43 protein-coding genes are annotated in these 44,040 nt (G+C 65.4%); 27 read left to right on the forward strand and 16 right to left on the reverse strand.

Annotated features, from left to right (window positions below):
• Positions 1-105: 105 nt before the first annotated feature.
• The 5 genes from GFY24_RS38225 (at position 106) to GFY24_RS38245 (ending at position 5,363) form a co-directional block, all read left to right on the forward strand.
• Complete coding sequence (locus GFY24_RS38225) at positions 106-1,323, forward strand: sensor histidine kinase (RefSeq protein WP_228567068.1); 1,218 nt, start codon at positions 106-108, stop codon at positions 1,321-1,323.
• A 118-nt stretch (positions 1,324-1,441) separates the two neighbouring features.
• Positions 1,442-2,101, forward strand: coding sequence for a response regulator transcription factor (locus GFY24_RS38230; RefSeq protein ID WP_309231844.1), 660 nt, complete (start codon positions 1,442-1,444; stop codon positions 2,099-2,101).
• Positions 2,102-2,173: 72 nt separating this feature from the next.
• Complete coding sequence (locus tag GFY24_RS41440) at positions 2,174-4,054, forward strand: protein kinase (protein WP_309231845.1); 1,881 nt, start codon at positions 2,174-2,176, stop codon at positions 4,052-4,054.
• A 230-nt stretch (positions 4,055-4,284) separates the two neighbouring features.
• Positions 4,285-5,166, forward strand: coding sequence for a helix-turn-helix transcriptional regulator (locus GFY24_RS38240; RefSeq protein ID WP_153810011.1), 882 nt, complete (start codon positions 4,285-4,287; stop codon positions 5,164-5,166).
• Positions 5,163-5,363: a DUF397 domain-containing protein gene (locus GFY24_RS38245; RefSeq protein WP_309231846.1), complete on the forward strand. Its 201-nt coding sequence runs from the start codon at positions 5,163-5,165 to the stop codon at positions 5,361-5,363. Before GFY24_RS38240 ends, GFY24_RS38245 begins: the two co-directional genes overlap by 4 nt.
• A 6-nt stretch (positions 5,364-5,369) precedes the next feature.
• On the opposite strand, the gene GFY24_RS38250 is transcribed toward GFY24_RS38245, so the two are convergent.
• The 6 genes from GFY24_RS38250 to GFY24_RS42675 form a co-directional block, all read right to left on the reverse strand.
• Positions 5,370-6,401 carry an ATP-dependent 6-phosphofructokinase gene (locus tag GFY24_RS38250; protein WP_153810012.1) on the reverse strand — a complete coding sequence of 344 codons (1,032 nt, stop codon included), beginning with the start codon at positions 6,399-6,401 and terminating at the stop codon, positions 5,370-5,372.
• Between the two features lie 69 nt (positions 6,402-6,470).
• Positions 6,471-7,343, reverse strand: a complete 873-nt coding sequence (locus GFY24_RS38255; RefSeq protein WP_153810013.1) for a hypothetical protein — start codon at positions 7,341-7,343, stop codon at positions 6,471-6,473.
• A 122-nt stretch (positions 7,344-7,465) separates the two neighbouring features.
• Positions 7,466-8,251 (reverse strand): hypothetical protein, encoded by a 786-nt coding sequence (locus GFY24_RS38260; RefSeq protein WP_153810014.1) that lies wholly within the window; start codon positions 8,249-8,251, stop codon positions 7,466-7,468.
• 160 nt (positions 8,252-8,411) lie between these two features.
• On the reverse strand, positions 8,412-10,253 hold the full coding sequence (locus GFY24_RS42670) for a protein kinase (RefSeq protein ID WP_309231847.1): 1,842 nt from the start codon (positions 10,251-10,253) through the stop codon (positions 8,412-8,414).
• A gap of 50 nt (positions 10,254-10,303) precedes the next feature.
• Positions 10,304-10,996, reverse strand: coding sequence for a response regulator transcription factor (locus GFY24_RS38270; RefSeq protein WP_309231848.1), 693 nt, complete (start codon positions 10,994-10,996; stop codon positions 10,304-10,306).
• Complete coding sequence (locus GFY24_RS42675) at positions 10,993-12,360, reverse strand: sensor histidine kinase (protein WP_153810015.1); 1,368 nt, start codon at positions 12,358-12,360, stop codon at positions 10,993-10,995. Before GFY24_RS42675 ends, GFY24_RS38270 begins: the two co-directional genes overlap by 4 nt.
• 182 nt (positions 12,361-12,542) lie before the next feature.
• Between GFY24_RS42675 and GFY24_RS38280 the strand changes: the two genes are divergently transcribed.
• From GFY24_RS38280 to GFY24_RS38310, 7 genes are all read left to right on the forward strand, one after another.
• Positions 12,543-12,872, forward strand: a complete 330-nt coding sequence (locus GFY24_RS38280) for a hypothetical protein (protein WP_153810016.1) — start codon at positions 12,543-12,545, stop codon at positions 12,870-12,872.
• 53 nt (positions 12,873-12,925) lie between these two features.
• Positions 12,926-13,690, forward strand: coding sequence for an ABC transporter ATP-binding protein (locus tag GFY24_RS38285; RefSeq protein WP_153810017.1), 765 nt, complete (start codon positions 12,926-12,928; stop codon positions 13,688-13,690).
• Positions 13,687-16,182 (forward strand): ABC transporter permease, encoded by a 2,496-nt coding sequence (locus GFY24_RS38290; protein ID WP_153810018.1) that lies wholly within the window; start codon positions 13,687-13,689, stop codon positions 16,180-16,182. The genes GFY24_RS38285 and GFY24_RS38290 overlap by 4 nt, the downstream gene beginning before the upstream one ends.
• A 14-nt stretch (positions 16,183-16,196) precedes the next feature.
• Positions 16,197-17,711 carry an Asp-tRNA(Asn)/Glu-tRNA(Gln) amidotransferase subunit GatB gene (gene gatB / locus GFY24_RS38295; RefSeq protein WP_153810019.1) on the forward strand — a complete coding sequence of 505 codons (1,515 nt, stop codon included), beginning with the start codon at positions 16,197-16,199 and terminating at the stop codon, positions 17,709-17,711.
• Positions 17,712-17,972: 261 nt separating this feature from the next.
• On the forward strand, positions 17,973-18,959 hold the full coding sequence (locus tag GFY24_RS38300) for a hypothetical protein (RefSeq protein ID WP_228567069.1): 987 nt from the start codon (positions 17,973-17,975) through the stop codon (positions 18,957-18,959).
• A 126-nt stretch (positions 18,960-19,085) separates the two neighbouring features.
• Complete coding sequence (locus GFY24_RS38305; protein WP_194853185.1) at positions 19,086-19,370, forward strand: hypothetical protein; 285 nt, start codon at positions 19,086-19,088, stop codon at positions 19,368-19,370.
• Positions 19,371-19,439: 69 nt separating this feature from the next.
• On the forward strand, positions 19,440-19,958 hold the full coding sequence (locus GFY24_RS38310; protein WP_153810022.1) for a YbaB/EbfC family nucleoid-associated protein: 519 nt from the start codon (positions 19,440-19,442) through the stop codon (positions 19,956-19,958).
• On the opposite strand, the gene GFY24_RS38315 is transcribed toward GFY24_RS38310, so the two are convergent.
• A complete protein-coding gene (locus GFY24_RS38315; protein WP_153810023.1) occupies positions 19,959-20,282 on the reverse strand; it encodes a hypothetical protein in 324 nt (107 codons plus the stop codon).
• 74 nt (positions 20,283-20,356) lie between these two features.
• On the opposite strand from GFY24_RS38315, the gene GFY24_RS43530 reads away from it, so the two are divergent.
• Positions 20,357-23,956 carry a YwqJ-related putative deaminase gene (locus tag GFY24_RS43530; RefSeq protein ID WP_153810024.1) on the forward strand — a complete coding sequence of 1,200 codons (3,600 nt, stop codon included), beginning with the start codon at positions 20,357-20,359 and terminating at the stop codon, positions 23,954-23,956.
• A gap of 2 nt (positions 23,957-23,958) precedes the next feature.
• A complete protein-coding gene (locus tag GFY24_RS38325) occupies positions 23,959-24,402 on the forward strand; it encodes an SUKH-3 domain-containing protein (RefSeq protein WP_153810025.1) in 444 nt (147 codons plus the stop codon).
• Between the two features lie 35 nt (positions 24,403-24,437).
• Here GFY24_RS38325 and GFY24_RS38330 read toward each other — a convergent pair whose 3' ends face one another.
• On the reverse strand, positions 24,438-24,725 hold the full coding sequence (locus tag GFY24_RS38330) for a hypothetical protein (RefSeq protein WP_309231849.1): 288 nt from the start codon (positions 24,723-24,725) through the stop codon (positions 24,438-24,440).
• Positions 24,726-25,052: 327 nt separating this feature from the next.
• Positions 25,053-25,298: a hypothetical protein gene (locus tag GFY24_RS38335; RefSeq protein WP_153810026.1), complete on the reverse strand. Its 246-nt coding sequence runs from the start codon at positions 25,296-25,298 to the stop codon at positions 25,053-25,055.
• A gap of 506 nt (positions 25,299-25,804) precedes the next feature.
• Between GFY24_RS38335 and GFY24_RS38340 the strand changes: the two genes are divergently transcribed.
• Complete coding sequence (locus GFY24_RS38340) at positions 25,805-26,704, forward strand: helix-turn-helix transcriptional regulator (RefSeq protein ID WP_153810027.1); 900 nt, start codon at positions 25,805-25,807, stop codon at positions 26,702-26,704.
• Entirely contained in the window at positions 26,701-26,883 is a 183-nt protein-coding gene (locus GFY24_RS38345) for a DUF397 domain-containing protein (RefSeq protein WP_309231850.1), read from the forward strand. Before GFY24_RS38340 ends, GFY24_RS38345 begins: the two co-directional genes overlap by 4 nt.
• A 122-nt stretch (positions 26,884-27,005) precedes the next feature.
• On the opposite strand, the gene GFY24_RS38350 is transcribed toward GFY24_RS38345, so the two are convergent.
• Positions 27,006-28,154: a PQQ-dependent sugar dehydrogenase gene (locus GFY24_RS38350; protein WP_153810028.1), complete on the reverse strand. Its 1,149-nt coding sequence runs from the start codon at positions 28,152-28,154 to the stop codon at positions 27,006-27,008.
• A gap of 134 nt (positions 28,155-28,288) precedes the next feature.
• Here GFY24_RS38350 and GFY24_RS38355 point away from each other — a divergent pair, with 134 nt between their 5' ends.
• A complete protein-coding gene (locus tag GFY24_RS38355; RefSeq protein ID WP_309231851.1) occupies positions 28,289-29,185 on the forward strand; it encodes a DoxX family protein in 897 nt (298 codons plus the stop codon).
• A gap of 114 nt (positions 29,186-29,299) precedes the next feature.
• Here the strand turns inward: GFY24_RS38355 and GFY24_RS38360 are convergent, their stop codons facing one another.
• The 3 genes from GFY24_RS38360 to GFY24_RS38370 form a co-directional block, all read right to left on the reverse strand.
• The gene (locus tag GFY24_RS38360; protein WP_153810029.1) at positions 29,300-29,599 is read right to left on the reverse strand and encodes a hypothetical protein; all 300 of its coding nucleotides are present in this window, start codon (positions 29,597-29,599) and stop codon (positions 29,300-29,302) included.
• A gap of 12 nt (positions 29,600-29,611) precedes the next feature.
• Entirely contained in the window at positions 29,612-31,453 is a 1,842-nt protein-coding gene (gene ilvD / locus GFY24_RS38365) for a dihydroxy-acid dehydratase (protein ID WP_153810030.1), read from the reverse strand.
• Positions 31,454-31,581: 128 nt separating this feature from the next.
• Positions 31,582-32,145, reverse strand: a complete 564-nt coding sequence (locus GFY24_RS38370; protein WP_309231852.1) for a PH domain-containing protein — start codon at positions 32,143-32,145, stop codon at positions 31,582-31,584.
• A gap of 297 nt (positions 32,146-32,442) precedes the next feature.
• On the opposite strand from GFY24_RS38370, the gene GFY24_RS38375 reads away from it, so the two are divergent.
• The 3 genes from GFY24_RS38375 (at position 32,443) to ilvC (ending at position 36,099) form a co-directional block, all read left to right on the forward strand.
• Positions 32,443-34,395: an acetolactate synthase large subunit gene (locus GFY24_RS38375; RefSeq protein WP_309231853.1), complete on the forward strand. Its 1,953-nt coding sequence runs from the start codon at positions 32,443-32,445 to the stop codon at positions 34,393-34,395.
• Positions 34,396-34,486: 91 nt separating this feature from the next.
• Positions 34,487-34,990: an acetolactate synthase small subunit gene (ilvN, locus tag GFY24_RS38380; protein ID WP_153810031.1), complete on the forward strand. Its 504-nt coding sequence runs from the start codon at positions 34,487-34,489 to the stop codon at positions 34,988-34,990.
• 107 nt (positions 34,991-35,097) lie between these two features.
• On the forward strand, positions 35,098-36,099 hold the full coding sequence (gene ilvC, locus GFY24_RS38385; protein WP_153810046.1) for a ketol-acid reductoisomerase: 1,002 nt from the start codon (positions 35,098-35,100) through the stop codon (positions 36,097-36,099).
• Positions 36,100-36,102: 3 nt separating this feature from the next.
• Here the strand turns inward: ilvC and GFY24_RS38390 are convergent, their stop codons facing one another.
• Positions 36,103-36,765, reverse strand: a complete 663-nt coding sequence (locus tag GFY24_RS38390) for a hypothetical protein (protein ID WP_153810032.1) — start codon at positions 36,763-36,765, stop codon at positions 36,103-36,105.
• Between the two features lie 79 nt (positions 36,766-36,844).
• On the opposite strand from GFY24_RS38390, the gene GFY24_RS38395 reads away from it, so the two are divergent.
• The 6 genes from GFY24_RS38395 (at position 36,845) to GFY24_RS38420 (ending at position 40,865) form a co-directional block, all read left to right on the forward strand.
• Positions 36,845-37,585, forward strand: coding sequence for a TetR/AcrR family transcriptional regulator (locus GFY24_RS38395; RefSeq protein WP_194853186.1), 741 nt, complete (start codon positions 36,845-36,847; stop codon positions 37,583-37,585).
• 205 nt (positions 37,586-37,790) lie between these two features.
• Positions 37,791-38,138, forward strand: a complete 348-nt coding sequence (locus GFY24_RS38400) for a DUF6247 family protein (RefSeq protein ID WP_153810033.1) — start codon at positions 37,791-37,793, stop codon at positions 38,136-38,138.
• The gene (locus GFY24_RS38405) at positions 38,139-38,387 is read left to right on the forward strand and encodes a hypothetical protein (RefSeq protein WP_228567070.1); all 249 of its coding nucleotides are present in this window, start codon (positions 38,139-38,141) and stop codon (positions 38,385-38,387) included.
• A 173-nt stretch (positions 38,388-38,560) separates the two neighbouring features.
• Complete coding sequence (locus tag GFY24_RS38410; protein WP_153810034.1) at positions 38,561-39,085, forward strand: PadR family transcriptional regulator; 525 nt, start codon at positions 38,561-38,563, stop codon at positions 39,083-39,085.
• A gap of 144 nt (positions 39,086-39,229) precedes the next feature.
• Positions 39,230-40,087 (forward strand): SDR family oxidoreductase, encoded by an 858-nt coding sequence (locus GFY24_RS38415; RefSeq protein ID WP_194853187.1) that lies wholly within the window; start codon positions 39,230-39,232, stop codon positions 40,085-40,087.
• 31 nt (positions 40,088-40,118) lie between these two features.
• Positions 40,119-40,865 (forward strand): short-chain dehydrogenase/reductase, encoded by a 747-nt coding sequence (locus tag GFY24_RS38420; protein WP_153810036.1) that lies wholly within the window; start codon positions 40,119-40,121, stop codon positions 40,863-40,865.
• Positions 40,866-40,917: 52 nt separating this feature from the next.
• Here GFY24_RS38420 and GFY24_RS38425 read toward each other — a convergent pair whose 3' ends face one another.
• Together GFY24_RS38425 and GFY24_RS38430 are read right to left on the reverse strand one after the other, a co-directional pair.
• Positions 40,918-41,259, reverse strand: a complete 342-nt coding sequence (locus tag GFY24_RS38425; RefSeq protein ID WP_153810037.1) for a hypothetical protein — start codon at positions 41,257-41,259, stop codon at positions 40,918-40,920.
• A gap of 129 nt (positions 41,260-41,388) precedes the next feature.
• A complete protein-coding gene (locus GFY24_RS38430; protein ID WP_153810038.1) occupies positions 41,389-42,159 on the reverse strand; it encodes an SDR family NAD(P)-dependent oxidoreductase in 771 nt (256 codons plus the stop codon).
• 124 nt (positions 42,160-42,283) lie between these two features.
• On the opposite strand from GFY24_RS38430, the gene GFY24_RS38435 reads away from it, so the two are divergent.
• Positions 42,284-42,901 (forward strand): helix-turn-helix domain-containing protein, encoded by a 618-nt coding sequence (locus tag GFY24_RS38435; protein ID WP_309231854.1) that lies wholly within the window; start codon positions 42,284-42,286, stop codon positions 42,899-42,901.
• The last annotated feature ends 1,139 nt before the right edge of the window (positions 42,902-44,040 follow it).

The following is a 44,040-nucleotide window of genomic DNA, read 5'->3' on the forward strand; positions in this document are numbered from 1 at the left end:
GGGCGGGGTGGGGGAGGGGGCGGGGGATGTCATACCGGGGTAGGGGGTGGAAGATCGGCCGGGGGTGTGAGGTGTGCGGGGCGGAGGTTCTCTACCGTCGAATGCATGGCCGGTACTTTGATGAAGCGTGCGGTGTCCGCTAGAGCACGACAGTGGTTCGATGCGTTCACGGTGTTGGTCGCGATCGTATTCATCGCGGTCGCCTGGCCGACCTTGCACCTGACCCATCAGGTGCCCGCGGCGGCGCAACCGTTCATTGCCGGATTCGCGGCCTTCCCGATTGTGCTGATGCGCGTGAATCCCGCACTCGGATGGGCGGTTTCGGCCGGGTCGGCGCTGCTCATCTCACTGGCGGTGCCGCATCAACCGGGGAACAGCCTGCCCTTCCAGGTGGTGCACATCCTGTCACTGTTCACGCTGGTGTTCGCGGTCGCGGTGCGCTCGCCCATCCAGATCGTGGGCGTGGCCTGGATCTCAACCTCGCTGCTGTTCGCGACCACCATGGCGCAGGCGGGTGACAGCTTCGCGCAGGCCGGATTCGGCTGGCCCATCGCCATTACCGGACTGGTGATTCTCGGCCTGCTGGTGCGCTGGGTGTCGGTCTCCCGGCAGCAGCTGCTCAAACAGGAGGAGGAGACCGAGCTGGAGCGGGCCCGGCGCGCGATCCTGGAAGAGAAGGCGCGCATCGCGCGGGACCTGCACGATGTGGTCGCACACCATATGTCCATGGTGGTGGTGCAGGCGCAGACCGCGCCGTACCGGATCGACGGGCTCTCGGCGGAGGCGCGCGAGGAATTCGAATCCATCGGGACGGGAGCGCGCTCCGCGCTCAACGAGATTCGCGGACTGCTCGGCGTACTGCGCAGTGACGGGCAACTACCCGAACATGCTCCGCAACCCACCGCCACCGATGTGCTCGGCCTGCTCGAGGGTGCGCGCCGGGCCGGAGTCCCGCTCACCTGGACCATCGACGGCAACCTGGATGTCGTCCCGGACACGACCGGTCTCGCGCTGTACCGCATCGTCCAGGAATCGCTCGCCAATGCCTCCCGGCACGCACCCGGCGCACCGGTATGGGTGCGCCTCGCCAGCGCCGCCACCCTGAATCTGTCCATCGCCAATGACCGTTCGCTCGCCCCCGCGCACACCGATCACGTCGGCGGCAGCGGTATCGCGGGCATGCGGTCCCGCGCCGCCGCGGTCGGCGGCAACCTCACCGCCGCACCCCGACCCGACGGCGGTTTCGAAGTCCGCGCCGAACTCCCACTCACCCCCGGCCTCGTCACCGTCGCTGTGCCCACCGCCCTCGGCTCCGGAATCTGATCGTCCACAGCCAGGCATCCAATGCCCCCGCGAGTGCGAGTCGGGGTGCGAAGCCGACGCGGCGGCGGCTCTCGCGCGGTTGACGTGGCAAACTCGGTTGGGTGCGTGAGGTGGGACTGTGGCGATAACGGTGTTGATCGCCGACGATCAGGCGATGGTGCGAGCGGGATTCGGTGCGCTGCTGGCCGCGCAACCGGATATCAGCGTGGTGGGTGACGCAGCGGACGGCAAAACCGCTGTGGCCGAAGCGAAACGGTTGCGCCCGGATGTGGTGCTCATGGATGTGCGCATGCCCGAGATGAACGGGCTCGACGCGGCACGGGCGATTCTGTCCGCCGCGTTCGACCCACCGGTGCGGGTGCTCATGCTCACCACCTTCGATATCGACGACTACGTGTACGAGGCACTCGGCATCGGAGCCAGTGGCTTCCTGCTCAAGGACGCGCCCGCCGAGGAGCTGGTGCGCGCCGTGCGCGTGGTCGCCGCGGGTGACGCGCTACTCGCGCCGACCGTCACGCGCCGGCTCATCGCCGATGTCACCAAGCGGCGCAACCGGCGTGCTCCCGCGCCCGCGCTCTCGGTACTCACCCCGCGCGAACGCGAAGTGCTGGAGCTGGTCGCGCGCGGACTGTCCAATGCCGAGATCGCCGACAGCCTCTTCGTGGCGGAGCAGACCGTGAAGACCCATGTCTCCAAGGTTTTCGCCAAACTGAACCTGCGTGACCGCGCGCAGGCGGTGGTGCTGGCATACGAGTCCGGGCTGGTGACGCCGGGTTGAATCGGCCCGGTCTGCAGGCGTTTTGCGCGGTAAGCTCACGGACTCGAACGTCACCGGAAGGGGGTCGTCGCAGTGTTGAACAACGGTGACGTGTTCGCCGGTTTCACCATTGAGCGACTGCTCGGACAGGGCGGGATGGGATCGGTGTATCTCGCCCGCCATCCCCGGTTGGGGCGGCTCACCGCCTTGAAACTATTGAATCGGGAACTCTTCGCGGACAGGGAGATTCGCGCCCGCTTCGAACGCGAAGCGGATCTGGTGGCGCAGCTGGATCACCCGAATATCGTCGAGGTGTACGACCGCGGCACCGAGGACGAGCAGCTGTGGATCTCCATGCAGTTCATCGACGGCGTCGATGCCGCCGGAGTGAATGTCACCCTGCTGCCGCCCGAACGCGCGGTACAGATCATCGAGGGCGTGGCCGAGGCCCTGGACTACGCGCACACCCGCGGCGTGCTGCACCGGGATGTGAAGCCCGCCAACATAATCCTGGCCCGCGCCGTCGCCGGTCACGGTGAACGCGTCTTCCTCACCGACTTCGGCATCGCCCGCCTGCGCGAGGATTCCACCCACCTCACCCAGCGCGGCATGTTCACCGCCACCCTCGCCTACGCCTCACCCGAACAGATGACCGGCGCGCACCTGGACCACACCACCGACCAGTACTCCCTGGCCTGTGCCCTCTACTGGCTCCTGATCGGCGCGGGCCCCTACGATTCCCCCCACCCCGCCGAACTCATCCGCGGCCACCTCCAACTCCTGCCCCCACCGGTGAGCCTGCGCCGCCCGGGTTTGACCCAGGCCATGGACGCCGTCCTCACCAAGGCCATGGCCAAACGCCCCACCGACCGCTTCCCCTCCTGCGCCGACTTCGCCAAGGCGGCCCGTCGCGCCCTCACCTCCGGCCCCGTCCCCTACCCCAATCCCCCCGCCCCACCCCCTGCCTACATCGCCCCTCCTACCTTCAGCGCCCCACCCGCAGCCGCCTATCCCGCCGCGCCTCAGCCCTATCCACCTGCGGCTCAGAACTATCCGCCCGCCCAACCAGCCCCGGTGGTGGTTCCCGGCTACCCCGCCCAGCAGCCGGGCTATCCGGCGGCCCCACCCAACTATCCTGCCCCGCAACAACACCAGGCTCCCGCTCCGCCGATACCCGCGACTCCGGCAGTGCCACTGGATGATTCGGCTTTCCGGCCGACGGACTCCTTTCCCACGCGCCGCGTCCCACCGGATACCTCCATCGATGATTCGGCCGTCCCTGCCGTATCCGATCCGAGCGATCCCGTCGTCGAAGATTCGGGCCCGGCCGACTCCTTCCCGACGCGTCGCGATCCCGCCGAGACCCAAGCGCCCAGCTTGCCGGAACCGGCTCTGCCGGCTGACTCCGGCGGGTCGGAGTCGGCCGGCGATGAACCCGGCGTACCCGTAAGTTCGGAAGGGCCGGAGGGGGATTCGAAGCTTCCGCCGCGCGAGGAGCGGCCGGGCCCGGAGTCGGTCGCCGATTCCGAAGCGGACGTGGCCGACGGGGTGGCCGCGCCGGGCGAGATCGGCGGGGTGAACGAGTCCGACGCGACCGAGTCCGTTGCGGGCGTGGCCGCCGCTTCGGAGGAGCGTCGCCGTGAGGCCGGGTATCCCGGTGCGGGGGAGCGGAATCCGGAGTCGGGTGCGTTCGTGCCTTCGGCGGGGGAGGCCGCGCTCGGTGCGGGGGAGCGGGTGCCCTCGTTTGCTGGGGCGCCACCCTCCGGAGCGCCACCGACGGGGGCGCCTCCGGTCGGAGTGCCACCCGTCGGGCCGCAATTCGGGCCGGGCGGGTATCCGATGAATTCTCCTCCATCGCAGCGGGTTCCGGTGGGGGTCGGTCGGTCGCAGGTGACCGCGCTGGTGGTGTTGGGTCTCGCCGTGCTGGCGTTGTTGTTGCTGCTCGCCGTCGTGGTAGTGCAGGTCGCGGGCTGAGGGCCGCCGCGCCGTGGCGGAAGTGTGGTGCGCCCGGCTCGGGGACGAGTGGGTCCGAATCAGGGCTTCGGCTCTCGCCGGGCGCGATTCAAGTGCAGCATTGTGGGGTGTGGGTGGGCAAATTAATTCGGGTGTCGCCGGAAAGTTTCTGAAACCCCCAGGTCGGAATTCATATTGCGTGGGAGCATCGTTCACAGTGACCGAAAACCGCCTTCGCAGGGGGAGACTCGATGTCCGAGCATGGTTCCACACTGCCGCGCCGCCAACTGGGGCGATACCTGCGCGAGGGTCGTATGCAATGCAATCTGACCATTGCCGAAGCGGCGTCGATGATGGAGTGGAGCGAGTCGAAACTGCAGCGACTCGAGACCGGTAATGCGGAAAGGATTCGGGTACTGGACATTCGGGAGTTATGCCGCATATATGACTTCGACGACGAGTTCACCACCGCGGTGGTGGGCCTGGCCCAGCAGGCCAGTGTCAAGTCCTGGTGGCACGAGTACGACGACCTCATTCCCGAGGGCTTCAATGTGTATGTCGGTCTGGAGGCTTCGGCCCGCGGCCTGGTCTCCTATCAACCCGACTTGATCCCCGGACTGCTACAGACCGCCGACTACGCACGCGTCCTGATCAGTGATTACTGGCCGGATGCCGCGCGCGACGAGATCGACCGCAGAGTCCAGTTGAAGATGCGCCGGCAGTCCCTTTTGACCAGAAAACGCAATGCCGCGAGCTTCGATGTCATAGTCCACGAAACGGCATTACGCCGGGTCGTGGGCAGTCCGCGAATCATGTCCGCGCAACTGCGGTGCGTGGCGGACATGTCGACACTCCCGACGATCGCTGTGCGTGTACTACCCTTCTCCGCGGGCGTCCCGATCGGGCATACCGTGGGGCCGTTCGTGATTCTGGATTTCGGCCGGGACAGCGGAAGCCGACCGGTCGAACCCACCGTGGTGTATCTGGAGAATTTTCTCGGCGACCTCTACCTCGAGAAGCAGGCGTCGGTCGAGAAGTACCGCCAGGCGTACCAGGCTCTCCAGCATTCGGCGCTGGACGAGACCAGCAGTAGGGATCTCTTGCGGAAGGCAGCGAAGGAGTACGCGACGTGAACGTCGAACCGACCGCCAGGTGGTTCAAGAGCGCCCGCAGTACCGGGGCGAAGGAGTGCGTGGAGATCGCATTCCTGGAAAAGGGTGTGGGAGTGCGTGATAGCAAGCATCCGGCCGGGCCCGAATTGGTTTTCGGCCCGGCCGAATGGGATCGGTTCACCTCGGCCGTACGGCAGGGGCGATTCGATCGGGTGTAGGTCTTCTCACCCGAAGAAGGCCGCGGCTTCCCGATAGCGGTCCTGCGGAACGAGTTTGAGCTGTTTGGTCGCCTCGGACAACGGCACCAGTTCGATTTCGGTGCCGTGCAATGCCACCATTTGCCCGAAATTACCGGCGTGCACGGCTTCCGCGGCGTGCACGCCGAAGCGGGTGGCCAGCACCCGGTCGTACGGCGTCGGCGTGCCGCCGCGCTGCACATGCCCCAGCACGGTCACCCGCACCTCTTTGCCGATGCGCCGCTCGATCTCCGGCGCGAGCTGCTGTGCCACACCGGTGAACTTCACATGCCCGAATTCGTCGATTCCGCCGTCACGCAACGACATGGAACCCGGATCCGGATGCGCCCCTTCGGCGACCACACAGATGAAGTGCGAATCCCCGCGCTGGAAGCGCCGTTTCACCATGGCGCAGACCTCGTCCACATCGAACGGCACCTCGGGCACCAGCGTCAGATGCGCCCCCGACGCCATACCGGAGTTGATCGCGATCCACCCCGCGTGCCGTCCCATCACCTCGACCAGCATGACGCGCTGATGCGATTCGGCGGTGGTGTGCAGCCGGTCGATGGCCTCGGTGGCAATGGCAATCGCGGTGTCGTGCCCGAATGTCGTATCGGTGCAATCGATATCGTTGTCGATGGTCTTGGGCACGCCGACCACCGGCACGCCTTCGTCGGCGAGCCAGCTGGCGGCGGTGAGCGTGCCCTCGCCGCCGATCGGGATCAGGGCGTCGATCCCGTTGTCGTCCAGGGTCCGTTTGATGCGCGGCAGTCCGGCGCGCAGCACATCGGGATTGGTGCGTGCGGTGCCGAGGATGGTGCCGCCCTTGGTGAGCAGCCGGTCGGTGCGGTCGTTATTGAGGATTTGGATCTTGCGATCCTCGAGTAGCCCGCGCCACCCGTCCTGGAACCCGACGATCGCGTCCCCCCAGCGGCCGTTCGAGGTGCGAACGACGGCTCGGATCACCGCGTTCAATCCAGGGCAGTCTCCGCCTCCGGTCAAGACTCCGATGCGCATGTAACCTATCTTGCCCCGAGTCGGGCCCGGCGTGGGCCGCGCCCCCGTGAACCGCTGGTTAAGACACGCTCAGCAGGCGCCGCCGCGGAGTTCGCCGAGGTGCCGGTCGATCAGTCCGGCGATCTTGGTGAGCATGGTGGTGCCCTCGTCGAAGGAGCCCGAAGTGGGCAGGGCGGCAATCGCGATGGCGACCTGACCGCCCTCCACCGGTAGTAGGCCGAATTGCCGGACCAGGTAGTTGCCGCTGGGGTCGGGGCCCCAGCCGCCCTTGAACTGCGCATTGTTCAGGGTGCCCAGGCCCCAGCGTTGGCCGTCGGCGATTTTGCTCATGAGCGAGGTGACCGACTCCGCCTGGGGCAGACAGGGGAGATGCGCCGCGAAGGTCAGTTGATCGGCAATGCTCCACTCCGCCTGACCGAATGCCGAATAGTCCGAGCGGGTGCGCTGCGCAGGCACTTTGGTGTTGTTGTCGCCGCCCTCGTGCAGGACGTCCTGCACGGCCTGTGCCGCTTCCTCCGGGGTGCCGAGCGACTGCCACAGCATTTCGGCGGCCGAATTGTCGGAGTTGGTAATCGCGGAGGTCGCCGCCCCGGTGTACCCCGGGTTGGCCCGCAGCGCGGCCAGCGTCAACGGCACCTTGATGGACGACCAGGCCGGGCCGCCGCTCCAATCACCCAGTGCCACCACGCGATCGCTGCCCACCGGCATGATCGCCAGCGCCACTTTGCCTTTCAGCGCCGGCTGTAGCTCGTGCACGAAATCCCATGCGAGCGTTCCCGGCATGGTCGCGGTCAGCGATGAGGTGGTGGGCCCGGGGCCCGCGGCGGTGGGGTCGGGTACGAGTACCGGTTTGCTGGTGCATCCGGCAGTCACCAGCAGCGCTGCGGCACAACAGCTCGCGATTCGAGCGATGCGCCTGCGCCGCGAATACGGTGCGTCCACCCGGTACCTCCATCATCTCCGGTGAGTCCCTGTTTCCTAGCGGACTCACCGGTATGCGTCAATCTCGAAGGATTGCGATGCGGCCCGGGTGATTACGAATCATGCGAGCGGAGCCCGCTTTGCTAGCGCGTGCAGAGCCCGCCGTGTAGGTCCGGCAGGTGATCGCCGATCATCAGCGCCATCTTGTCCATCATGTCGGTGGCGTCCTCGAAAGTGCCCGAGGCCGGTTCGGCCGCGAGCGCGACCGCGACCGGACCGGCCAGCGTCGGCACCAGACCGAACTGCCGCACCGTGTAGTTACCGGTATCGTCGTCCGGCCCCCAGCCGCCCTTGAACTCCGCGCCGATCAACCGGCCCAGGCCCCAGCTCTGGCTCGGGGTGATCTCACTCATCAGGGAGACAACCGAATTCGCGCGCGGCAGGCACGGCAGTTTCGAGGCGAAACGCACCTGATCCGCCAGCGACCAATCGGTCGCGCCGAAAGCCAGCAGATCATCCGAGCCGAGGGTGGCCAGGTGGGTGTGCCGCGCCGCCACATCGGTGATGCCGTCACCGGCCTCGCGCAGGATCGCCTCGACCGCCGCGGCGGCCTGTGAACCATTGCCGAGCGCGGTCCAAAGCGACTGCGCCGCATCATTATCGGAGAAGGTGATGGCGGCCTCGGCGAGATCGCGCAGCCCGTCCGGATCGCGGCGCATGGCGGCCAGCGCGAGCGGCACCTTGATGGTGGACCAGGCGATGCCGGTGGTCCAGTCGCCCAGCAGCGTCATCTCGCCGCCGCCGACCGGCATGACCGCGAGTCCGATGCGACCGTCCAGTCCGGACTGGAGATCGGCGAAATCCGCTGCGAACGTAATGGATTTCGGCAACCCGAACAGATCGGGCAGATCCGGCGCGATCATCGACATGGGAGGTACGTCAGTCGTCGCCGGGGCAGCACCCGCCACCACCGGAGACCCAGTCACCGGCGTATCTGCCGAACTCACATGCATCGCACACGCCGACACCGCCAGCAACGTCGCAAAGGAAAAACACCGAGCAATGGCCTTGCGACAGGCCGGAATCGGGTCAGTAGACATACACCACCGCGTTCTCACCACCGATGCAGGTGACCAATTTCCCTGTCGCCGTGCAGTTCATCGTGTACGCCCGATTTGTTACCGGGCTGACCACCACCACACTACTTGCTGTTCCCGGTCTTCCCGTAGTCGCGTCGGCATACGACCGGCGTACTTCCTCCGCGAAAGGGCAGCTGGTAACGGCGGATCCGGTCGCCGAACCGGTGTAGCCATTGAGTACCGGATACGCCAGCTGACACGGCGACGCACCGACCGGCAGCTGTACCGTGGTCGGCGCCGACGTGGAGGTGGCCGGATTCCTCGGCTGCGACAGCGGCACGGTGAAGCTCGGATTATCCTGCGCCACGGTCACACTCGGTGCTTCGTTGCGGGAGCGGTCCAGGACTTGCCACCCCACCGCACCGGCGATCGCGGCAATGGCGACCACCAGCACACTGATCCAGATCGGTACCGCCATGGATTTGCCCTGCGAGCGCTGATACGGCGGCGGGGGCTCCGGATCGATACGCGGATGCTCCGAGGTCGGGTAGAGCGACGGATCGGGCGTTGGCGCATATGGGAAATCCTGCTGCTGTTGCGCATGCCCCCACGCCTGCTGCCGGCTCTCCTGCTGCGCGCCCTGCGGCAGCGGGCTGTAGTGGAAATCGCTGACCCGCACCACGGTCGGATCGGTCGGCACAATCACCGGTAGATCCGACGTGCCCGGACCCTCGGCGGGATCCTCGCGTGGGAACGAACCGGTGACATACGCGGTGAACGAACCGGTATTCGGTTGCACCACAGTCGGATCCGAGTTGCGTACCGGCAGCACGGTGGTGGGCGTGCCCGGCGGCAGCTGCCGGCCGGGCTGGGGCGTACCGGTCGGTGGCTGCATTGCCGGATGCGGCATACCGGGCGGCATCGGCCCCGACGCCGCGGGCCCGAGCGTGCCCGGCGCGGCGGGCGGCACCATCCGGCCCGGCTGCAGGAATTCGGTGGGAGCCGCACCGACCAGACCGCCCACCAGCGCGGTTCGTGCGGCCCTGGCGAATTCACCCGCCGTCAGATACCGGCTGTTGGGATCCTTGGCCAGCGCCCGCGCCACCACCGCGTCGAGCGCGGGCGGAATCCCGGCGCGCTGCAGGCTCGGCCGCGGTGCGGGATCGGACAGATGCGCGCGGACCAGTACGCTCATATTCTGCGCCGCGAACGGACGATTGCCCGTAAGGCATTCGTGCAGAACGCATCCCAGCGAGTACAGATCCGCGCGCCCGGTCACCGGACCGGAGTCGTCGAAGCGCTCGGGAGCCATATAGGCGTACGAGCCGACGGCCGTACCCGCCATGGTGATGGTGGTGTCGCCCTCCGCGCGCGCGATACCGAAATCGGCGAGATATGCGAAATCCGCATCAGTCACAAGAATATTGGCGGGTTTAACATCCCGGTGCACCAGACCCGAGTAGTGCGCGGCGTCGAGGGCCGCGGCGATCTGCTCGATGATCCCGACCGCGCGCAGCGGCGACATCGGCCCCTGCGAATCCAGCAGACTGCGCAGATCCTGGCCGCGCACCAGCCGCATATCGATATACAGCTGCTCGTCGATCTCACCCCAGTCGTGGATCGGGATGATGTGCGGTTCGGCCAGGCGCGCCGCCGCCTGCGATTCCCGGCGGAAACGTTCCTGGTAGGAGGGGTCTTTCGCGAGTTCGACGGGTAGCAGTTTGAGCGCTACGACCCGATCCTTGGAGGTGTCGTAGGCCTCGTAGACCTCACCCATGCCGCCCCTGCCCAGCAGCGAGCGCAACTCGTACGGCCCGAACCTGCCGCCGGCCCGCGATGGCGGTGCATCCACCCCGTCAAACCTCCAACCTCATCAGGTGAGGATGCGAAGCCTGTCGGAGCTCACCCCTCGAGAGTGGATTCTCCCGGTGCGACTACACCATGGTCAAACGCGAACACGATCGCGGCCGCACGATCACGTAACCCGAGCTTTCCGAAAATGTGTCCGACGTGGCTTTTCACCGTCACCTCCGAGATACCGAGCGCGCTTGCGATCTCGGCATTCAAACGGCCCTTGGCCATCAGTTCGAGCACGTCGAGCTCACGCGCGGTGAGTTCGCCGAGGCGACCACCCACCGGGGACGGGGTCGGACGTGCCGACCGGTACGCGGTGAGCACCCGCGGAGTCACCGACGGGTCGAGCCAGGAACCGCCCTGCGCGACCGTGCGCACCGCGCGAATCAGATCCTCGGCGGGGGAGTCCTTGAGCAGGAAGCCCGCCGCGCCCGCGCGTAACGCCCCTGATAGCAATTGATCATCATCGAAGGTGGTGAGCACCAGCACCGGGGGTGCGTCGGGGTAGGTGCGCAGGGTGCGGGTGGCCTCGATACCGCCGATGCGTTTCATGCGCAGATCCATCAGCACCACATCCGGGCGGTGCGCGGCGATCGCGGCGGGCACCTCATCACCGTCGGCGCACTCGCTCACCGCGAAACCGTCACGGCGGCGCAGGATTCGGCGCAGCCCGCCGCGTACCAGCTCCTGATCGTCCACCACGAGGACATCGATGAGCTGCTCATCCGGCTGTGCGGTCACGCATGCTCCTGAATTTCCTTGGCCACCACGGGATTCGGGCGGTCTTGCAGTTTGCGATGGACCGATTGCAGCACGCCGCGGAGCGAATCCTCGGCGCTGACCGCCATACACGCCAGCTGGCTGGTCATCGGTATCCGGGCGTAGACCCGCCAGCCGTCGTCCGCCGGTCCCGCGGTGAGTGTGCCGCCGAGCAGCGAGATGCGCTGGCGCATACCGGATATGCCCATACCCCGGCCGGGACGCAGCGCGGCCCCGGCGGGCAGGGTATTGCGCACATCCACCGTGATGTCCCTGCTGCACAGCATGATTCGAAGCTTCGCCGGAGCGCCGGGAGCGTGCTTGGCGATATTCGCGAGCGACTCCTGACTGATCCGGTACAGCGCCAGCCCCACACCCGCCGAGATATTCGACGGATCGCCGTCGAGTCGATAGTCCACCGCCATACCCGCGCGCAGGAAATCCGCCACCAACTCCTCGACGTCCTCCAGCCCGGGCTCCGGGACCTGCGAAGCCGGCCGTTGATCCAGCAAACCCACAGTGCGCCGGATATCGGCCATGGCCTGGCGGCCGAGCCGCTCGGCATCGGTGAGCGCCTCCACCGCGTCGTCCACATCGCGATCGGTCTGCAGCGCGTGCCGGGCGGCGGTGACATGCAGCAGCGTGATGCTCAGCGAATGCGCGATCACATCGTGCACCTCGCGGGCAATGCGGCGGCGCTCCTCATCGGCCGCCTGCACGGCGCGCACCTCTTGATTCTCGCGCTCCTGATACAGGTAGCGGCGTTGGTAATTCAACATCTGACCGGTCATCCAGCCGCAGGTCACCGCGAAGAACCAGATCGGCATGCCGATGTCGAGATGCCCGATGGAGGAGAAGAACATCAGCTGCGCGATCATGGCCAGGGCCACCGGGATACTGGCGATCATCGGGGCCAGGGCCGCGACCTCACCGGCCGCCGCGATCAGCACGAACGGCGCGGCATCGGTCGGCACCGGCTGGGCCAGAAATACCGCCTCCGCGGTCATGGTGATCGCCGCGATCAGCAGCGGTTTCGGGACCAGCCCGAAGAAGGCGTACAGCGGTCCGGTGCTGTAGGTCAGCAGCAGTGCCAGCACCGGCAGCAGACTCGGCCAATAACCGTGGTCATAGCGCTGGAACACCGCGATCGCGGCGACCGTGAACAGCACCAGATCGATCAGCGCGACGATATTGGCCGGATAGCCGAACTGCTCCGCATTACGCCGGAACTCGGTCACCGGATGCCGCGCGAACTCGCGGATCCGATGTCCGCTCGCCCACGCCCAGTCCTGAACATCCCGCAGCGCACGCTCGGCCGCTTTGGGGGTGGCGTCGGTCACGTTCATTCTGTAAGGCTAATGGCCGAATCAGACGCCGTACATCGTTCGTGGACAGGGGCCGCGCTCCTACCGGAGTAGGAGGCCAAGTCGCTGCCGCGGCACGACGACAGGCAAGGCCCGCCTCCGTAGCGTCGGAAGCAACGGATCCGGCACCGAACCGGCCGGATCGCGAAGAAAGGCTGGGGGCCATGTCCTGGGAAGACCTGCATGCTCGCACCGACATTCTGCACACCGTTCTGGACCGGGCGGCGCGAAATCCCGCCGATACCAAGCTGTTCGACGACCTACCCGAGCTGGACCGGCTCTTCGGCGGGCGCGACGGGCTGCTGCTGGCACTGCGGCACCGCTGGCAGAACCACCTGACTGTGAAGCTGGATCACGCACTGGCGCAGGGGAAATCGGCGGTCGAGGTGTATCTCGAACTCGCCACCGAACAACCCGCGCTGCGCGCCGTCCTGGACACCTACGACACCGATCACCGCTACTCGCGCCCGCATCCGCGGGCGATGGCCAGCTGAGCCGGACCGGGCGCGGCTCGCCGCAAGACCGCTGATCTACGAGGGGAAGCATCATGCTGGAATTGACCGACGTCACAAAGGAATACCGCGTCGGTGGGCAGACCGTGCGGGCACTGGACGGCATCAGCCTGCGCATCGAACCGGGGGAGTTCACCGCCATTATCGGCCCGTCCGGATCGGGCAAGTCCACGCTGCTGCATCTGCTCGGAGCCCTCGACTCGCCCGACACCGGGTCGATTCGATTCCAGGACAAGGAGATCGGCGACCTTGACGACGATCGGCAATCCGAATTCCGCAGGCATTCGGTCGGTTTCATCTTCCAATTCTTCAATCTGCTGCCCACCCTCTCCGCCTGGGAGAATGTGGCCATTCCGAAACTGCTGGACGGCACCGGATTACGCAAGGCCAAACCACGCGCGCTGGAACTACTCGACCTGGTCGGGCTGGCGGACCGGGCCGAGCACCGGCCCGCCGAACTCTCCGGCGGGCAGATGCAGCGCGTCGCGGTGGCGCGGGCGCTCATTATGAATCCGCCGCTCATCCTCGCCGATGAACCCACCGGCAATCTCGACTCCAAGACCGGTGCGTCGATTCTGCAGCTGCTCGGCGACATCACCCGCGAAGGCAATTCGGTGGTGATGGTGACCCACGATATGGGCGCGGTGCGGTACTGCGATCGGGTAATCACGTTGCGGGACGGGCTGATCGGGTCCACCGAACGGGTGGAACGCGACGATGACGGTGAAGTGCGCACCGTACCGGTGACCACCGATGCGGCGACCGCCGACACCGACGGTGCCGGGGTGGTCCGCGCATGATTCAGGCGATATGGGATCGGTTGCGGCTGTTCAATATCGGTGAACTGCTCGCCCATCGCGGTCGCACCACCATGTCCATGGTGGTAATGGGAGTCTCTGCGGGACTGCTGGTTTCGGTCTTCAGCATCTCCGGGTCGATCACCGGATCGGTGGACCGTCTCACGCACAGCCTGGGCGGTAATGCCGCGCTGGAGATCAGCGGTGTCACCGACGCGGGCTTCGATCAGGCACTGCTACAACAGATTCGGGGTGTCGCCGGGGTGGGGACGGCGGTGCCCATGCTGCGCGAATCCATCGGCGCGGGAGCCGATAAGGCGCTGCTCATCGGCGCGGACGCCGGCGTCTCGGCGCTGGGCAGTGACCTCGGTGGGCCGCTGAAGGATCAGGCGAGCAAATTGCTCACCGTCTCCAATGGTGTGCTCGTCGGCCCGGCGCTGGGGCATAAGGAGGGCGAGCAGATCCGGCTCGGCTCCATTACCGCCACCGTCGCGGGCGTACTCGACGACTCGACCGCGAAGAAGCTCAATAGCGGGCATATCGTCATCGCCCTGCTCCCGGTGGCGCAGAAGATCGCCGACCGGGCCGGGCGACTGGATTCGGTGCAGATCATTCCCGCGGCGAATACCGATGTGGACCAACTCCGTTCGGTGCTCACCACCGTGGTGTCCGGTCGCGCCGTGGTCGCCGATCCGGATCTGCGCACCGCGCAGGCGGGCGGAGCCGTTCAGCTGGTGCGGTATTCGACGCTGGCCTCCTCGGCCTCGGCGCTCATCGTGTCGTCATTCCTGATCTACAACGCCATGAGTATGGCTGTGGCGCAACGCCGTCCGACGCTCTCGCTACTGCGCGCCATCGGCGGAAAACGCGGCCCCATGGTGCTCGGACTGCTGGTCGAGGCCGCCATCCTCGGCCTGTTCGGCGGGCTGAGCGGATCGATCATCGGCATGTTCATGGGCCGCGCCGCCATCGACAAACTCCCCGCCGCGATTGTGCAATCGGTCGAGGCGCGCACCGAATACACCGTGCCCGGCTACGCCATTCCGGTGGCCATCGCCGCCTGTGTGATCGCCAGCGTCGCGGCGGCCGCCCTTGCCGCGCGACAGGTTTACAAGGTCGCGCCGATCGAGGCGCTCGCCCCCGTGGGCACCTCCACCGCCGATATGGTGAACCCGCTGCTGAAATGGGGGTCGCTGGCGCTGGGCGCGATCATGGTGGGCGGCGCGGTCATCATCGCCAATTCCGATATCGGCCGCTATGCGCTGGCCGCGATCTCCCTCGCCATCGCCGGCGCGGTGGTGCTCTGCTTCGCCGCCACCGGTCCGATCGTGCGTGTGATCGCCGCGGTGGCAAGGCTTTTCGGCGCGCCCGGGGCACTGGGTGCGACCACCCTCGAGCGTTCTCCCCGCCGCGTCTGGGCCACCGCCATGACCGTCATGATCGGCGTCTGCGCCACCGTCGCCATGGGCAATGCCTCCCGCAATATGGTCGACGCGGCCGCCGCCACCTTCGAAGGTCTCGGCCGCACAGACGTTTTCGTCAGCGCCACCGCTATGGAGCAATTCCCGACCGGCCCCATCCTGCCCGCCGATCTGAAGGACAAGATCCGTGCCATTCCCGGTGTCGGCGGAAGTGGTTCCGCGCAAATGGCTTTCGCGACCCTGGGCCGCGGTCGGGTCATGTTGCAGGGCTACGAGGGTGGCGTCGCCCGCAGCTCAGCACTCGACGGCACCTCGGATCGTGACCTCGCTCGCATGGCCGCGGGTGAAGGCGTGGTCATCTCCCGCGATGTGGCCCGCTCCCTCGATGTCACCGAAGGCTCGGGCCTGGATCTGCCCACACCCACCGGCGTCCACCACGTCACCGTCCTACGTGTGGTCCCCTATTTCTCCGCCATCGCCGGAGTCGTGGTGCTGGACTTGGACATCCTGCGCCAGTGGTACCAGCGTGCCGGCGAAACCATCATCGGCTTCGACTTCGCCCCGGGCGCGGATCACACCGCCGTCCTGAACGCCGTGCGCGCCATAGTCCCCGCGCAATTCCATGTAGCCACCGGCAATGAGGCGGTCACCGCCATCTCCAGCAGCGTCCGGCAGGGGACTTCCATCAGCGCCGCCATCCTCTGGATAGTCGTGCTGGTGGCCACGGTCGCCCTCCTCAACACCCTGATGCTCTCGGTCCTGGAACGCCGCCGAGAACTCGGTGTCCTGCGCGCCATGGGCACCAGCCGCCGCTTCCTGCTGCGAACGGTCCTCACCGAAGCCGTCGGTATCGGAGTGACCGGAGCCGCGATAGGTCTCGCGGTGGGCTCCGCGGTCCACTACCTGGCCACCATCGCCCTGGGCCACGCGCTCTCCATAGACATCCACTACCAACCCAGCCCGCTGCTGCTGGTCTACGCCATCGTATCCCTGGTCCTGGCCCTGCTCGGCTCCATCCCACCCGCCCTGCGGGCCGCCCGCCTCCCCATAGTCGAGGCCATCGCGATCGACTGAATAGGATGGTGGCCATGAGCGCAGCCACGGTCGACTTGATGGACTACACCGACGTCATCAGCCGGTACGAGCCGGTGCTGGGTATGGAGGTGCATGTCGAGCTGGGTACCGCGACGAAGATGTTCTGCGGTTGCCCGACCGAGTTCGGCGCGGAGCCCAATACCCAGGTGTGCCCGGTGTGTTTGGGCCTGCCCGGATCGCTGCCGGTGGTGAACGAGAAGGCCGTCGAGTCGGCCATTCGGATCGGCCTGGCGCTGAACTGCTCCATCACCCCGTGGGGGCGGTTCGCGCGGAAGAACTACTTCTACCCGGATCAGCCGAAGAACTACCAGATCAGCCAGTACGACGAGCCCATCGCGGTCAACGGATACCTGGACGTGGTGCTCGACGACGGCTCGATCTTCCGGGTCGAGATCGAGCGCGCGCATATGGAAGAGGACACCGGTAAGTCCACCCATATGGGCGGCGCGACCGGACGCATCCACGGTGCCTCGCACTCGCTGCTGGACTACAACCGCGCGGGCGTGCCCCTCATCGAGATCGTCACCAAGACGATCGAGGGCGCGGGCGAGCGGGCTCCCGAGGTCGCGCGCGCCTATGTGACCGCACTGCGCGAGGTGCTCAAATCCCTGGACGTCTCCGACGTGAAGATGGAGCAGGGCTCGCTGCGCTGCGACGCCAACGTCTCGCTGATGCCCAAGGGCGCCAAGGAATTCGGCACCCGCACCGAAACCAAGAACGTCAACTCGCTCAAGAGCGTCGAGGTCGCGGTGCGCTACGAAATGCGCCGCCAGGCCGCGGTCCTCGCCTCCGGCGGCACCATCACCATGGAGACCCGGCACTTCCACGAGACCGACGGCAGCACCTCGGCCGGACGCCCCAAGGAATCCGCCGAGGACTACCGCTACTTCCCGGAGCCGGACCTCGAGCCCGTCGCACCGGACGCCGCGTGGGTCGAGCAGTTGCGCGGCACCATCCCCGAGTACCCGTGGCTGCGCCGCGCCCGCATCCAGGCCGACTGGGGTCTGTCCGACGAAGTGTTCCGCGATCTGGTGAATGCCGGTGCGCTGGACCTGATTATCGCCACCGTCGACGCTGGTTCCTCTGTGGATGCCGCCCGCTCCTGGTGGGTTGCCTACCTGACCGAGAAGGCCAAGGAGCGCGAGGTAGCCCTCGAAGATCTGCCCATCACGCCCAAGCAGGTCGCCGAGGTGGCCGGACTGGTCGAGGCCAAGACCATCAACAACAAGATCGCCAAGCAGGTCGTGGACTTCGTCCTCGCCGGCGAGGGCGAGCCTGCGGTGATCGTCGAGTCCAAGGGCCTCGGCATGGTCAGCGACGACTCCGCGCTGCAGTCCGAGGTCGACAAGGCCCTGGAAGCCAATCCGGCCATCGCCGAGAAGATCCGCTCCGGCAAGGTACAGGCTGCGGGCAAGGTCGTCGGCGACGTCATGAAGGCCACCCGCGGCCAGGCCGACGCCGCGCGCGTGCGTGAACTGGTGCTCGCGGCCTGCGGCGTCGCCGAATAGTCACTGAACAGACGAATGGCGCACGGCAATCCTGCTGTGCGCCATTGTTATTGGTAACCACGTGCGGTGTGCGATTCCGATACCGAGGGCGATGTGAGTCAGGACAATTCGACCACTGAACTACCAGACGTCGGCTTCACGCTGGCCGGGCCGAGCCCTGCTCCCGAACCAACTCAGCGCCCGAAGGATCTGACCGGGCGCATCGCGGACGAACTTGCGGCTCTGCTGTCGAATGGTCGCCGACTCGATGCGGCTTTCGCATTGACAGTCAGTGATGAGGCAGCCCAGGTCGTCGTATCCGATGGACAGCAGGCGCTGCTCGTCCGACCGCCGGCAGCGATACTTCCCATGTTGCGCGAATTACGGCATCAGTCGGCAGAATCCGATGATGGCCCCTGGTGGCGGGTGCTGATCTCGCTCACGCACGCCGCTGACGCCAGGTTCGAGTACGACTTCGGGTCGGAACCCTTTCCGGGTGACCACTTGTTTCCCCGCCAGGCATATCTCGCCGATATGGGGACGTACCCGCGCAAGCGACTTCCGGTATGGCTCGCAGCATATGTTGGTCATGAAGAGCGCCAAACTCGTCCACCTGGCATCGCGACTGTCCAGGCGTCGACTGACAACGCATCAGGGACCGCGCCGACTCCGATTGGTGCTGCGCTGCCACCGTTTCCGATGATGTGGGCTCGCTGGGGCGTGATCTCCGCGGCGTTCGTGGCAGCGAACTCGCCGTGGGGGCCGCGCATCTCGGCCGCGCTGGGGTGGTTCGAGAGTTCTACGCGCGACGGATCCACCCTGCACCGACTGCCGAACGGACGGGCTATTCTCTCCGGCGGCGTATGGGACGCACCGGAACTCGATGCCGCATACAACGATGGCGAGCAGTTACCACAGCTCTATAGAGGTGCCCCGGATTGGGTTGCCGATCCCGTCCTGAATCCCCGTGCGGCAAACGGCTTGCTGTCCTTTTGCTATTGGTGGGATGGGTCCGCGTGGTACTGCGGCGAATCCCCATCTGTTGAACAGGTCGGTGCGGCGATCCCAGGAATCTGGAGCAGCGACACTGCGGTCGATATCGTCGCGGATTCGACCGAGGGCAGGTCCGGCGCTTGGGCCGCAGCCCTGGTGGCCGCAGCCGAAACCGGTACGGTGACACGCACTTTACTGACCAGGGCATTCGTAGGCGAGGGCGTCGATCTCGACAATGCTTACTATCAGCTGATATTGGCTGGAGTCGTGAATTAGGAACCCACACTGCGCCGTTCGCCGCCCAACCTCCGGCTACAGGCTCTGTATGATCAACGAGAGTTTGCTCCGATCATCGCAGTGGGGGTTGAGATGGTAGACAGAGTGGAAGTCAGCGTCGCCGGAATGCGTTCCACGGCAACAGGTCTCGAGGATGCGGCCGCTCGCCTCGAGTCCATCCGCACGGCTCTCGATTCAGCTGCGGCCGCTTATAACGGCTGCTGGGGCGACGATGAGTACGGCCATAATTTCGCCAAGGGCGACAACGGCTACGAGCTTCGCAAGCCCGCACTCGAGAATGTGCTCACCAACACAGCCGACCGGCTGCGGAAGTACTCGGGTGGTTTGAGTGACGGTGCAACGTCGTTCGAGATCGCCGAAGCCAACAACACCGACAGTTTCCGTTCCTGACAAGAACGCGTACCGGGGCTTCGGGACAACGACTTTCGAGCCGTCCTCGGAGCGGGGGAGGAATTCAGCGTGGCGAACGAGGTAGCGAAGGAACAGCTCGCGGAGTTGGTCGAGTTGGTGCAGGGCGGGATGTCGGCCATGGCTCGCGCTCAGCAGGAGCGTGCTCGTCTCACCGCGACCGCGCACGCCGCCGGTCGACGGGTCACGATCACCGTGAATGCCGACTGCATTGTGATCAAGACCGAATTCTCCTCGGATATAGACGATCTCACATATTCGGAGATCGCTGCCGCGGTAACCGCCGCCACCCAGGACGCTGCCGCGCAGGTACAGCAAAAGGCGCAGGAAATCGTGGATGCCGTGCATCAGGAGCAAGCTCGAATCCCCGCGCTGTCCGAGTTCTTTCCCGCCATGCCGGACATTCGAACCATGATTCCGACGCCGCCGGTGGTCTCGACGGCCCCACCGGGTTCTCCGGATCGTGCCGAGCCGGAACCCGAACCCGCCGTGGTCTTTACCGATGTCGAGGAATGGGAGCACGATCAGTCATCCGTGGGGCGGTCGAGTATCGCGGCCCCCGAGTGGTGATCAGCTGACCAAGGCTCGAGACCCATGGGATGGAGTACCGGCGGCGGGGATTTTCTTCCCGGTTGGCTGATGACGACCCTCAACTTCGGGATGGCGTACCCGAAGGGTGATGAGGATGCGCTGTTCGCGCTCGGCGACGCCTGGAACCACGCTGCCGCGGAACTCGAGAAGCTCGAACCCGACCTGAAAAGCATCACCGGCCAGCTTCCGCAGTACTACGTCGGTGATGGTGCGGTCGCTGTCACCGACGAGTTCAACATCCTGTTGGGCAGCGGAGACCACTCCATCCACAAGCTGATCGAGAGCCTGCAAGGTCTCGGCCACGACGCCCGTTCCACGGCAACGGAAATCGAGTACACGAAGATCCAGAGGTCTTCGCACTACTCACCCTCGCGACCGTGGCATCGCTCATGTGGTCATTCGCCGGATCGGCAGCCGCTCCCGCGGTTCTCGCCGCCGCACGACAGACGCTTGCCGTATTCGCGCAGAACGCGATGAAACGCATCGCCGCGATCATCGCCCGCTCTGGGTTGAAGACCCTCGCCAAGCCGCTGTCCCGCGAGATCATCGTTCCGCTGGGCGAAAGGATCGCCCCGGCTGCCCAGCGGATCGCCGCGTTGAACGAGCGGATCGCCGCGAGCGGCCCGTTGATCCGATACCCCGCCGCGATCGTGAAAGGCGGTATCGGAGCAGGACTTATGGGCGCTGGACTCGATGCCGGAACTCAGGGCTTGCAAATTCTCGAAGGCCATCGCGACGACGGCTTCGACCTCAAGCAGACCTTCCAGACGTCGCTGCAATGGGGTGCGGGTGGCGCGGCAGGCGGTCCCGCGCACGAGCTGATGGGCAATCTGCTCAAGAGCAGGGTGTCACCGTTCACGACCAAGTTCGTCAGCGGCACAGTTGGCGGTGCTGTGGGTGCCGTTGGGATGTACGGTGCCGGGCTCGGAACCCAGCTCTACGACAACGACGGCAACTGGAACAAGGTCGACAAAACCTTCCACCCCCAGCTCCTAATCGGCGGGCTGGCAATGGGCGCTATGGGCGGCGCGAACCATGGGCTCTCCAAAGAACACGGACCGACTGCTCCCACTACGCATGACACCAGCACGAGCTCGGATACCCATCCAGCGAGCGCCGCCCCGAAGGTTCCGGTTGCGGTGGAACAACCCAATCACCTGCAACCGCAAGATCTGCACCTGAACTCCGGTGGCGAACAGCCCACTCACCCGCTGTCGAACGAGAACGGACAGCAGGTCACCACCGCGCGGGCGAACGCGCCGGTGGTGGATAGTGGTGCGAGACCGGGCGCTGTCAGCGCGCCGGAGACACGCACTCCGACCGGCGACCACACACGTCCACTCGACGGCTCGACAAAGTTTAGCGATAGCAAGCTCCCCGAAAATGCGACTCGCCCGACACTGTCCAACGACCGTGCCGGTGACGCCACCGCACCCCGCGATACCGCACCCAGTCGGCCGACGACAGACAGCCCGGCCCGCGCAAGCACCACGCAGACCGATTTGAAGGCGAATGTCGCTGCGGGCAAACAGGATCTGGCTGCGCCGGTATCCGCCAACCGCTCCGCCGATGTTCGCCCCGTTGCGGGCATGCCCGCAACGGAATCTCCGCTCAGCCGAGCCGAACCCGTCCAACGACCGACAGACGCCATCCCTGATGCCCCCACCGACCATGCGCCGACACGGACGAATGACATTGCGCCCGAACAGGATCTCGCGGATCCCGGGAATCCCTCGCCGCACAAGGAGAGTCCGAAACTCGACACGGATGCGCCAGCGCCCGAACAGTCGACACGGGACCGTACAACCGGCCTGACGACGGACGAAACGCCATCCGGCGGCAACCCCTCGGACAGCCGGCCAATCCACGACCCGACGCTCGCCCCGCTGCCACACGCCGAACGTCCCGCGCCCACCACCAACCGCGCCAGCGAACCTACGGCTCGCGCCGCCGCGGCCAATGCGGGCGAACGGCCAGCCGCGCTCCCTCGCGAATCCAACTCGCATTCGCCCGAGCCCGAGGCTGCTCATCCCGCCGAAGCTCCACCCGCCGAAGGCGATTGGTCACCGCGTCCCATTGACGACTGGTCGCGGATGAGCCCGAAGGAAGTCTCGGACGAGCTGGCTCGCCGATGGGACGTCGAGACGGCCGGGTTCGACAACCCGAACCTGCACCCGGAGGCCGTACGCGAATTCGCCCGCGCCGTCGACGACATGCTGTCCCGCTACCCGGACGTGAAGCTGCCCAAGGTCTCCATCGAACCGCTCGAGTTGGACTACTACGCCGGAGCCATTCCGCATTACTCCACCGATGGCCTGGTAACCACCGACGTGCTGGTGCTGAACGAGCACTATGCCGTCGATCCTGAAAAGATGGCCCGCGAGTTGGCGTCGGACGAGGCAGACGGCCACCTGGTACCGGGTTCCAGTGACCGTCCGATCCATTCGACACTCGTCCACGAGTTCGCACACGCCATCTTCTTCGAAGGCCAGGAACGTGCCAGCGATACCGCATTGGAGGCGTTGGACAACTATTACGAGACCACTCGCGGCGGTATGAATGAGGCGGCGGTCGAGAAATGGCTCGACCAACTCAGCGGCTACAGCTTTGACGAAGAAGGCCGATTCAATGCCGACGAGGCACTGGCCGAAGCATTTACGGACGTGGAATACAACGGCGAGGCCGCCACTGAACCGGCCAAGGTCCTGTACTGGCACCTCCTGGACAACGCCAGCCAGCACAGTATCGCCCCGAACGGCTTCACCCACATCCCTGAACACACCATTGCCCGCCCCGGCGGCGCACGCCCATCCGACAGTTTCGCCCCGAAAACTGGAGAGCCGGAGCATCTTCCAGCGAACGAGGGCCATCCTGAAAGCTCCGGAACCGAGCCGGACAAAGCCACGCCGCAACCAGAGCAGCACCCCTCCACGGCAAAGCCTGAACTCACCGAGTCACACCAGCCGGCGGCCGAGCCGAATGATTCAGCGCCAGTTCACAAGCCTGACGAGTCGCACCAACCAAATACCGCGTCGCCGCGGACGAAGGTGACACAGGTACTACGCGACAACATCGACGAGTTACGCAACCGCGCAAGGGAAGTCCTCAACGCTCACGACGGCCTGGCGCGAGTCGACGAACTGCCAAACCTACGCCGGCAGTACATTGAGCAACTCGACGTCCTCGGCCTTCGCGAACCCGAAAGCGCGGCAGCCGCCTGGCAAGCGTTCAACGAATACGATCCCGCGCTTGCGAAATACCTTGTGGACTACGCCCACGACCTGCTGCCACCAACGGAGACAGCGCCGGCTCACTCACAACCCCACACCCCGAGTGCTCCTGACGAACCGAACCGCTATGGTCGGCGGTCGGAGGACGAGCGCGTACCCAGGAGTCGGCCCGTAACCGACTTGGACCAGCCACACTCGGAGCGCCCTCCCGAACCGGATAGGGCGGCACGGCTACGCGATACGCAAGACACGCACCCCACCCAGGCCGATGAACACAAGAACGAGCCGACTCCATCCGAAGGCGAGCAACACCCGACGCCGATTGAGGAACAAGCTGACACCGAGCTTCTCGATGCGACGCAGCATGAAGCAGACCAATGCGTGTCATGGTCGCCGTCTAAGAACCGCCCAGCGGTGGCGGAGGGACTTCGGCTGGCAAGTGGGGAGGTGTTTACTGCACCGAGCCTCCGGGGTGAATCGACTACATTGCATCCAGAAGTGCAGCGGATCCTGGACGCCATTCCTGTCACGGAGCGGGGACGCGGCCATGGCTCTTGCGGACTTCCCCGGTGCATATCGGAGGCCCTGGACGCGGGATTGGATCCGACCGGCGCCAAAGCCGCCGCCAAGATTGTTCGCAGTAATACAGACCATCCAAAGCATGGGCACCCGGTTGGCCCCTGCGAAAGCTGTAAGCCTCTCCGGGAACACTATTTGCTGGATTTCATCACCGACGATGGGAAATAGTTATGACACAGTTCACGGACGAGACCGAACGCGTCCTTCGTGCTTCAGGATGGTGGCCTGGCAGGCAGATTGATACCAGCGGCTGGAGGGAGCGGCTGGAATCCGGCGGGTTTAGGTGGAACGCGGCGGCAGATCGGTTTCTCGAGGAATTTGGAGGGCTGGCCGTCGATATCTCCGGTCCGGGAATCACCTCCGCCCGTGAACCTTTCGAGTTGGATCCCATGTTGGTCGAGGGCGAGGACGACAGGTTTGCCGAATGGGCCGAGGTCGTCGGTGAGTCAATCGCGCCGATAGGTGAACTCGATGCTGGCCGCTATTTCCTCGGAATGTCCGAGTCGGGTGATCTCTATCTGGTCGCCGATTGGCTCGCCTCATTCGGCCGGATCCCAGAGGCCCTCGAGTCCCTGATTCTCGGCAATTCACCTGTGCCTGTTGAAGAGGGGTGATTCAAGACCAGGTATTGAGCCCTCGCGCTTCGCCCTTACTCTGATCGCTTCGATCGCTCTTCGCGTTCGGCTAGTGCACGGTGTCGCTCTGCCCGCCAGCGTGCGGTATTGCTGCCGTCCAACTGTCCCGCGAAGGCAGATCGCGCAGCTTCCATGAGTTCGTCGGTGGCGTTCGGGTGGGCGCGACCGATCGCACGCAGGGCATTTTTGGTTTCGTCGTCGAGCCCGCTCGCGCTGGGGACACCGCTCCCGCTCAGCACCATCGACAGCACGCGCTCGAAGCTGCGTTGCAACTGCTCCCGATCTGGATAGCCACGCCGCACGTCCGGTCGCCTCCTCTGTCGCGCAGTTCCTCAGCAATACACACAGTACCCATAACGCAACAGCCGAGCTGGACGCAGGCGGTAAGCCTGCTCAACGAAGGTGGTTGGTCACGGCTTGCGACTTCGGCACGGCAGAAGTGTTGTGGGGGAGCCTATTTGGTCGATCGCCAGATGTTCCAGCCGGGGGAGGGGCCGCGAGCGATCTCTTTGACGGATTTCCGGTAGTACTTCTTGGCTTCGCACGTGTCGTCGCACGATGAGTGACGATATGAACCGTGTCTCGCGTCTTCGAGGTTGCGGCATGGGGTGGTTGGTGCTGGATGCCGGTTAGGGGTCGCAGCTGACATGGCCGACCACCTTGAAGTTTCGGGTGTGGAGGGGGATGACATTCGACGGTTCGGCGTACCGGTCCTTCTCGACGCAGATGATTCGTGTTGCCGCTTGCTGGCGGGTACACACGGCGGGGTGGCAGTCCCGATGAAGGATCATTGCCTCCAGCGCTTCGGCGGCGTTCATCTCGATGTCGTCGTCGCGAACGTCGCAGTCTTCCAATCGTGGACCGTAGAATTCCACGGGCCTACTCCTTGCTGTGCGGATATTCCTTTGTCCCCCTGCTGTTTCTATGTATTCGCTACTCCAGCTCATGCGTGCCTCCGATGCCGACCGGCGACACTGGCTGCACGCATTTCGAGCTTCGTACCGCCGCGGACACGGACTGAAACAGGCCGCGGCGGTGAATCGTCGTATTTGCCGGTATTTCTGATGTCCTCGATGAGGGCGCCCGCAACGATGATGAGTGCGGTCGCGAAGAGTGTGATCAAAACCCAAGCATCCCAAGGCATTACGGCTCCCAGTGCTCTTCGGCTGAATCCCTGAGCGGCGGCCTTCTTCGTTGTCGTCGTCAGGTGCTATGGGATAAGTAGACACCTATCTGAGCCGTTTTGAACTGTTCGCAGCGTGATGCAGAGAGAATATGGCGGGTGCACACTTTGAACATGTGCGCTGTGTGCACGCACGAAATGTGCACGCACAGTCCAGGTTTGCTTACTTCGAATAATTCCAGATAGCGAGGCTAAGAAATGACCGGATCGACGGTCTCTCGCAGGGCGTTCGGAAACTTCATGCGTGAGTTGCGAGAGCGGGTGGGCAAGACGCTCCTGGCTGCAGGGCTGGAGGCGGAGACCTCGCGCATGACCATCCAGCGCCTCGAGGACGGCTGGGGCACAAAGGTCAGCACGATGCAGCTGAGAAGCCTTCTCGACTTCTACGAGGTCGACGACCAGAATCGGGTGGAGGCGCTCAGCCTTTGGGAAGAGGTCAAGGAACAGGCGAAAGTTGAACGGCTGCAAGGCACTTCGAAAGGCTTCTGGAAGTCGTACACCGACCAGATCGCCCCCAATTTCCCCAAGTTCCTCCGCCTGGAGTCCGCAGCGGAATCAATCATCACTTACCAGCCGACCATTATCCCTGGCCTCTTGCAGACGCCCGACTACCGCCGCACGATCATCTTGATCAACGAACCGGACCTCTCGGCAGTTGACCTGGAGCGCCGTCTGGAGCTGACGCAGCAACGCAAATCGCGGCTGAACGGCAACGGATTCCAACTTGAAGCGTTCGTGTCCGAAGCGGTGTTGCGCCACCAACCTGGCGGCACCCATGTCATGGCCGCGCAACTCCAGTTGCTGGCTGAGATCGGTGAGCGCGATGCCATCGGAATCAGGGTTGTCCCGTTCTATGCAGGCGCCCATCGCGGTTTGACCATGCAGGGATTCTCACTCCTGCGGTTCCCCGACAGCACCCACGGCATGCCCCTGCCCGCGGTGGTATTTGCCGAAGGCGCGCTGGGTAGTACGTTCCACGAGCATGAGGACGAGGTCAACGAATATCAGCAGGCGATCGACAACCTCCGGGCTGTAGCGTTGACCGAGGAGGGCTCTAGAGACCTCATGTCTCGAGTTGCGAAGGAGTACGCGGCGTGAAGAAGCCGAATAAGGGTGAGTGGTACAAGTCGAGCAGATCCGAAGGCGGGAAGCAGTGTGTCGAGGTTTACCACGCTGATGATGCTGTCGGAGTGCGCGACTCGAAGAACCCTGGTGGGCCGGAGCTGTTCTTCACTCCGGAGCAGTGGGCCGGCTTTATCCGCCTCGCGAGCCAGTAGCCGGACCCACAAAAGCCCCGAATGGCGCACGGCAATCCTGCCGTGCGCCATCGCTATTCGCGGCTGTCGCTCGAATTACGCGCTGCCCCAGAACACCGCCCGGAGCGCATACCAGCGAGTGTTTAATCCGGTCCGGAACCCTGGCCGTTGGACGGCGGTGGAATCCGCACCACGCGATCGTCGTACTGATTCGGCTGGCCGTCGGTCTTGTTCACCGTCGAGGACCAGATATTGCCGTCACCGCCGATGGCCGCGCCATCGAGGCGGCCGTACTTGTCCTGCGCGAACAGTGACGGCGCGGCGGTGACCGCGTGAGTGTCCTTGTCCGCCTTGGCGATTGCGAGGGCCTTCTGATTCGTCAACGCGATCGCCACCCCATCGGTGGCGGCGGCACAATTGGCCACCCCGGGATGATCCGGCCAACTCCACGCCTTGGTCGCCACACCGTCCGAACCGACGCGCTGCAACCGATCCTCGGTGGCGGTGCGGTCGGTGATCCAGATCGAATCCTGATGATCCGAGCACACACCACCCGCCACACCGATTCCGGCGAGCACCACATCCGCGCTCGAACCGGGCGCGGGGGAGTTGACGCTCAGCAGCTTTCCGGCCATCGAACCGTTGTCGACCGCCGACGACGGATTGCCCGCATCACCGGTCAACACCAGCATCCGGTCCGTCGTATGGAAGTCCAGCGAACCGCGATTACCGGTGGAGCCCTTCGGAATTCCGGTCAGAATCGGCTTCGGCACACCACCGTCGGTGGAGATGCGCACCACCCGGTTATCACTGCCCGTGGTGATGTACGCGTAGACCAAACCGTCCTCGGAGTAGCTGGGGGACAACGCCAATGCGGTCAGCCCGCCATCACCCGCACCATCGACATCCAGTCGCGCCACCTCGATCGGCGCGGGCGGCATGCCCTCATCGGTGGCCACCACCTTCAGAATCCGGCCCGTGGTGCGCTCACCCACCAGCGCGCTCGACCCGTCCGGCAATGTCACCAGACCACCCGTGGTGTCGAGGCAGGAAACCACCACCAGCGGATCGGGATCCACGCACGGCGCCGTCGGCCGTTTCGCGGTGCTGCTCGGCGCAGTCGGCTTCGTCGTGCCCTGCTCGGCATCCTGCCAGTTCGGCTCGGTGGTGAACGGGCTGGAGGCGCGATCATCGAACCGGGCACAACCCGACAGCAACAAGGTGCCGGCCAGCGCGCCCACCACGATTCTCCGTGCGCCCACCCCGAACCGGCCCGCGGCAACCAAACTCATGGTTGAGACGTTACGGAAAACCCGGCACGAATGCGCGGACGGGGTGGCTCCTAACTGCCGCATGGCGTGAACTGGCCGGTGGACACGCCCCCGACAGCCGTGTGTCGAGCGCCCTTGGCTAATAGTCTGGCCGCGTGACCGAGAAGCCGAACGAGCCCACCGCCGACGCGCCGGGCAGCACACCGCCCGCATCGCCACGGCCGGCGGGTGAAACGGTGCGCAGCCCTTTCGACTCGCCGACCGAACAATTCGCCGCCACCGCGGTGAAGGCGGACGTGAAGAAGTCGGAGTTGACCAAGGAGCCCCCGCGCACCGATGAGGAACTGGGCCTCGATCCCGAAGTCCCGCTGTACGCGGAGATGAAAGAGGCCATCAACGGCACCGCACCCACCGTGCCCGCCGCCGATACCGCGCCCACCTACGCGTTCGCCAGCATTCCGCCCGCCCCGGGCGGCGCCACCGAACCCACCACGCGCATCCGCCGCCGCGGCGACGAACGCCGCGGCACCCTCGATCTCGGACTTCTGCTGCTGCGCTTGGTGGTCGGCGGCACCTTCGTCTACCACGGCCTGCAGAAGGCGGCCGGCTGGTTCAACGGCCCCGGCTACGACGGCATCCGCACCGCCATGGAGAACGGCGGCTGGAAGCACACCGACCTCGCCGCCCCCCTGCTCATCGCCGGTGAACTCGGCGGCGGCATCCTGGTGGCGCTCGGCCTGGCCACGCCGCTGGCCGCCGGCGCGGTACTGGCGGTCATGATCGACGCCTGGCTGTGGAAGCAGGGCATGGCCCCCGGCTTCCAGTACAAGGCCGAAAAGGTCTCGGTGGAAATCGAATCCATCCTCGCGGGCGCTTCGGCGGCCATCATCCTCACCGGCCCGGGTCGCCTCTCCCTGGACCGCGGCCGCGGCTGGGCCACCCGCCCCTTCCTCGGCTCCCTCGCCGCCCTCGTAGCGTCGATAGCAGCCGCCATCCTCGCCTACATCTACCTCCACGGCGGTAACCCGCTCGAAGGCGTCGGCCCCTTCTAGCACAGCCCCTCGTCATCCCGGCATGCTTTTGGCCGGGATCCACACTTCTCGACGAGACAGCAAGCGGCCCGGCCTGATTCGATCAGGCCGGGCCGCTCGGTTTGTGCTGTCAGCTCACCACTGCGTTGCGTTGAAGCGTTCCCACTCGGTGAAGGTTTCCTGGTGCAGGCGAACGACTTCGGCGGACTTCGCGTCGATCTGCTCGTTCAGCACCGCTCGGTGGGCGGCGATATCGGCCGCGTCGGCGGGGGACGCCATGAACTCCTCGTTCGCGAGTTCACGGGACTCCGAGGCAAGCTCCTCGGCCTCGGCCAGGAGCACCTTCGCCTTGGCATTGCGGACATCGCAACGCTCCAGCATCGCGCTGTACTCGGCCAGCATCGTATCGGCCTTGCCGACGTATTCGATTGTCATGTCTGCTCTTTCTTACGGCACCCGCCGCACGGCTCCCTTATCAGCCGAGGTCGCCAACGCGGCGTATGCCCGCAACGCGGTGGTGACCGGGCGCTCGCGATTCACGGGCTGCCAAGGCCGTTCGGACGCTTCCATTTTCACCCGGCGCTCCGCGAGAACCTCATCGGGTACCAGCAATTCGAGAGCACGCGTGTGCACATCGATCCGAATGCGGTCACCGTTCTCGATCAAACCGATCGCGCCACCGCTGGCAGCCTCGGGCGACACATGGCCGATGGACAGGCCGGACGTACCGCCGGAGAAGCGGCCGTCGGTGATCAGCGCGCAGACCTTGCCCAGGCCCAGACCCTTGAGAAACGAGGTCGGGTGCAGCATCTCCTGCATACCCGGACCGCCCGCCGGACCCTCGTAGCGCACCACGACCACATCGCCGGGCTGAATCTTCTTGCCCAGGATCATGGAAACGGCCTCCTCCTGGGATTCGACCACCACGGCCGGACCCTCGAAGGTGTACAGATCCTCATCGATACCCGCGGTCTTGAGGACCGCGCCATCGGGTGCGATATTGCCGCGCAGCACGCACAGCCCGCCCTCGACGGTGTAGGCGTGCGCGATATCGCGAATGCAGCCGCCCTCGGCATCGGTATCGAGGGAGGACCAGCGGTTCGCGGTGGAGAACGGTTCGGTGGTGCGCACACCACCCGGCGCGGCATGGAACAGCTCGACGGCCTCGTCGGTGGCCTTGCCGGAGCGGATATCCCAATCGTCCAGCCACTGCTCGAAGGACTCCGAGTGCACATTGGTCACATCGGTTTCCAGCAGCCCGCCGCGGCGCAGCTCGCCGAGGATGGCCGGAATGCCACCGGCGCGGTGCACATCCTCCATGTGGTAATCCGAGTTCGGCGAGACCTTCGACAGGCAGGGCACCCGACGCGAGATCTCGTCGATGGTCTGCAGATCGAATTCGATCTCACCCTCCTGCGCGGCGGCCAGGGTGTGCAGCACCGTATTGGTGGAGCCGCCCATCGCCACATCCAGGGCCATGGCATTGCGGAAAGCCTTGGCGGTGGCCACATTTCGCGGCAGCACCGAGGCGTCGTCCTGCTGGTACCAGCGGTTGGCGATATCGACGATGACCCGCCCGGCCCGCTGGAACAGCGCGCGCCGCGCCTCATGTGTGGCCAGGGTCGAGCCATTGCCCGGCAGTGCCAGACCCAGTGCCTCGGTGAGGCAGTTCATCGAATTCGCGGTGAACATGCCCGAGCAGGACCCACAGGTCGGGCACGCGCTGCGCTCGACCTCGTCCAGGCCCTCATCGGTAACCGTCTGCGAGGCGGAGGCGGAGATGGCGGTGATCAAATCGGTCGGGGCCTGCGCCACACCGTCGACGACCACGGCCTTACCGGCCTCCATCGGACCGCCGGAGACGAATACGGCGGGGATGTTCAACCGCATGGCGGCGTTCAACATGCCGGGAGTGATCTTGTCGCAGTTGGAGATACAGACCAGCGCGTCAGCGGTGTGCGCATTGGCCATGTACTCGACAGAGTCCGCGATGATCTCGCGCGAGGGCAGCGAATACAGCATGCCGCCGTGACCCATGGCAATACCGTCATCGACCGCGATGGTGTGGAACTCGCGCGGTACACCGCCCGCCGCCCGAACCGCCTCGGCCACAATCTCGCCCACGTCCTTGAGGTGGACGTGACCCGGTACGAACTGCGTATACGAGTTCGCGATGGCGACAATCGGCTTGCCGAAGTCGGAGTCGGTGAGACCGGTCGCGCGCCATAGCGAGCGAGCGCCCGCGGCATTGCGTCCGATGGTGGTGGTGCGTGAGCGAAGCGGTGGCATTGGGTCCTCGGGTTCTCGTCGCAGGGGGCTGGTCGGCGACTACGCCGAATACTTTCGGCGCGTTCCAACGTTACTCCCGTGCGGATCGATCCCCGTCAGCGCCCGAAACCTCGCACCCCGACACGCCGCTAGTTGCCGGAGTTGTCGCTTTCGCTGGTCTTCGGGGTGTCGCCTTCGACCGATTCGGGTTGGGCCGTGGTCGATTCGGTCTCGGCCGCGGCCGCTTCGGGCTCGGCGGCCGCGGCCGCGTCCGCGTCCTCGAGGAACGGATCCGGGATTCGCCCGCCGGATGCTGCGACCAGATCCGAGAGCCGGTCATAGCTCACCGCGGGCAGCGTCACGTCCGAATCATCGGCCAGATGCAGCTGTAGATACCCACGCTTCGGGATGCGCAGACCCTTCACCTGAGACCAGTCGATGTGCATGCCGGAGAACATGCTCCGCACATCGATTCCGGACGTGGAGACAGTGGTCCGGGTGCGCTCCACCCACACCGCCACGGCGAGCGGTATGGCGAACAGCACCCACAGCACACGCGGCGCCCCGAAGAACGGGAAAGCCGCGCAGAACAGCAGTAGGAAGACTCCGATATGCGCTAGCCGGGGGATGCGGATCACGCGACCCGTGTCCGATCCGGAGTCGGGCGTGTGGGACGATTGCGCCGGTGGCACGGACTGATGCGGTGATGACACACCCCCATCCTCGCATTGTGTTGAACGAACCCGAACAACCGCTATGTCTCACATAATGAGACACACATGGTCAGATGTTTGACTCCGCGGCTCATGCGCGCATACCGTCGAGCGCGTGAATCGAATCGAGTTGCTCGTAATCGGCCGGCGCGTCCAGCGCTGAGCCGACGACTATAGAGTCAATTACGTCAGCTCGCAGCTGCGACGCGCCACCCTCGAACAGCCCTGGCTGTCGAGGGCTTTTTTGTGTTCAGGCAAGTCCATGAACTGGAACGACAAGCAGTAAGGAACCAGACGGTGAGCGCACCTACCGCCCGACCCGGGCCCTCGGCCCGACGGCCCGCGCCTACGGCCCCCGCGGCCCCGGCTCCGGCCACCACTCCGAACCGCCGCCAGGTCCCGCCCGAGCGGGTCACCGGCGCGCAGTCTGTTGTCCGTTCCCTCGAGGAGCTCGGCGTCGACACGGTTTTCGGTATTCCGGGCGGCGCGATTCTTCCCGTCTACGACCCGCTGTTCGACTCGGTCAAGGTCCGCCACGTGCTGGTCCGCCATGAGCAGGGCGGCGGCCACGCTGCCACCGGCTACGCCCAGGCAACCGGCAAGGTCGGTGTGTGTATGGCCACATCCGGTCCGGGCGCGACCAATCTTGTGACCCCGATCGCGGATGCCCAGATGGATTCGGTGCCGCTGGTGGCCATCACCGGCCAGGTCGGGCGCAGCCTGATCGGTACCGACGCCTTCCAGGAAGCCGACATCTCCGGCATCACCATGGCGTGCACGAAGCACAACTTCCTGGTCACCGACCCGATCGATATCCCGCGCATGCTGGCCGAGGCGTTCCATCTCGCCTCCTCCGGTCGACCGGGTGCGGTCCTGGTCGATATCCCCAAGGATGTGCTGCAGGCGCAGACCACCTTCAGCTGGCCGCCGGAGATGCGTCTCCCCGGCTACCGTCCGGTGACCAAGCCACACGGTAAGCAGGTGCGCGAGGCCGCCCGCATGATCATGGAGGCCAAGGCCCCCGTGCTCTACGTCGGCGGCGGGGTCATCAAGGCCGACGCCTCGGCGGAGCTGCTCGAACTGGCCGAGCTGACCGGTATCCCGGTCGTCACCACGCTGATGGCCCGCGGCGCGTTCCCCGATACGCACACCCTCAACATGGGTATGCCCGGTATGCACGGCACCGTGGGAGCCGTTGCGGCGCTGCAGAAGTCGGACCTGCTGATCACCCTCGGCGCGCGTTTCGACGACCGTGTCACCGGTCAGCTGGACTCCTTCGCCATGAACGCCAAGGTCATCCACGCCGATATCGACCCGGCCGAGATCGGCAAGAACCGGCACGCGGACGTCCCGATCGTGGGCGACTGCCGTGAGGTCATCACCGAACTCATCGAGACGTTGAAGGCCGACCCGGCCGCCACCGGCACCCCGCTGCTGCAGCTCACCGACTGGTGGACCTACCTGTCCGGCATTCGCGATCAGTTCCCGCTGGGCTGGAAGACCCCGTCCGACGGTTCGCTCTCGCCCGAGTTCGTCATCGAGAAGCTGGGCCAGCTCGCCGGACCGGACGCCATCTACTGCGCCGGCGTCGGTCAGCATCAGATGTGGGCCGCGCAGTTCATCAAGTACGAGAAGCCGCGTACCTGGCTGAACTCCGGTGGCCTGGGCACCATGGGCTACGCCGTGCCCGCCGCCATGGGCGCCAAGATGGGCATGCCGGACCGCGAGGTCTGGGCCATCGACGGTGACGGCTGCTTCCAGATGACCAATCAGGAACTCGCCACCTGTGCCGTGGAAGGTGTGCCGATCAAGGTCGCGCTCATCAACAACGGCAACCTGGGCATGGTCCGCCAGTGGCAGACCCTGTTCTACGACAAGCGCTACTCGAACACCGATCTGGGCACCCACACCCTGCGCATTCCCGATTTCGTGAAGCTCGCCGAAGCCCTTGGCTGCCATGGCATTCGCGTGGAGAAGGAAGAGGACGTGGAGGCCGCGATCCGGGAGGCGCAGTCGATCAACGACCGTCCCGTGGTGATCGATTTCATCGTCGGCAAGGACGCGCAGGTGTGGCCGATGGTCGCCGCCGGCACCTCCAATGACGAGATCATGGCCGCGCGTGGCATCCGCCCGCTGTTCGACGAGGACGAGCAGGTCGCCGAGCCGGCCATCATCCACGAGGCGATGTTGCACGAGCAGGCCACGCTGACCGCCCACGAACAGGCCGCCCAGAAGGGGACCTCGGAGTGAGCGGTCAGGCCCGGAGGCGTCGCTCCACCACCCAGCGCTTGCGCAGTGTAACCACGGAGGGCCCCGCTCGGTCCGGAAAGAAGGACGCAGCATGAGCACGACCCACACCCTCTCCGTGCTGGTGGAGGACAAGCCCGGCGTGCTCGCGCGTGTCGCCAGCCTGTTCTCCCGCCGCGGCTTCAATATCGAGTCGCTCGCGGTGGGCGGCACCGAGATTCCCGAGATCTCCCGCATGACCATCGTCGTGACGGTGGAGGATCTGCCGCTGGAGCAGGTCACCAAGCAGCTGAACAAGCTGGTCAATGTCATCAAGATCGTGGAGCAGGACGACGACAGTTCCGTCGCCCGCGAACTGATCCTGGTGAAGGTGCGCGCCGATGCCAGCGTGCGCACCCAGGTGATCGAGGCGGTGAACCTTTTCCGCGCCAAGGTGATCGACGTGTCGCCCGATGCGCTGACCATCGAGGCGACCGGCACCCGCTCCAAGCTCGACGCACTGCTGCGCATGATGGAGCCGTACGGCATCCGTGAGATCGTGCAGTCCGGAGTTGTCGCAGTGGGCCGTGGACCCAAGTCCATCACCGCGACTCGCTAGTAACCGGCCGCCCTGGCGGCCAATCGCTCGTCACCCCGGCATGCTGTGCGCCGGGGCCCATAACTCAGACACAGAATCCAGAAGGAGAAACCCAAGTGGCAGTCGAGATGTTCTACGACGACGACGCTGACCTGTCGATCATCCAGGGCAAGAAGGTCGCGGTCATCGGCTACGGCAGCCAGGGCCACGCCCACTCGCTGAGCCTGCGCGACTCGGGCGTCGACGTCCGCGTCGGCCTGGCCGAGGGTTCCAAGTCCCGTCCGAAGGCCGAAGAGGCCGGTCTGACCGTCGGCACCCCCGCCGAGGTCTCCGCCTGGGCCGACGTGATCATGGTCCTCGCGCCCGACACCGCGCAGGCGTCCATCTTCACCAATGACATCGAGCCCAACCTGAAGGACGGCGACGCGCTGTTCTTCGGCCACGGCCTGAACATCCACTTCGGTCTGATCAAGGCTCCGGCCAACGTCACCGTCGCCATGGTCGCCCCGAAGGGCCCGGGCCACCTGGTGCGTCGCCAGTTCGTCGACGGCAAGGGCGTTCCGGCCCTGATCGCCGTGGACCAGGACCCGACCGGCGAGGGCCAGGCGCTGGCGCTGTCCTACGCCAAGGGCATCGGCGGCACCCGCGCGGGCGTCATCAAGACCACCTTCAAGGAAGAGACCGAGACCGACCTCTTCGGTGAGCAGGCCGTGCTCTGCGGTGGCACCGAGGAACTGGTCAAGACCGGCTTCGAGGTCATGGTCGAGGCGGGCTACGCCCCCGAGATGGCCTACTTCGAGGTGCTGCACGAGCTCAAGCTGATCGTCGACCTCATGTACGAGGGTGGCATCGCCCGCATGAACTACTCGGTCTCGGACACCGCCGAATTCGGTGGCTACCTGTCCGGCCCGCGCGTCATCGACGCCGGCACCAAGGAGCGCATGAAGGCGATCCTGACCGACATCCAGGACGGCACCTTCGTCAAGCGCCTCGTCGCGAACGTCGAGGGCGGCAACAAGGAGCTCGAGGGTCTGCGTAAGGCCAACGCCGAGCACCCCATCGAGGTCACCGGCGCCAAGCTGCGCGGCCTGATGAGCTGGGTCGACCGGCCCATCACCGAGACCGCTTAAGTCTCAAGCGCTTTCGGCGCTGACACGGCCCGGCACCTTTCGGGGGTGCCGGGCCGTTTCGCGTCCTATGGCCAGTAGCCACAGCATGGTGAGTCCGCCCATGGTGGCGGTGGTGCCCCAGCCGTTGGCGGCGTAGAAGTTGGCGGGGGTGTTCCCGAAGAACAGGGACGGCACGAACGCCAGGTGGATGGCGGCCAGTACGAAGGCCGAGCGGGCCGTCCACTGGGGGAGTACCGCGGTCTGCTGGACGGCAAATCCGAAGGCGCAGAAGAAGAGTGCCTCCAGGAAGCGGGAGATGGTGCCGTACAGGATGTAGGTGCCGCTGACCGTAATTGTGGGGTCGATCGGGTCGGCGGCCTGGATGACCGCGCCCACCTCGAGTCCGGTGGAGACCAAAGCCACTGTCAGCCAGGCCAATCCGGCATTGGTGGCGAGCGCGCCGAGCCAATCCGCTTCGGGCTCGGCACGTTTCACCAGGAAGCCGAATCCGGTCATGAAGACGATCAGAGAGGTGATGCCCGCGAGCCCGAACAGGCTGCGGGTGAACACATTCCAGTCCGGTGGCGGCCCGTCGTACATGAAGTAGAGCGGCACTTCGATCAGTGTGAGTGCCGCCCCGATCAGGGCGGCCGTGCCGGTGGTGCGGCGGAGAGTCGACGAATCCATGCCAGCGATAGTATAAGACTTATACTATAAGGTCTATGTTAATCTCGGCAACGGTCTCAACGAGGAGGAAAACCGCAGCATGGCCGAGCCGACACTGCCCGACAACCTGGTACGACTCTGGCGACTGCGCACCGGCCCCAGGCTGGGGCGGCCGGCCGAACTCGATATCGATCGAGTAGTCGACACCGCGGTACGGCTGGCAGACGAAGGTGGTCTCGCCGCCGCCACGCTGCCGAAAATCGCTGCGGCACTGTCGGTTACGCCCATGTCGCTGTATCGCCACATTGGGTCCAAGGAGGAGCTGGTCGGACTCATGGCCGACGCGGGACTCGGGCCCGTGCCCGAATTCGCCACTGCCCCATGGCGTCCCGCGCTGCGCGGCTGGGCGGTGGCACAATCGGCGGTCTACCGTCGCCGACCCTGGCTGGCGCAGTTGCCGGTGACCGGACCACCGCGCGGGCCGAACGCCGTCTCATGGATGGACGCCGGGTTGCGCACGCTGCGCGAGACCGGGCTGGGCTGGGCGGCGAAAATCGGCGTCATCACGGTGGTCGGCGGGTATGTGCGGCACGCATTCGTGCTGGATCGCCAGTTGTCGGAGAGTTGGGATGCGGCCCAGCTCGATGAGGCGCAGGCGCTCCGGAACTATGTCCGTGAGCTGACCGAGGTCGCCGACCCGGCGCGATTCCCCGATGTCACCGCGCTACTCGGCTCCGGCCTCTTCGAGGCGATTCCCGAGCCATCCGAATCCGCCGACCAGGACTTCGCCTTCGGCCTGGATCTGATACTCGACGGCGTGGCGGCCGCCGTCGAACGCTGACCGGGCGGGCCCGGCCCGCCCGGCATCGGAAGATCTACCTCGAGTTGGTGCGCCTGCTCGATGGCGGCCTGATGTGTTGAGTCGACCGTCCCATCATCGAGACCGCAGAAGGGTTTTCGCGAGATCGGAGATCCGCTGGAGCGTCACGACCGGCGGGTCTCTGCTATTCGGGGAGGTGGACGTACCCGCGGACTACCATGGCCGTATGTCTTCGTCCGCTGCGAAGCCCGACTCGCGACCGTACGTCCCCGATGCCGATCCGGTGTCGATTCGTGCGTGTCTGCCCGCGGACGTGGCGGCGGCTTTCGATCGTGACTGGGACACCATGATGGACCAGGCCAAACGGTCGAGGGATATCACGCTGATCCACAGTTTTCTTTCGGTGTGGCGGATTCGCGCCGCCTTGGAGGTAGCAGAGCCCGGGAGCTTTTTCCGTGCGATCGAGAAGGCTGAAGGAGCGCTCGAACGTAGGTTGCGGGATGGGACACCGCCGGACAGTGTGTCCGGTGAGGTAATCAAGGCGAAGATTGCCGAACGACTGCGAACTCGATAGGTGTACTCCGTCGACACTACGGGTGAGGCGCAGGACCAGATCGACGCACTTCCCTACGAGGCCTTGCTCTCCTTTGCCGAGGCATTCACTGTGCTCGAAGTGGTGCCCTGGAATGGCCGCCCCATCAACCCCGCCAAGCCGGACGGCGCAGTGCGCGTGCTCGATTTCGCGCGTCTCGGGCTGATCACATATTTGATCGTGGAGTCCGAACGTAAGGTCGATGTCCTCAAAGTTCAGTGGCTTGGCTGAGCCCATCAATCACTGTGCGGTGCAGGAGATTCCGGATAGCTGCGGCGATTCGCGACAGGAGTGACGAGCGGAACTCGATACCGATCGGGCGGTCGCGACGGCGGCCGAACTATCGGACCGGCGGGTCCGGCCCGGATGTGATGATGGGTGCAAGCGCGAGGAGAGGCTGTTCGATGTCGTTGCGGCACGGTTTGCTTGGGTTGCTGGCCGAGGGGCCGGCGAGCGGATACGACCTGGCACAGCGGTTTCAGGAGGCGCTGGGTCCGGTGTGGCCGGCGCGGCATCCGAAGATCTACGCGGAGTTGGCGCGGCTGCTCGAGGCCGGGCTGATCGAGTTGGAGAGTGAGGGCGCGCGCGGGCGCAAGTCGTATCGGGTCACCGATGCCGGATTGGCCGAGGTGCGGCGCTGGTTGACCGAGGAGGACGTCGACCACACGCTGCGGGTGGAGCCGCTGTTGCGGTCGTTCTTCTTCTGGCTGATGGATTCCGAGGATCTGGATCGGCATCTGGAGCAGGAGGAGAAGTTCTTCAGCGATACCGCGGCGATGTATCGCGAGCTGGCCGCGGCCAAGGATCGCGGGGATTTCGGGACCGAACCGCACAATCGTTCCAAGCGGATTTCCATCGAAGCCGGAATTCGGCTGTACGACGCGTTGGCCGAGTGGGCCGAGTGGGCGCGCGAGGAGAATCAGCGGTAGGGCTGTCACCTGTGGTAATCGGTAGGGCGGCAGTCGGTTTCGGCCGATGGAATCTATCCGCGCCCGTTGACATGTCCTAAGGGACATGTACTCTGGGTCATGCACCCGAGGGTGCCATTCACCGATTCGATCCCGAGGATCACCATGGCAACGAATAGTTCCGTTCGTGCAGTCCTGATCACTGGAGCCACCGGCGGTATCGGCAAGGCTGCCGCAATCGCATTGGCCGACAAGGGTTTTCATATCTACGCGGGTGTGCGCACCGCGACTCCCGAACTGGATGTCAACGGCATCACCCAGATTCGCATCGATGTCACCGACACCGACAGCATTGCCGCTGCCGTGGCGGCGGTGACCAAACGACAGGATGGCGCGGGGCTGTACGCGCTGATCAACAATGCCGGAGTGCTGGTGCAAGGCCCCGTGGAGCTGGTTCCGCCCGCCGAACTGCGGCGCCAGTTCCAGGTCAATGTGGCCGGGCCGGTGCAGATGATTCAGGCTTTCCTGCCGCTCTTGCGCGAGGGTGGTGGGCGAATCATCAATATCAGTGCCGCGAGTGCGCGTGTGTCACCGCCGTTCCTGGGTCCGATCGGCGCGAGTAAGGCCGCGCTGGAATCGTTTTCGGATTCCCTGCGGGTCGAGTTGGCGCCGTGGGGGATTCCCGTCTCGGTCATTCAGCCCGGAGCCATGCGGACCGAGATCTTCGCGAAATCCGGTGCGGCAGCGCAGGAGTCGTTGGCGCAGACGGATCCGCGCCGTGTCGCACTGTATGAGCGGCAGTTCGTGGCGCTGGACAAGGCCATGGCCGGGCAGCGGTTCGCCCCGGTCGATGTCGTGGTCGGGGTGATCCGCGCGGCGGTGGTGGCTCGTAGTCCGAAGGCGTACTACACCGCGGGATCCGATGCGCGCCAAGCAGTCTGGCTCAGTCGCCTGTCCCCGCGCCTGCGTGACCGTCTCGTTGCCCGGGTGCTGGGCGTATCCGGTATCCAGCCGACGCGTTGAGCGCAGTCGAATCGAATCAGAAAGTCAACCAATGGATTTGGGACTTACCGGGCGCACTGCCCTCATTACCGGAGCCTCGGCGGGCATAGGTGTGGCCGTCGCGGAGGTGCTCGCCGCCGAAGGCTGCCAGCTGCACCTGGCCGCACGTGGCAAGGAGCGGTTGGACGAGATCGCCGACCGACTGCGCGCCGAATACGGCGTGCGGATCGAGACTCATCGTGCCGACCTGCGGGACCAAGCCGATATCGAGCGCCTCGCCGAGGTGACCGACGGCCCGCATATCCTGGTCAACAACGCCGGCGATATCCCCGCCGGATCGCTTGCGGCCGTGGACGATACGGCTTGGCGGCACGGCTGGGAGCTCAAGGTCTTCGGATATATCAACCTCACCCGGCTCGTCTACGCCCGCATGAAGCGGCACGGGCGCGGCGTCATCATCAATGACATCGGCGCGGCGGGGGAGCGCCCCGATTTCGACTACATCGCCGGCAGTACCGGCAACGCCGCGCTCATGGCCTTCACCCGCGCCCTGGGTGGTCGCAGTTGGCGCGACGGTATCCGCGTGGTGGGCATCAATCCCGGCCCGGTCGCGACCGAACGCATCACCAAGCTCATCGATTCCAGTGATCGCTTCCGTGCCATGGCGGCGGATTTCCCCTTCGCCCGCCCGGCCACACCGCGCGAAATCGCGGACGCGGCAGCGTTTCTCGCCTCGGATCGCTCGGCCTACACCTCCGGAACGATCCTCACCGTCGACGCTGGGCTCAGCGCCGCCTGAATATGCGACGGCCCGGCACCCCAACCGATGCCGGGCCCTTTCATGAAGGGAGTCAACGACTCCCGAAGGATCCGGTGGGCACCCACTGGCGCAGGAACGAGCGGAAGGGATCGCGATTCCACTGATCGCGGTTGTCCCAGTGGTCGTGCCGATCGCGCCAGTCGTCGCGGTCCCACGGATTGTTCCGATCCCAGGGGTTATTGCGATCCCAGGGATTGTTCCAGTCGTCTCGGTCATCCCAGTGCGGCCGATTCACCGCGGTGACATCCGGTCCGGCAGGGGTGTCTGCCAGTGCTGGAATCGATACCGCGGCAAGGGGAATCATGGCGATCGACCCGGCCACAACCACCCGGGCGATCAGCCGTCGTGCGGAATTGTTTCTCGTCGAGCTCATGCCGTTCACTGTGCCGAACTTCGTCGCCGAAAAGGTATGGCATGAACAGAGTTCGGTGAGAATTCAGGGTCCGGGTAGTCCGACGGTATGACGGGTTCCCGGGGTCGTCCCCGAGAACCCTTGTGCGACTCAGTAGTGCGTGCCGCCGTCGATGCGGATCTCGGTGCCGGTGATGAACGCGCCGTCATCGGAGGCGAGCATGGCGACCACGCCGGCGACGGTATCCGGCGAGGCGAAGCCCTGGCCGATGCCCGGGATCAGCTTCATGAACAGGCTCAGATCGGCGTCCGCGGGCAGGCCCGGGCCGCGGCCGTCGGTCATATCGCTCGAAATCGAGCCCGGCGCAACGGCAACCACGCGCAGGCCCTGCTTGCTGTATTCCGCGGCGAGCGCGTGCGTCATGGACATGATGCCGCCCTTGGACGCGGCGTACGCGGTCATGTACGGGTGCGCGAAGAACGCCGAGGTCGAGGTGAAGTTGACGATTACGCCCCTATTCGATTCCAGCAGTGCCGGAAGCGATTCGCGAATCATCAGGAAGGTACCGGTCAAATTCACGGTAATGATCTTGGTGAAGTCCTCGAGCGGCATCTCATGGGTGTGCGCGGACCGCAGAATCCCGGCGGCGTTGATCAGCGCGTCCAGCCCGCCGAGCGTCTCGACGGCGGTGGCGACACCCGCCCGCACCGAATCCTCATTACCGATATCAATGGTGACCGTGCTGAGCCGCTCCGCATTACCGTTCTCCGCGGCCTGCTTGGCGGTCTCGGCCAACCCCGCCTCATTGATATCGGCGGCCACAACCTGCCCGCCCTCGGCGAGTACGCGATGCACGGTGGCCCGGCCGATACCCGAGCCCGCGCCGGTGATGAGTACTCGGCGATCGGTGAAACGCTCCATTGCGAAGTCTCCTTTTCGATTCCAACCTCTTGCTTGTCACGCTACGCCCATATGGCACGGCGTGCCATGCTGACATCCCAGCGACTAGGATTGTCTTCCACATACCCGAGCCGGAGGAGGCGGAGTGCCCGTATCGCACCCTCGACCAGCATTGTCCCGGCCCACCCTGGCTGAACGCCGCAAGTCCGAAACCCGCCTGGATATCGCGCGTATCGCGGCCCGCCTCTTCGCCGAACACGGCACCAACGAGGTCACCGCCGACCGCATCGCCGCCGAAGCCGGCATCGCCCTGCGCACCTTCTACCGCTACGCGCGCACCAAACAGGACGCCGTCGAACCCATGCTCACCACGGGCGCCCAGCGCTGGTTCGAGGCCATCGCCTCCGGCCCGCGCCGCCTCCCCACCCTCGCGGATCTCGAATCCGCCGCCGTCCGCTCTCTGACCGTCGACGACGGCGACGACTTCGAACTCACCCGCGGCCTACTCCAAGCCATGGAAACCGATCCCGCCCTCCGCGCCGTCTGGCACCGCATCAATATGGAGGGCGAACGCGAATTGCGAAGAGTCCTCACCGATTTGGCCGGACCGCAAGCCGACCCGGTGCACCTGCGCCTGCTCGCCGCGGCGGCCGCCGGAGCGATTCGAATCTCGCTGGAACAGTGGGCCGCGGCGAGCGCCGGGGGAGAGGCCCCCGCCGCCCTCGTCGTCCGCTGCATGCGCGCACTGGGCGCCGGCGTCTAGTCCGGCGTTTCGCGCCCGACGGCAACGACTTGACCTGCGCCCCCACCCCGAACACCCCCAACCGGTCATCCTGGTCCACGGCATCCATGCCGCCCCTTCATCAACTCCCCCTATGCGTTGAATATGCAGGACTCCGTCTACGACGCCCTCCGCCCGACCTGCTGGGTTGCGTAGGGATGCTTCCCATCTCGGACTTCATCACCAACCTCCAGGCGGCCGGCGTCTACGCCCCCTAGGTCCACTACACCATCCTCCTCACCCGAGCCGGCATGGAAGTAATCCCGTACATCAGCGGCTACCGCGAGACGCCCAACGCCACAAACCTTGTCCTGCAAGACATCTGCCCGGTGAACCTGCCCGGTGAACCTGGCCGGCCGCAACAACATCTCGGTAGACCCCACCGTGGCAGCCCTAATGCTCAACACCTAGTCCCCGAAATCCCCTGCGCCCCAGTCCGACGCCCTATATCTGACCCTTCAAATCCGGTAGATGAACCAACCGGATGACGAATTCGGTTGTGCCGCTTGCTAACTAGAGCATCTGAAGCTAGCTTAGGTCACATGGTTCGAAGTCCTGCATGGACGCGGGATGAGTTGATCCTGGCGTGCGATCTGGTGATGCAAAACGGCTGGCGCGAGCTGCGGCAGAACGATCCCCGAGTCGCCGAACTCTCAGATTTGCTGCGTTCACTTCCGATCCATCCGGCAGAGGCGCGTCCTGAGTCCTTTCGGAGTCCGGACAGCGTCTCCCGAAAGACAACAGATCTGGCTACTCAGCACCCCGACTTTTCGGGTAGGCCTACGCGCGGTGGTGCGCTGGATCGGATAGTCCTGCAGGAGTTTCTATCCACGCCGGAAGCGATGCACTCGGAAGCGGAGCGGCTTCGTGAATGGCGGATGCTCCTTCTCCCGAAAATCGTCGGAGACGATACCGATGGACCGGACCGATTGGGTGTCGAGGCCGACGCTCGTGCTCTCGCTGCGCTGATGGCGCAGCAGCGGTTCAAACCTCCTCTAGTGGGTCGGATTTGAAGTCTTTGGACGGTCGGCCTTGGTGAGGATCTGCTCGGCGGTCTTGGTCCAGACGAACGGTTTCGCGCGGGGGTTCCAGCCGTTGATGAACTCGCGGATCTTGGTGGT

The organism is Nocardia sp. SYP-A9097 (assembly GCF_009649815.1).
Lineage (GTDB): Bacteria > Actinomycetota > Actinomycetes > Mycobacteriales > Mycobacteriaceae > Nocardia.

Coding starts and splice junctions, on each gene's coding strand:
- GFY24_RS38360 (WP_153810029.1), bottom strand. CDS start 29,599: ATGACAATCGAATACGTCGGCAAGGCCGATACGATGCTGGCCGAGTAC.
- ilvC (WP_153810046.1), top strand. CDS start 35,098: ATGTTCTACGACGACGACGCTGACCTGTCGATCATCCAGGGCAAGAAG.
- ilvD (WP_153810030.1), bottom strand. CDS start 31,453: ATGCCACCGCTTCGCTCACGCACCACCACCATCGGACGCAATGCCGCG.
- GFY24_RS38350 (WP_153810028.1), bottom strand. CDS start 28,154: ATGAGTTTGGTTGCCGCGGGCCGGTTCGGGGTGGGCGCACGGAGAATC.
- GFY24_RS38250 (WP_153810012.1), bottom strand. CDS start 6,401: ATGCGCATCGGAGTCTTGACCGGAGGCGGAGACTGCCCTGGATTGAAC.
- GFY24_RS38430 (WP_153810038.1), bottom strand. CDS start 42,159: ATGGAGCGTTTCACCGATCGCCGAGTACTCATCACCGGCGCGGGCTCG.
- GFY24_RS38285 (WP_153810017.1), top strand. CDS start 12,926: ATGCTGGAATTGACCGACGTCACAAAGGAATACCGCGTCGGTGGGCAG.
- gatB (WP_153810019.1), top strand. CDS start 16,197: ATGAGCGCAGCCACGGTCGACTTGATGGACTACACCGACGTCATCAGC.
- GFY24_RS38260 (WP_153810014.1), bottom strand. CDS start 8,251: ATGTCGATGATCGCGCCGGATCTGCCCGATCTGTTCGGGTTGCCGAAA.
- GFY24_RS38415 (WP_194853187.1), top strand. CDS start 39,230: ATGGCAACGAATAGTTCCGTTCGTGCAGTCCTGATCACTGGAGCCACC.
- GFY24_RS38410 (WP_153810034.1), top strand. CDS start 38,561: ATGTCGTTGCGGCACGGTTTGCTTGGGTTGCTGGCCGAGGGGCCGGCG.
- GFY24_RS38225 (WP_228567068.1), top strand. CDS start 106: ATGGCCGGTACTTTGATGAAGCGTGCGGTGTCCGCTAGAGCACGACAG.
- GFY24_RS38325 (WP_153810025.1), top strand. CDS start 23,959: ATGACACAGTTCACGGACGAGACCGAACGCGTCCTTCGTGCTTCAGGA.
- GFY24_RS38290 (WP_153810018.1), top strand. CDS start 13,687: ATGATTCAGGCGATATGGGATCGGTTGCGGCTGTTCAATATCGGTGAA.
- GFY24_RS38240 (WP_153810011.1), top strand. CDS start 4,285: ATGTCCGAGCATGGTTCCACACTGCCGCGCCGCCAACTGGGGCGATAC.
- GFY24_RS38420 (WP_153810036.1), top strand. CDS start 40,119: ATGGATTTGGGACTTACCGGGCGCACTGCCCTCATTACCGGAGCCTCG.
- GFY24_RS38395 (WP_194853186.1), top strand. CDS start 36,845: ATGGCCGAGCCGACACTGCCCGACAACCTGGTACGACTCTGGCGACTG.
- GFY24_RS38390 (WP_153810032.1), bottom strand. CDS start 36,765: ATGGATTCGTCGACTCTCCGCCGCACCACCGGCACGGCCGCCCTGATC.
- GFY24_RS38280 (WP_153810016.1), top strand. CDS start 12,543: ATGTCCTGGGAAGACCTGCATGCTCGCACCGACATTCTGCACACCGTT.
- GFY24_RS42675 (WP_153810015.1), bottom strand. CDS start 12,360: ATGAACGTGACCGACGCCACCCCCAAAGCGGCCGAGCGTGCGCTGCGG.
- GFY24_RS38340 (WP_153810027.1), top strand. CDS start 25,805: ATGACCGGATCGACGGTCTCTCGCAGGGCGTTCGGAAACTTCATGCGT.
- GFY24_RS38400 (WP_153810033.1), top strand. CDS start 37,791: ATGTCTTCGTCCGCTGCGAAGCCCGACTCGCGACCGTACGTCCCCGAT.
- GFY24_RS38305 (WP_194853185.1), top strand. CDS start 19,086: ATGCGTTCCACGGCAACAGGTCTCGAGGATGCGGCCGCTCGCCTCGAG.
- GFY24_RS38425 (WP_153810037.1), bottom strand. CDS start 41,259: ATGAGCTCGACGAGAAACAATTCCGCACGACGGCTGATCGCCCGGGTG.
- ilvN (WP_153810031.1), top strand. CDS start 34,487: ATGAGCACGACCCACACCCTCTCCGTGCTGGTGGAGGACAAGCCCGGC.